We start from the raw sequence: 57,671 nt of genomic DNA, 5'->3' as shown, positions 1-57,671 counted from the left end.
GCGCTATGAGCAAATGTCAAAAATCGATAATTTGCTCTCCAGCAAAACCAGCTCTATTTCGACCTCAATGCAGGGTTTTTTTACCAGTCTGCAGACGCTGGTCAGTAACGCCGAAGATCCGGCGGCGCGCCAGGCGCTGATCGGTAAAGCTGATGGATTGGTAAATCAGTTTAAAACGACCGATCAGTATCTGCGCGATCAGGATAAGCAGGTTAATACCGCGATTAAAGCCAGCGTCGATCAGATCAACAACTATTCGAAACAAATTGCCAGCCTCAACGACCAGATTTCTCGTATGACAGGCGTCGGCGCAGGTGCATCTCCTAACGACCTGCTTGACCAACGCGACCAGCTGGTCAGTGAACTGAATCAGATTGTCGGTGTTGAAGTCAGCGTTCAGGATGGTGGCACCTACAACCTGACAATGGCCAACGGCTATTCGCTGGTGCAGGGCAGCAATGCACGCCAACTGGCGGCAGTACCTTCCAGCGACGATCCTAATCGTACAACAGTGGCCTACGTTGATGGGGTTGCCGGAGCTGTTGAAATTCCTGAGAAACTGTTGAATACCGGTTCACTGGGCGGACTGCTCACCTTCCGTTCGCAGGAGCTGGATCAGACGCGTAATACCCTAGGCCAACTGGCACTTGCATTTGCCAGTGCATTTAACGCCCAGCATAAAGAAGGTTTTGATGCCAACGGCGATAAGGGTGGGAATTTCTTTGATATCGGCAGCCCGTCTGTACTGAGTAATGCTAAAAATACTGGCAAAGCGGAATTAACTGCAGAAGTTGGTGACAGTTCGAAAGTACAGGCTACCGACTATAAGGTTGTGTTCAGTGGCGGTAAGTGGCAGGTGACGCGTCTGGCAGATAACACAACGTTTGAAGCTACACCAGGTGCGGACGGAAAACTGGATATTGATGGTCTGAAAGTGACAGTGACTATTAATCCCCCCAACCCCGGGCCGCAAGAGAATGACAGTTTTATTCTGAAACCGGTAGAAAACGTTATCGTTGATATGAAAGTCAAGGTGACCGACGAGTCGAAAATCGCCATGGCGTCAGAGAAAAACACTGATCCTGCTGCGGATACAGGTGCAAGCGATAACCGTAACGGTCAGAAACTGCTGGATCTGCAAACCAAAGCGACTGTCGGCAATAAGACCTTCAACGATGCATATGCCACGCTGGTAAGCGATGTCGGGAACAAAACCGCTACGCTGAAAACCAGCGCCACCACCCAGAACAACGTGGTGACACAGCTTTACCGGCAGCAACAGTCTATTTCCGGCGTTAACCTCGACGAAGAGTACGGTAATTTACAGCGTTTTCAGCAGTATTACCTGGCTAATGCTCAAGTGCTGCAGACCGCGAATGCGTTGTTTGATGCACTGATTAATATCCGCTAAGGGAGAGGGAGACTATGCGTATTAGCACCCAGATGATGTACCAGCAGAACATGCGCGGCATCACTAACTCTCAGGCTGAATGGATGAAGTTCGGCGAGCAAATGTCAACGGGCAAGCGCGTGATCAACCCATCAGACGATCCGATTGCCGCCTCGCAGGCCGTGGTACTTTCTCAGGCTCAGGCGCAGAACAGCCAATATACGCTGGCACGCTCGTTCGCGACGCAAAAGGTGTCGCTGGAAGAGAACGTTCTGAGCCAGGTGACGACGGCGATCCAGACCGCGCAGGAAAAAATCGTTAGCGCGGGCAACGGTACGTTAAGTGATGATGACCGTGCATCGTTAGCCACCGATCTGCAGGGGATCCGCGATCAACTGATGAACCTGGCGAACAGCACCGACGGTAATGGGCGCTACATTTTTGGTGGATATAAAACAGAATCTGCACCGTTTGCCCAGACTGATGGCGCATACAGCGGCGGTACGACAAATGTGACCCAGCAGGTTGATGCCTCCCGTACCATGGTCATTGGCCATACGGGCGATAAAATCTTCGCCAACCTGACCAGCAACGCCGTACCGGAACCAGGTGGCGGTACTCAGGAAAAGAATCTGTTCAAAATGCTGGATAGCGCGATTGAAGAGCTAAAAATTCCTATTGCAGGTGATGATGTGGCAAAGGATAAAGCCGCAGCAGCTATCGATAAAACCAATCGTGGTCTGAAAAACTCACTGAACAACGTGCTTTCCGTTCGTGCAGAATTAGGTACGCAACTGAGTGAATTAAGCTCGCTGGATTCACTGGGCGCCGATCGTGCATTAGGGCAAACCCAACAGATGAGTAACCTGGTGGATGTCGACTGGAATGCGGCGATTTCGTCTTACGTCATGCAGCAGGCCGCGCTTCAGGCTTCTTATAAAGCGTTTACCGATATGCAGGGAATGTCGTTGTTCCAGCTTAATCGGTAATATCCCTTTTTGAACATATCTTGAAACTGGGTATGTTTGTCTGCCCGCTCCTTTAACACCCCGGAGCGGGCATTTTTTTAGGCAACCGACGCCTTACTAAGCGACGGGTTCCCCGTCAGTCTTATGACCAACGCGATCGCACTGCTGAAGGTTGCCAGCGTCACCACACCTTCCCAGTTGGCAAGCGCATAGACCTGACTCCCGAGAACGGAACCCAGCGCCATACCGATAAACACCATGGTAAACAGCAGAGCGTTCAATCGTCCTCGTGCCTGAGGCTCCAGGCTATAGACCAGGTTTTGGTGGGCAACCAGGCTGGATTGCAATCCGAGATCAAAACCTACCGCCGAAAGGGCGATAAGCAGCCACTGCCCCTGAACGGGCAGGGCGGGTAACAAAAACATCAGTGCGAAAGATACCGTTACCAGCAAAGCACCCAATTGCGTCACTTTTGCTGCACCCACTTTATCGGCAAGATGGCCCGCCATCGGTGCAGCAAGCGCTCCGGCTGCTCCCGCGATACCAAAAGCACCCGCTATAGCGCTACCCAGGTGGTAATGCTCAGATAACATCACTGCCAGCGTAGACCAGAAGGCGCTAAAAGCAATGGACAGAAAGCCTTGTGCCAGTGCAGCGCGGCGCAAGGTGGAATATCGTTGCCAAAGTTGCACCATCGAGAGCATTAATGATGGATAGCTCAACGTGGAATGGACCGTAAAACGAGGCAGTGCTTTCCACAAAATCGCGGTAATTACGGCAATACTGACGGCAGCAAGTTGGTACATCTCACGCCAGCCAAACGCCTCACCGACCAGTCCACTGACGGTACGTGAGAGCAAAATTCCCAGCAGAAGGCCCGTCATTACGGTGCCCACCGTTTTTCCCTGTTTGCCTTCGGGCGCCAGTATTGCCGCCGCAGGCACAATATCTTGTGCCATGGTTGCCGCCATGCCCATCAACAGGCTCACTATTAACAGTGAATGCAACTGCCCGGTAAAGCTGCATGCCAGAAGCAGCACAGCAAGAGAGATACTTTTCAGCAGGATTAATGTCCTGCGGTCATAACGATCGCCCAATGGCAATAAAAACAAAATACCCAGCGCGTATCCCGCCTGGGTCAGCGTCGGGACCAACCCCATGCCGGTAATACTTAAGTTCAGATCCTGACCCATTAAAGGCAGAAGGGGCTGGGCATAGTAGATAGCAGCGACACTGAATCCGGCACCTACTGCCAGAACGAAAGTGACCCAACGGGAAAGTGCGGTATATGTGTTCACAAATGATTCCTCAATCACTGGATGTGCGGCTATTTTTATCCTTCAGCGAGTGGCGTGGTAGCGAGTACAGTGGTAAAACAGTTATACGTCAGACGTATGATGAAACAGAAAATGATAAAAAATGAGCGTATAGACAGGGTGGAGCTGATGCGTACGTTTGTACGTATTGTCGAAGCAGGATCGCTTTCGGCAGCGGCAAAACAGATGGGGACAACGCAAGCGACTGTAAGCCGACGGTTGCAATCCCTGGAAACTCTGCTGGGTGTGAAACTGATCATGCGTACCACGCATGCGATGAAATTGACCGACGACGGCGAAAGAGGTTACCAGCATGCCAAGAAGATTATTGATGCCTGGCTGGCGCTGGAAGATGGACTTAATGTCACGGAAGATGAACCGGTGGGGACGTTGCGAGTCCGTGCACCGCATGCGTTCGGGCAACAACAACTGCTTGAGCCGCTTTTGCAGTTTCTTTCGCGCTATCCCCAGGTGGCAGTAGAGTGGATGCTCAACGATAAAACCGTTGATTTTCTGAGCGATAATATTGACTGCGCTATCAGGGTTGGTGCCGAGGTGGATCCGGCCACGGTTTCCGTTTTACTGGCTGAAGTTCCCCGTAGTATGGTGGCGAGCCCTGGGCTGCTGGAGCAATACGGCGAGCTTTCTCATCCTGAGCAGTTATCAGCACTGCCCTGGATTGCCGTGAACACGTTTTATCAACATAGCGTTTCGTTGTTGCACCAATTGCGTAATGAGCCAGTCACGTTGAATATTTCACCCAGATTAAGTACCGACAGTATTTATGTCGCAAGGAATGCCGCGCTGGCGGGGTTGGGAGTGACTATTGTTTCAAGTTGGATGGTGGCAGAGGATATTGCCAACGGACGTCTGGCTGCGTTGCTACCTGAGTGGCATGCGGCGCCGTTGCCTGTACATTTGGTTTATCCGTGGGCGCGTTACTATCCGACTCGCTTACGCAAGTTTCTGGCCTTAATGAAGGAGGTTATGCCGCAGCTGACGGGGATGAAAGGTGTAGATCAGATATAAAAAAGCCGACCCGAAGGCCGGCTTTGATATTGATTATGGCTTACTCGACAGGCTGAGGACGTGTTGCTGGCGCAGTCGCTTGATGCGTTGCACTGTGTCCACCTGCGGCACCTTTGCCTTCAAAGGCGAATGCCGGACGCTGCCAGTCGCTATGACGCGGCGCTTCTGGTACATATTCCGGTGCCGGGGCGCGGGTCATCGGTGCGGTCGCATGGCTGTGAAGGTGTTCAGCATCAACACTGGCTGCGACAACTACAGGCTTAACGACAGTCGCTTCTACAATTGGCGCTGCAACAACTTCCTGCGGTGCAGCAACTTCTTCAACAACTGGCGCTGTTTCCACAACTTCGGCAATCTCTTCAACCACTTCTGGCTGGGAAATAACAACCTCTGCAGGCTCTTCGACAACCGGCGCAGTCACAACGTCAGCCACAGGTTCGGCTTCAGCGGCGATTTCTTCTGCAACGGGCGCATCAGATGCAGCGATAATTTGTGGTTGTTCCTCGACCGGGGTCGCAATGACTTCCGGATGCGTGGTTTCAACCTGTGTGGTTTCAACAACGGGGGCCTGAGGCTCAGCTACGACAATCTCTGGCTGCACGGCTTCAACTGGCGCAGGGGCATCCACAATGTGTTCCACGGCAGCTGCAGCAACCTGAGGCTCTACAGCGACAGGTGCGGCTTGCTGCTGGACCATTTCTTGTTCGCGCTGTTCTTCAACCTGCTGATCCTGAGGACGTGCGACAGGGTAGCGGATCCAAACTTTACCGGACGCTAATTCAGGAGATGCACAGGCGACCGTTAACGGCATCGGTGACTGAACCGGATAACGCTCGTCACGGTAACGACGACGACGCTGTCCACTGACGCGCAGATGGCGAGGGGAGCGACGGGAGCGACGCGGCATACCATTGGAGTCACGCGCGTCGCTGTTGTCTTCCTGCTCAGTCGCAACGACGGCTGGCAGATCAACTTTCGCCAGTTCGGTGCGTTGTGCTGGTGCAGGCTGTTCTGTTGGCTGAGCGGCAGCGGTTTCAGCGACTACTGCGGCAGTTGCCACTTCGGTTTCAACCGCCGGGCTGTCAGTGAAACGAACTTTCTGAGTCAATTGACGCTGTTTACGGCGAGTCTGAGGCTGACGTACGCGCTCTTCCTGCTCGGCATCCTGCACAGGTTGTTCAGCCTGGTTCAGCTCTTTAACTTCCTGCTGAGCCTGACGCTTGTCATCGTTACGACGGCGGTTGCGTTCGCGACGCGGAGCCTGCTGCTCATCGCCAGATTTCGCTTTGTCTGCAACGTCAGTAGTTTGCTGGCGGTTATCGCGAGCTTCCGCATTTTGCTGCTGTGACTGACGACGGTTACGGCGGTTATCTTCACGGTTTTCGCCGTTTTCTGAACGTTCGTTACGGTTGTCACGGTCACCGCGATTATCACGGTTATCACGACGATCGTTACGGTCGCGACGATTGTTCTGACGCGGTTTACGACGATCCTGCTGGCGTTCGGTTTTCTCTTCAGCTTTCGGCGCAGGTTGTTCAACCGGTTTCACTTCTTCGCTACCACCGAAGATGGACTTCAGTGCGCCAAAGAAACGGCTAATCAAACCGGGCTGTGCGGCAACGGCTGCGGTCGCTGCCGCTGCTTTAGGCGCGGCGGCTTTCGCGGCAGGTTCCTGCAGAGCAGGGGCTGGCGGAACGTCTGGCATGGCGAATGTGGCCAGCGCCGGTTGCTCAGGCTGTTTACGCTCGACGTACTCTTCTTCCGTCGGCAATGCCATTGCCTCTTCATGCAGTTTCGGCAGTAGATAGCTCAGGGTCGGCGTTTCTTCCCCTTTACGTACGCGCAGCACAGAATAGTGCGGGGTTTCCATCTGATCGTTTGGCACGATCACACAGCGCACGCCATTCTGACGCGTCTCGATTGCATTTACCGCGGTACGCTTTTCGTTGAGCAGATAGGAAGCGATAGGCACAGGAACAATAGCGTGTACTTCCTGCGTATTTTCTTTCAGTGCTTCTTCTTCGATCAGACGCAGAATAGACAGCGACAGTGATTCGTTATCACGTACAGTACCGGTACCGGAGCAGCGCGGGCACACGTGATGGCTGGATTCACCCAGTGACGGGCTCAGACGCTGACGGGACATTTCCAGCAGACCGAAGCGAGAAATATGGCTGATCTGAATACGCGCTCTGTCCTGGCGTACGGCCTCGCGCAGACGGTTTTCAACCGCGCGCTGGTGACGAACCGGCGTCATATCAATGAAGTCGATTACAATCAGACCGCCGAGGTCGCGCAGACGCAGCTGACGCGCAATTTCATCGGCTGCTTCAAGGTTGGTGTTGAACGCTGTTTCTTCGATGTCGCCGCCGCGGGTTGCACGTGCGGAGTTGATATCGATAGCGGTCAGTGCTTCAGTGCTGTCGATAACGATTGAGCCGCCGGACGGCAGACGCACTTCGCGCTGGAACGCGGACTCAATCTGAGACTCGATCTGATAGTGGCTGAACAGCGGGATTTCGCCGGTGTACAGTTTGATTTTGCTGCTGAAATCCGGACGACCCAGCGCCGCGATGTGCTGACGCGCCATCTCCATGACTTTTGGGTTGTCGATGAGGATTTCGCCGATGTCCTGGCGCAGATAGTCGCGGAAGGCACGCACGATAACGTTGCTTTCCTGATGGATCAGGAACGGAGCAGGGCGGCTGTCAGCGGCTTTTTGAATCGCTTCCCAGTGCTTCAGGCGGAAGCTCAGGTCCCACTGCAGCGCTTCGGCGGATTTGCCTACCCCTGCGGTACGCACGATAAGCCCCATGCCATCAGGCAGTTCCAGGCTTGCCAGCGCTTCTTTTAATTCGGTACGGTCGTCGCCTTCAATGCGACGGGAGATGCCGCCCGCGCGCGGGTTGTTCGGCATCAGAACCAGATAACTACCCGCCAGGCTGATAAAGGTAGTCAGCGCAGCGCCTTTGTTGCCGCGTTCTTCTTTATCGATCTGAACGATGACTTCCTGACCTTCACGCAACACGTCTTTAATGTTGGGGCGACCATGGGAGTTGTAGTTAGCGGGAAAGTATTCGCGGGCAATTTCTTTTAACGGGAGGAAACCGTGACGTTCAGCGCCGTAATCAACAAAAGCAGCTTCCAGACTCGGTTCAATACGGGTAATTTTGCCTTTATAGATGTTGGCTTTTTTCTGTTCGTGTCCAGGACTTTCGATATCCAGATCGTACAGACGTTGCCCATCTACAAGGGCGACACGCAACTCTTCCTGCTGAGTCGCGTTAATTAACATTCTTTTCATCGTAACTTACTCATTATTCTTACATTGACGACTAAGCTGCGGGCAGAGTAATGCCTTTCCGGGTGTGAACCGATGGCCTCGTGTCTATTCGCGTCGCCAACCTCACGGTTATCGTCAGCTCAAAGAGGCGCAGAGTGTCGGTTGCCTGTATTTCATACGGAAACACAGCGCAATTATCAGGGGAACAGTCTGGGTGTTACTCTCCAGAGAAGCTTCCATTGTGCTTGTCGTCTTTCACGCTGTCGGTGCGTTGGCTTTATCTTCTCACCCTGGTCACTTACAGGAGTAAGAACCTGGGGGTATCCAGACTTGCCGCCTTCCTACAATGTGAAATCCATAGAGCACTTACCGGTAAGGACTGCAACCCGCAGCCCGCTAACTGCCTGAAAGATCAATACGTCTTACGCCATTGCTGCGTTGATGATCGGTCGGGCAAAATTGGGTCATTCCGGAAAAGTTCTTGTTTTAACAAGATTCAACACGGAAACAACCGCATTATTCCACTGCTAACCTTGTTATAGCAAGATGACTTTTGCCATTTATCACCCGGTTACTCACAGTTTTTTCACTTCCGCGTAGTGATTGCTTTAATAACCACCAAATCGGCTATGTCAAACTTAAGTAATAAGGTATAGCAGTTAATATAAGCATAGAAAAATGTGTGGCGCGAATCTTGATGGCTATTTAAAATCGGCCCCCATGAAAACAGAGACTCCAGCCGTAAAAACAGTTGCCATTACTGCCGACGAAGCAGGGCAACGCATCGACAACTTTTTGCGCACCCAGCTTAAGGGCGTGCCGAAAAGTATGATTTATCGCATTTTGCGTAAAGGCGAAGTGCGGGTGAATAAAAAACGCATTAAACCCGAGTACAAACTCGAAGATGGGGATATTGTGCGTATTCCACCTGTGCGTGTCGCTGAACGTGAAGAAGAGGCCATTTCGCCAAACCTGCAGAAGGTTGCGGCGCTGACCGATGTCATTTTATATGAAGATGACCACATTCTGGTGCTTAACAAACCTTCAGGTACGGCCGTGCATGGCGGAAGCGGGTTAAGCTTTGGCGTCATTGAAGGATTACGTGCGTTGCGTCCGGAAGCGCGTTTCCTTGAGCTGGTGCATCGCCTCGACCGGGATACCTCTGGTGTGCTGCTGGTTGCCAAAAAACGCTCAGCCTTGCGTTCATTGCATGAACAACTGCGTGAAAAAGGCATGCAGAAAGATTACCTCGCGCTGGTTCGAGGCCAATGGCAGTCGCATGTCAAAACCGTGCAGGCGCCGCTGTTAAAGAACATTCTGCAAAGCGGTGAGCGTATCGTGCGGGTGAATCAGGAAGGCAAACCGTCAGAAACACGTTTTAAAGTGGAAGAGCGCTATGCGTTTGCCACGCTTGTGCGCTGTAGCCCGGTGACCGGACGTACGCACCAGATCCGTGTGCATACCCAGTATGCCGGTCATCCAATTGCTTTTGACGATCGCTACGGTGACAGTGAATTCGATAAGCAACTGGCGGATACGGGGTTGAACCGACTTTTCCTGCATGCCGCAGCGTTGAAGTTTACTCATCCGGGTACGGGAGAATTGATGCGTATTGAAGCGCCAATGGATAAGCAGTTGAAGCGCTGCCTCGAGGTATTACGCAGCAAAGCCTGATGCGCGTTGCTTATCAGGCCTACAATCGTGTGATGGACCGTAGGCCTGATAAGACGCATCGCGTCGACATCAGGCAGATTAATCAGGCGTTCAACGGGTTCATTTCCTCCCGCCGCAGCATTTGACACAACGCGATCAGCGGCAAACCTACCAAGGTATTTGGGTCACGGCCCTCCAGGCGTTCAAAGAGTGCAATACCTAACCCTTCACTTTTGAAACTACCTGCACAATGGAGCGGACGCTCTTTGCGCAGATAATCATCAATTTCCGCCTCGCTTAAATGACGGAAATGGACGTCAAAAGGTTCTACTTCAGTTTGTAAATGTCCGGTCGCAGAATTATACAGCGCCAGTCCGGTGTAAAACGTCACAATATTGCCACGGGCTTTGAGTAACTGTTGGCGCGCATTTTCTTCTGTTAATGGTTTGCCGGTTATTTCACCATCAAGAACACAAATTTGATCGGAGCCAATAATCAGATGCGAGGGATAACGGTGGGCGAGTGATTGTGCTTTTTGCTGAGCCAGTCGCAACACCAGATGACGCGGCGCCTCGCCTGGTAATGGTGTTTCATCAACCTCTGGTGCTGCGCATTCGAACGGAATTGCCAGTTTTTCGAGTAAAGCGCGACGCCAGGGAGAGGTGGAAGCAAGAATAAGTTGAGGCATATTTTTTCCCTCGCATATAGCGTATTGATGAGAGCCATTTTAAACTATGGACTTCGACCTACAAGCTGGCTGTAGTGGCTTGTCTTGAGCGATTTTAAGTCGATGACCCGCAATGTGTGCGAATTATTGGCAAAAGGCAACCCCAGGCTGCCTTTTTCTTTGACTATATGACGTTACAAAGTTAATATGCGCGCCCTATGCAAAAGGTAAAATTACCCCTGACTCTTGATCCGGTTCGTACGGCTCAGAAACGCCTCGATTATGAAGGTATCTATACTTCTGATCTGGTTGAGCGCGTCGCCGATTCTGTAGTCAGTGTGGACAGTGATGTGGAATGCTCCATGTCGTTCGCTATCGATAACCAGCGTCTCGCCGTTATAACCGGTGATGCGAAGGTATCGGTTACGCTCGAATGTCAGCGTTGCGGGAAACCGTTCCCACTTCATGTTCACACAACATATTGTTTTAGTCCTGTCCGTTCTGACGAGCAGGCTGAAGCACTCCCGGAAGCGTATGAGCCGATTGAGGTTAACGAATTCGGTGAAATCGATCTGCTTGCAATGGTTGAAGATGAGATTATCCTCTCCTTGCCGGTAGTTCCGGTGCATGATTCTGAACACTGTGAAGTGTCCGAGGCGGACATGGTCTTTGGCGAATTGCCTGATGAAGCGCAAAAACCAAACCCATTTGCCGTATTAGCCAGCTTAAAGCGTAAGTAATTGAGGAGTAAGGTCCATGGCCGTACAACAGAATAAACCAACCCGTTCCAAACGTGGCATGCGTCGTTCTCATGACGCTCTGACCGCAGTCACCAGCCTGTCTGTAGACAAAACTTCTGGTGAACAACACCTGCGTCACCACATCACTGCCGACGGTTTCTACCGTGGCCGTAAGGTAATCGCTAAGTAATCACGCATGACTCAATGGCTTTCCCACCCCTGGTGAGAAAGACAAAGAGTGAACGCGTGATGAAGCTTAGTGAGGCTTTCCCCGGGTAACTGGGGAAACACCTAACCGGGCAGCGACGATACCTTGACACGTCTAACCCTGGCGTTAGATGTCATGGGGGGAGATTTTGGCCCTATCGTGACAGTGCCTGCAGCATTGCAGGCACTGAATTCTAATTCGCAACTCACACTTCTTTTAGTCGGGGATCCCGATACAATCACGCCATTACTTGCCAAAGCTGACTTCGAACAACGTTCGCGTCTGCAGATTATCCCTGCTCAGTCAGTTATTGCCAGTGATGCCCGGCCCTCGCAAGCTATTCGCGCCAGTCGTGGAAGCTCAATGCGTGTTGCCCTGGAGCTCGTGAAAGAAGGTCAGGCACAAGCTTGTGTCAGCGCCGGTAATACGGGCGCACTGATGGGACTTGCGAAGTTATTGCTCAAACCCCTTGAGGGAATTGAGCGTCCGGCGTTGGTGACGGTTTTACCGCATCAGCAAAAGGGCAAAACGGTGGTGCTGGATTTGGGCGCCAACGTAGATTGTGATAGCACGATGTTGGTGCAATTTGCCGTCATGGGTTCCGTGCTGGCAGAAGAGGTTGTTGGCATTGCCAATCCTCGCGTAGCGTTACTCAACATCGGCGAAGAAGAAACGAAAGGTCTCGACAGTATTCGAGATGCTTCAACTGTGCTAAAAACAATCCCTTCCATTAATTATATCGGCTATCTTGAAGCCAATGAGTTACTGACTGGCAAAACCGATGTGTTGGTCTGTGACGGCTTTACAGGTAATGTCACATTAAAGACGATGGAAGGTGTTGTCAGAATGTTCCTTTCACTGCTGAAATCTCAGGGTGAGGGCAAAAAACGGTCGTGGTGGCTTCTGTTATTAAAACGTTGGTTACAAAAAAGCCTGACAAGGCGATTTAGTCACCTCAACCCCGACCAGTATAATGGCGCCTGTCTGTTAGGATTGCGCGGCACGGTGATTAAGAGTCATGGTGCGGCCAATCAGCGAGCATTTGAAGTCGCGATTGAACAGGCAGTGCAGGCGGTGCAGCGACAAGTTCCTCAGCGAATTGCCGCTCGCCTGGAATCTGTATACCCAGCTGGATTCGAACTGCTGGACGGTGGCGAAAGCGCAACCTCACGAGCACACAGATAACGGTGCGTTTGTGAATGTGGCCAACGTATCAGCGATTTGCTCGTGGCGGTATATAACCAAAAAGTGACTGAGCGTACATGTATACGAAGATTATTGGTACTGGCAGCTATCTGCCTGAACAAGTGCGTACTAACGCCGATTTGGAAAAAATGGTTGAGACATCTGATGAGTGGATCGTCACTCGTACAGGTATCCGTGAACGCCATATTGCAGCGCCAAATGAAACAGTTGCGACGATGGGCTTTGCCGCCGCAAACCGTGCGATTGAAATGGCGGGCATCGACAAAGAGCAAATTGGTCTGATTGTGGTTGCTACCACATCATCCACTCACGCATTTCCAAGCGCGGCGTGCCAGATCCAAAGTATGCTGGGGATCAAAGGCTGTCCGGCGTTTGACGTTGCAGCAGCTTGCGCTGGTTTCACTTACGCCCTGAGCGTTGCCGACCAGTATGTTAAATCTGGCGCAGTTAAGCATGCTCTGGTCGTTGGCTCTGATGTTCTGGCGCGCACCTGTGATCCAACCGATCGCGGAACGATCATCATTTTCGGTGATGGGGCGGGCGCGGTTGTACTGAGCGCATCAGAAGAGCCAGGCATTCTCTCCACGCATCTGCACGCTGACGGTCGCTATGGCGAACTGTTGACGCTGCCTAACGCCGATCGCGTGAACCCAGAAAACCCGATCCATCTGACGATGGCGGGTAACGAAGTATTTAAAGTCGCGGTGACCGAGCTTGCGCACATCGTTGATGAAACGCTGGAAGCCAATAATCTCGACCGTTCTGCGCTGGACTGGCTGGTACCGCATCAGGCTAACCTGCGCATTATCAGCGCGACAGCGAAAAAGCTGGGTATGTCGATGGATAATGTTGTCGTGACGCTCGACAGACATGGTAATACCTCTGCTGCCTCCGTACCGTGCGCGCTGGACGAAGCCGTCCGCGACGGGCGTATTAAAGCTGGGCAGTTGATATTGCTTGAAGCCTTCGGGGGTGGATTCACCTGGGGCTCCGCGCTGGTTCGTTTCTAGTATAAGGATTTAAACATGACGCAATTTGCATTTGTGTTTCCGGGGCAGGGTTCCCAGACCGTTGGGATGTTGTCTGAAATGGCAGCAAACTACCCAATTGTTGAAGAAACATTTGCTGAAGCATCAGCTGCACTGGGCTATGATCTGTGGGCGTTGACTCAGCAGGGGCCGGCCGAAGAACTGAATAAAACCTGGCAGACGCAGCCAGCGCTGTTGACCGCATCTGTCGCGCTTTATCGCGTATGGCAGCAGCAGGGTGGTAAAACACCTGCGCTGATGGCGGGTCACAGCCTGGGCGAATATTCTGCGCTGGTCTGCGCAGGCGTGATCGCATTTGCTGATGCCGTACGTCTGGTAGAACTGCGCGGTAAGTTCATGCAGGAAGCTGTACCAGAAGGCACAGGCGGTATGTCTGCGATTATCGGTCTTGATGATGCGTCTATCGCTAAAGCATGTGAAGAGTCAGCAGAAGGTCAGGTTGTTTCTCCGGTTAACTTCAACTCGCCAGGCCAGGTGGTTATCGCGGGTCATAAAGAAGCGGTTGAACGTGCGGGCGCTGCCTGTAAAGCTGCGGGTGCGAAACGTGCTCTGCCACTGCCAGTTAGCGTGCCGTCTCACTGTGCGCTGATGAAGCCTGCTGCTGAGAAACTGGCCGTTGAGCTGCAGAAAATCACCTTTAACGCACCGACAGTTCCGGTCGTGAACAACGTCGATGTGAAGTGTGAAACCACGGCAGACGCAATTCGTGATGCGCTGGTTCGTCAGCTGTATAGCCCGGTTCAGTGGACTAAAACCGTTGAATTTATGGCATCCCAGGGCGTAGAGCACCTGTATGAAGTTGGTCCGGGTAAAGTTCTGACCGGTTTGACGAAACGTATTGTTGACACCCTGACTGCTTCGGCACTGAATGAGCCGGCGGCACTGTCTGCGGCGCTAGAGCAATAAAAGAGGAAGACCATGAGTTTTGAAGGAAAAATCGCGCTGGTTACCGGTGCAAGCCGTGGCATTGGCCGCGCAATTGCTGAGACACTCGTTGCCCGTGGCGCGAAAGTTATCGGTACTGCTACCAGCGAAAGCGGCGCGCAGGCCATTAGCGATTATTTAGGTGCAAATGGTAAAGGTCTGATGTTGAATGTGACCGATCCTGCATCTATCGAATCTGTTCTGGAAAATATTCGCGCAGAATTTGGTGAAGTCGATATCCTGGTCAATAATGCCGGGATTACTCGTGATAACCTGTTAATGCGCATGAAAGATGACGAATGGAACGATATCATCGAAACCAACCTGTCATCTGTTTTCCGTCTGTCAAAAGCGGTAATGCGAGCTATGATGAAAAAGCGTCATGGGCGTATTATCACTATCGGTTCTGTGGTTGGTACCATGGGAAATGCGGGTCAGGCTAACTACGCTGCGGCGAAAGCGGGTCTGATCGGCTTCAGTAAATCACTGGCGCGCGAAGTTGCGTCTCGTGGCATTACTGTAAACGTTGTTGCTCCGGGCTTTATTGAAACGGACATGACGCGTGCGCTGTCTGATGATCAGCGTGCGGGTATTCTGGCGCAGGTTCCTGCGGGTCGCCTTGGCGGCGCTCAGGAAATCGCCAGTGCGGTTGCATTTTTAGCTTCTGACGAAGCAAGTTACATCACAGGTGAGACTTTGCACGTCAACGGCGGGATGTACATGGTTTAACCACGATTGAAAAATATTTGCGTTATTAGGGTGAATGGCCTCAAAATAGCGCAAAATCGTGGTAAGACCTGCCGGGATTTAGTTGCAAATTTTTCAACATTTTATACACTACGAAAACCATCGCGAAAGCGAGTTTTGATAGGAAATTTAAGAGTATGAGCACTATCGAAGAACGCGTTAAGAAAATTATCGGCGAACAGCTGGGCGTTAAGCAGGAAGAAGTAACCAACAATGCTTCCTTCGTTGAAGACCTGGGCGCAGATTCTCTTGACACCGTTGAGCTGGTAATGGCTCTGGAAGAAGAGTTTGATACTGAGATTCCGGACGAAGAAGCTGAGAAAATCACTACCGTTCAGGCTGCCATTGATTACATCAACGGCCACCAGGCGTAAGTGAACATCTCCAGGCGGTCATTCGACCGCCTGAGTTTTATCTTTTTATCCCACTTGAATTATTTTCCCTCCCTGGAGGACAACCGTGTCTAAGCGTCGTGTAGTTGTGACCGGACTGGGCATGTTGTCTCCTGTCGGCAATACCGTAGAGTCTACCTGGAAAGCTCTCCTTGCCGGTCAGAGTGGCATCAGCCTGATCGACCATTTCGATACTAGCGCCTATGCAACGAAATTTGCTGGCTTAGTAAAGGATTTTAACTGTGAAGACATTATCTCGCGCAAAGAACAGCGCAAGATGGATGCTTTCATTCAATATGGAATTGTCGCTGGCGTTCAGGCCATGCAGGATTCTGGCCTCGAAATAACGGAAGAGAACGCCCACCGTATTGGCGCCGCTATCGGCTCTGGTATTGGCGGTCTCGGTCTTATCGAAGAAAACCATACCTCTCTGGTAAATGGTGGACCGCGTAAGATCAGCCCGTTCTTCGTTCCGTCGACGATTGTTAACATGGTGGCAGGTCACCTGACCATCATGTACGGCCTGCAAGGGCCAAGCATCTCCATCGCGACCGCCTGTACTTCAGGCGTGCATAACATCGGTCATGCCGCACGTATCATTGCATACGGGGATGCGGACGCGATGGTTGCAGGTGGTGCAGAAAAAGCCAGTACGCCGCTGGGCGTGGGTGGTTTTGGCGCGGCACGTGCGCTGTCTACACGTAATGATAACCCGCAAGCGGCAAGCCGTCCGTGGGACAAAGAACGTGATGGCTTTGTGCTGGGCGACGGCGCAGGTATGGTTGTACTGGAAGAGTACGAACATGCGAAAGCGCGCGGTGCAAAAATCTATGCTGAAGTCGTTGGCTTCGGTATGAGCAGTGATGCTTACCACATGACGTCACCACCGGAAAACGGTGCAGGTGCTGCGCTGGCAATGGTCAACGCGCTGCGTGATGCGGCTATCGAAGCGGGTCAGATTGGCTATGTCAACGCGCATGGTACGTCTACGCCTGCAGGCGATAAAGCAGAAACCCAAGCAGTGAAATCTGTCTTTGGTGATGCGGCAAGCCGTGTAATGGTAAGCTCCACCAAATCTATGACCGGACACCTGTTGGGTGCGGCGGGCGCGGTAGAGTCTATTTTCTCTATCCTGGCGCTGCGCGATCAGGCTATTCCGCCAACCATCAACCTGGATAACCCGGATGAAGGTTGTGATCTGGACTTCGTACCTCACGAAGCGCGTCAGGTTAGTGGTCTGGAGTATGCGCTGTGTAACTCCTTTGGCTTCGGTGGTACCAACGGCTCTTTGATCTTTAAAAAGATTTAAGCCCGTTAGGTGATGCGCTAGCATCGATAGCAAATTGAAAAGGTCCGCTTGTCGGGCCTTTTTTTATTCGGTTTTCCGCCCTTGTCCTGTGTTACTCATCCTGCCAAACTAGCGGACCAGAAATAAGGAGCCACCATGTTCTTAATTAATGGCTGCGAGCAGAATATGCTGGCAGCAAGCGATCGAGCGACCCAATTTGGTGATGGCTGTTTTACCACTGCCTGTATTATCGACGGCGAAATCCCTCTCTTTGCAGCGCATCTTGAGCGTTTACAAGATGCTTGCCAAAAACTGCTGATCTCTTTTGAAAATTGGTCCGAGCTGCAAAATGAAATGAAAATGCTGGCGAAAAGGCACGTACGCGGGGTGTTGAAAGTGATTATCAGCCGTGGCAGTGGAGGCCGGGGTTACAGTGGCAAAAGTTGTCACAGCGCCACACGCATCCTCTCCGTTTCAGCCAGGCCCGATCATTACGATCGTTGGCGGCAAGAGGGGATTTCGCTGGCGCTAAGCCCAGTGCGACTGGGGCGTAATCCACTGCTTGCCGGACTTAAGCATCTGAATCGACTGGAGCAGGTGTTGATTCGCTCTCATCTTGAACAGATGGACGCAGATGAAGCACTGGTTCTTGACAGCGAGGGATGGGTTACGGAATGCTGTGCGGCTAATTTGTTCTGGCGTAAAGGTGATGTGGTTTACACGCCTCGCCTGGATCAGGCCGGAGTTAACGGCATTATGCGACAATTCTGTATCCGGATGCTGGCACAATCACCGTTCAGTATTGTCGAAGTGTATGCAGGGTTGGAGGAGGTTATGCAGGCTGATGAAATCGTCGTCTGTAACGCGTTAATGCCCATTATTCCCGTGCGTACCTGTGGCGACACATTGCTGTCTTCACGTTTGTTATTCGATTTTTTAGCCCCACTTTGTGAGCACCCGAATTAGTCATGAAAAAACTGTTACTCGTTGTCCTGTTATTGCTGGTTGTGCTGGGCATTGCCGCGGGAGTGGGAATGTGGAAAGTTCGCCATCTGGCGGACAGTAAATTATTGATTAAAGAAGAGACGATTTTTACGCTGAAAGCGGGGACGGGCCGCCTGGCCCTGGGCGAACAGCTGTATGCGGACAAGGTTATTAACCGTCCGCGCGTGTTCCAATGGCTGCTGCGTGTGGAACCCGAACTGTCGCATTTTAAGGCCGGAACCTACCGTTTTACACCCGACATGACGGTTCGGGATATGCTGCAACTGCTGGAAAGCGGAAAAGAGGCGCAGTTCCCGTTACGTCTGGTTGAAGGGATGCGCCTAAGCGATTACCTGAAACAGCTGCGCGATGCCCCGTATATCAAACATACATTAAGCGACGATAGCTATGAGACCGTGGCCCAGGCGCTGAAGCTGGAAAACCCGCAATGGGTGGAAGGTTGGTTCTGGCCAGATACCTGGATGTATACCGCCAATACGACTGACGTAGCGTTGCTAAAACGCGCGCATCAGAAAATGGTTAAAGCGGTGGATACTGTCTGGGAAGGGCGCGCTGACGGCCTGCCTTATCAGGACAAAAATCAGCTGGTAACCATGGCTTCTATTATTGAAAAAGAGACTGCGGTTGCCAGCGAGCGTGACCAGGTGGCTTCGGTGTTTATTAACCGTTTACGTATCGGTATGCGTTTACAAACCGATCCGACGGTGATTTACGGTATGGGGTCACGGTATAATGGCAAATTGTCGCGCGTGGATTTAGACACCCCGACCGCTTATAACACCTATACCATTACAGGACTGCCACCTGGCCCGATTGCCATGCCGGGAGAGGCATCGTTGCAGGCCGCGGCACATCCGGCAAAAACGCCGTATCTGTATTTTGTGGCTGACGGTAAAGGTGGCCACACGTTTAACACCAATCTTGCCAGCCACAACCGGTCCGTGCAGGATTACCTGAAAGTGCTTAAGGAAAAAAATGGGCAGTAACTATATCGTCATCGAGGGCCTGGAAGGCGCCGGAAAAACCACCGCGCGTAACGTAGTGGTAGAGACACTTGAGCAACTCGGTATTCGTGACATGGTTTTCACCCGCGAACCTGGCGGCACGCAACTGGCTGAGAAACTAAGAAGCCTGGTGCTGGACATTAAGTCGGTGGGTGACGAGGTTATCACTGACAAAGCCGAAGTTCTGATGTTTTACGCTGCGCGCGTACAGCTGGTCGAAACCGTTATTAAACCTGCGCTGGCGAAAGGCGCGTGGGTAATTGGCGATCGTCACGATCTGTCTACTCAGGCGTATCAGGGCGGTGGACGTGGTATCGATCAAAACATGCTGGCAACCCTGCGCGATGCAGTACTCGGCGATTTTCGCCCGGATCTGACTATCTATCTGGATGTGACGCCAGAAGTCGGGTTGAAGCGTGCCCGTGCACGCGGCGAGCTGGATCGTATTGAGCAGGAATCTTTCGATTTCTTTAATCGTACCCGCGCGCGCTATCTTGAGCTGGCTGCCAAAGACGCCAGCATTCGCACTATAGACGCTACGCAGCCGCTGGAGGCTGTGATGGCTGATATTCGCAATACCATCACCCAATGGGTGAAGGAGCAGGGCGCATGAAATGGTACCCATGGTTACGACCGGATTTTGAAAAACTGGTGGCCAGCTACCAGGCGGGTCGTGGTCACCATGCGTTACTGATTCAGGCGTTACCTGGAATGGGCGACGACGCGCTGATTTACGCCCTCAGCCGCTATTTAATGTGCCAGCAGCCGGAAGGACATAAAAGCTGCGGACAGTGCCGTGGCTGTCAGCTGATGCAGGCGGGGACACACCCTGACTACTATTCGCTGCTGCCAGAAAAAGGCAAAAGCACGCTGGGGGTTGATGCTGTACGCGAAGTCAGTGAAAAGCTGTACGAGCATTCGCGTCTCGGCGGTGCGAAGGTCGTATGGATCCCCGATGCCGCCCAGTTAACCGATGCCGCCGCCAATGCCCTGTTGAAAACGCTGGAAGAACCCCCGGCGCAGACCTGGTTTTTCCTCGCCAGCATAGAGCCTGCTCGTTTGCTGGCGACATTACGCAGCCGTTGTCGGTTACATCATCTTGCGCCACCTCCTGAGTCTTATGCTATCTCCTGGCTTGCTCGTGAAGTGACTGCGTCGTCAGAAGCGCTGCTTAGCGCGTTACGTCTAAGTGCCGGTTCGCCAGGCGCGGCACTCACGCTGTTACAGGCTGAAAGCTGGGCGCACCGTACAGATTTTTGTGCGGCACTGGTGAATACATTAAACGCCGGTGATTGGTATATCTTGCTCGCGGCGTTAAACCACGATCAGGCTGCCGCCCGTTTACACTGGCTGGCAACGTTGTTTACGGATGCGTTGAAACGCCCGTATGGGATTGCCCATTTAACCAATCCCGATGCCCTGGACCTGATATCTTCCATCGCAGAACGGTTATCCGTTGCCCAGATACAGGCGATACTCGGTGACGTTTGCCATTGCCGTCAGCAGTTGCTGAACGTGACGGGCGTAAACCGCGAGCTGGTATTAACCGATCTTATTCTTCGTATTGAGCATTACCTGCAACCAGGCACCGTACTGCCTGTTCCCCATCTTTGAGAGAGACATTATGTTTTTAGTCGACTCACACTGCCATCTTGATGGCCTGGATTATCAATCTCTGCATAAGGACGTGGACGACGTGCTGGCGAAAGCGGCCGCACGCGATGTGAAATTCTGTCTTGCCGTTGCAACCACCTTGCCAGGATACCGCAGTATGCGTGAACTGGTTGGTGAGCGTGACAATGTGGTTTTTTCCTGCGGCGTGCATCCGTTAAATCAGGATGAAACCTATGATGTTGAGGAGCTGCGTCGTTTTGCCGCCGAAGAGGGGGTTGTGGCGATGGGAGAAACCGGGCTGGACTATTTTTACACGCCGGAAACAAAGGTGCGCCAGCAGGAATCTTTTATCCACCATATTCAGATTGGCCGTGAGTTACAGAAGCCAGTTATCGTGCATACCCGCGATGCGCGAGCCGACACGCTGTCTATTCTGCGCGAAGAAAAAGTGACGGATTGTGGCGGCGTACTACACTGTTTTACAGAGGACAGAGAAACGGCGGGCAAATTACTGGACCTTGGATTCTATATCTCGTTTTCCGGCATCGTCACGTTCCGAAATGCAGAGCAGCTCCGTGATGCCGCCCGCTATGTTCCTCTGGACCGGTTATTGGTCGAGACGGATTCTCCCTACCTTGCGCCTGTACCGCATCGTGGAAAAGAGAACCAGCCCGCCATGACTCGTGACGTTGCAGAGTACATGGCCGTAGTGAAAGGTGTTGCCGTTGAAGAACTGGCGCAGGCAACCACTGATAACTTTGCCCGCCTGTTTCACATCGACGCTTCTCGCCTGCAATCTGTTCGTTAACTGACTTTTTTTAAAGCTCGTAATTAATCACTAATGCGAGTAAAGTTCACCGCCACAAAATGGGCGGTGAATAACCAGCTTGACACATTCAGAAACGCATTTTATCGGAATGTGCGGATTTTGCGGCCATTCACGACTGAACTGTGATAGCCGTCAAACAAAAACAAACTGAATTATTTTACTCTGTGTAATAAATAAAGGGTACTTAGATGCCCTGTACACGGCGAGGTTCTCCCCCCTCGCTAATGCGTGAGAACGTAGAAAAGCACAAATACTCAGGAGCACTCCTAATTATGTTTAAGAATGCATTTGCTAACCTGCAAAAGGTCGGTAAATCGCTGATGCTGCCGGTATCCGTACTCCCAATTGCAGGTATCCTGCTGGGCGTCGGTTCCGCTAACTTCAGCTGGCTGCCAGCCGTTGTATCGCACGTAATGGCAGAAGCGGGCGGTTCTGTTTTTGCGAACATGCCGCTGATTTTTGCTATCGGTGTTGCGTTAGGCTTCACTAATAATGACGGTGTATCTGCACTGGCATCCGTTGTTGCTTACGGCATCATGGTTAAGACCATGGCTGTAGTTGCGCCGCTGGTTCTGCATTTACCTGCTGAAGAGATCGCAGCTAAACACCTTGCTGATACGGGTGTTCTCGGGGGGATTATCTCCGGTGCGATTGCAGCGTATATGTTCAACCGCTTCTACCGTATTAAATTGCCTGAGTATCTTGGCTTCTTTGCGGGTAAGCGCTTCGTTCCTATCATTTCTGGTCTGGCTGCTATCTTCACAGGTGTGGTTCTGTCCTTCATTTGGCCGCCAATCGGTACTGCTATTCAGACGTTCTCCCAGTGGGCTGCATACCAGAATCCGGTCGTGGCGTTCGGTATCTATGGCTTCATTGAACGCTGCCTGGTGCCGTTTGGTCTGCACCATATCTGGAACGTTCCATTCCAGATGCAGATCGGTGAATACACCAACGCTGCAGGTCAGGTGTTCCACGGCGACATCCCTCGCTATATGGCGGGTGACCCGACTGCGGGCAAACTGTCCGGTGGCTTCCTGTTCAAAATGTACGGTCTGCCGGCGGCTGCTATCGCTATCTGGCACTCTGCTAAACCAGAAAACCGCGCGAAAGTGGGCGGTATCATGATCTCCGCGGCGCTGACCTCGTTCCTGACCGGTATTACCGAGCCGATCGAGTTCTCCTTCATGTTCGTGGCGCCGATCCTGTACATCATCCACGCGATTCTGGCTGGTCTGGCATTCCCGATCTGTATCCTGCTGGGTATGCGTGACGGTACGTCGTTCTCCCACGGTCTGATCGACTTTATCGTTCTTTCCGGTAACAGCAGCAAACTGTGGCTGTTCCCGATTGTCGGTATCGGTTATGCGATTGTTTACTACACCATCTTCCGTGTGCTGATCAAAGCGCTGGACCTGAAAACTCCGGGTCGTGAAGATGCCACCGAAGACAGCAAAGCAGGTGCGTCAGGCGAAATGGCTCCGGCTCTGGTTGCGGCGTTCGGCGGTAAAGAAAACATCACTAACCTTGATGCGTGTATCACCCGTCTGCGTGTCAGCGTGGCTGACGTTGCCAAAGTGGATCAGGCTGGCCTGAAGAAACTGGGTGCGGCGGGCGTTGTGGTAGCTGGCTCCGGTGTTCAGGCGATTTTCGGTACTAAGTCCGATAACCTGAAAACTGAAATGGATGAGTACATCCGTAACAGCTAAGCAGTAAGAAATTGGGGAGAACTAAGGCAGCCTACGGGCTGCCTTTTTTATTGCATTAATTAGCCTGAACGCGAATCGGCGCGGTGACGGCGAACAGCCACGGACGAGCCTCTGCATTCACGCGAGGGGATAACGTCTCTCTGACCTGCTGGTGGTAATCATCAATCCATTGCTTTTCAGCTTCACCCAACAGATGCAGTTCAACCAGGTTCAAATCAATCGGCACCAGCGTCAGCGTTGAGAAACGACAGAAGCCAGGGCGGCTGTTGATTATTTCCACCTGGTTCTCAATACGGATCCCATATTGCCCGGCCAGATAGTAACCCGGTTCGATAGTGATGATATTGCCCGCGACCAGAGGCCAGGGGTTTACTTTCTTGGCAATGCGATGGGGTTGTTCATGGATAAGCAACTGGTGGCCTACGCCGTGTCCTGTTCCATGATCAAAATCCAGGCCTAAATCCCACAACGCCCGACGGCTAAAGGCATCCAGTTGATGGCCCTGAGTGCCGCTGGGAAACTGCAGTGAAATAAGCGACAAAAAGCCTTTCAGCACGGCGGTGTAATGCAGACGACGTTGCGGATCCTGTGGACCAAACGCGAAGGTACGCGTCGTATCCGTCGTACCATTGTGGTACTGGCCGCCGGAATCATTCAGATACATGGCCTGCGAGGTAATTGGCGTATTGGTTTTTTCACTGGAGTGGTAATGACACATCGCCGCATTGCTGGCAGAGGCCGATATCGTGCTGAAGCTTTGCTCAATAAATCCCGGCTGCTGCTGGCGAAATTCCAGTTGCTTCGCCTGGGCTTCCAGTTCGGTGACCGGATTGCCAGCCGCTTCGCGCAAAGGGACTTCATGGGCCAGCCAGGCAAGGAAATTAACCCAGGCTGCGCCATCTTGTTCATGGCATTCCCGATAGCCCGCCAGTTCAACGTCATTTTTGTGGGCTTTCATCAAGGTGATGGGATCAGGGGCCCATAAGACGTTGCCACCGTGTTCTTCAATGGCAAAACGCAACGCAACCGGGGCGTAGTCTTTATCGACCAGGAAGCGTTTCCCACTGGCCAGTTGCTGGCAACGTACCAAGAAACTCTCTTGCGGGGCCAGCGTGAGCGTGTTCAGCAGTGATACGGGGAGTTGCTGCGTTTTGTTGCTATCCACAAACCATTCCAGCTCACCGCTGCGATGGAGCAGGGCAAACGAAAACGGTACTGGCACCATAGCCAGATCTGAACCGCGTACATTCAACAGCCAGGCAATGTTATCCGGCAGGGTAATTGCCAGTACGTCAGCCTCATGTTGAGCGAGTTGTTCCACGACGCGGGCACGCTTTTGCGTGCTGCTTTCCCCGCTGATTTCAATCGGCATTTCACGAATGATGCCGCAGGGGGCTGCCGGTCGGTCAAGCCACACCTGGTCAAAAGGATCTTGCTCAAGAGGTACCAGCTCGCAATGAGTTGCCGACAAGGCTTCAAACTGGCTGTTGACCATCAGCAGCGGTTCAAAGCCGATACGTGTACCCGCTGCAACGTGAGACTGCAAATAGTCGGCCAGCGGTTCATCGTGTAAATGATGAATTTCAAAATCATCCAGAGAGACTTCATTGCGTACCTGGACCTGATAGCGTCCATCGACAAACATTAACGCACGGTCCTGAAGGACCAATGCGAGGCCGGCAGAGCCGCTAAATCCGGTCAGCCAGGCCAGTTTATTGTCATGCGGCGTACAATCTTCGCTTTGATGAGCGTCGGCGCGTGGAACAATCATGCCATCCAGCCCCTGCGCTATCAGCAGGTTGCGCAGGGCGGAAAGAGGAGTTGAGTTGTGCATAGTTAACCTTCAGGTCTTAACGGAACGGCGGTTCGTTGAATGTACGTAATTTACGGGAGTGCAGTCGGTCGCCTTCAGCACGCAGACGATCGATAGCCCGGATACCTATTTGCAGATGCTCAGAAATAGCACCTTCATAAAAACGGTTGGCCTGACCAGGTAGTTTGATCTCACCGTGCAGCGGCTTGTCGGAAACGCACAGCAGCGTGCCGTACGGAACGCGGAAACGGTATCCCTGAGCGGCGATGGTGGCGCTTTCCATATCGATAGCCACCGCGCGACTGAGGTTGAAACGCAGCGCAGAAGCGGAATAGCGTAGCTCCCAGTTACGATCGTCGGTGGTGACGACAGTACCGGTCCGCAAGCGCTGTTTAACTTCTTCACCGGGCATACCGCTGACTTCTTTGGTGGCGTCATACAGGGCGCGTTGTACTTCCGCAATGCTCGGAATCGGAATATCCGGCGGTAGTACGGCATCCAGAACGTGATCGTCACGCAGATAAGCGTGGGCCAGAACATAGTCGCCAATCGCCTGGCTTTCACGCAGACCACCGCAGTGACCAATCATCAGCCAGACGTCAGGACGCAGTACGGCCAGATGATCGCAAATGGTTTTGGCGTTAGACGGGCCAACACCGATATTGACCAGCGTGATCCCCTGACCGTCAGCCGTGATTAAATGCCAGGCGGGCATCTGGTGTTTCTTCCAGGCGAGATCGGAGATGGCTTCTTCTGGCGCTTCGGTTTCGGCGGTGATCCAGATCCCGCCCGCACAAGAAAGCGCGATATATGGGCTGTTCGGGTCGAGGATCTGGCTGCAACCCCAACGCACAAACTCATCGACGTAGCGGGTGTAGTTGGTGAACAGCACAAAAGGTTGAAAATGTTCAACCGGCGTTCCCGTGTAATGACGTAGTCGCGCCAGCGAAAAATCCACGCGTCGGGCATCGAAGTGAGACAGCGGAGAAAATTCCGCCGGATGAAAAATCCCGTCTGCCGTTTCGTCACCAATCTGCGACAATTCAGTGGTGGGGAAATGGCGCGTTAATCCGGCGCTCATCGAGCGATCCAGCGTCAGTTCTGAACCGTCAATCACATAGGGATAGGGGATTTCATGCTGCGACGGCTCGACGGAGATATGCGCATCATAATCCTGATACAGCAGCGTGAGCTGTTCTTCAAGATACGGACGAAAAAGCGACGGGCGGGTAATCGTAGTGGTGTAGCTGCCCGCATGGGTAAAACGACCATAGGCTCGGGTTTTCGGGGGATTGGTGGCGATGCCATCCCAGGTGACACACAGTGATGGGTAAACAAAAAGACCGTTATGGCGGGCGATTACATCAGGGAGCGTCCCTGTTTCAATATACTTACCAATGGCGCTACGCAGTGCTTTAACCGACTGCTCGTACAGCGCGTCCAGTTTATCCAGTGCCTGAGCCGGGGTCAGGCTGGAGCCCTTATTGTTCATGTCTGCCTCCTTGTTCCACAGATGTACTGCTCTCCCGATAGTATGTCACAGGAATGTGAAACAAAAGTCAGACGTTGAGGAAGATTGCGCGAAGACCGGACGGCCTCCGCACCCTGGCTTAACCGTGCTGCTTATCCCGCATCAGCAATGCTGTAGTCGCGGAAATAAGACAACCCGCCATCAGATAAATGGCTACACTGTGCCAGTCTCCGCCGGAGAATGTTACCAGTGCAGCAGCAATGAAGGGGGTAAAACCGCCGCCAACTACGCTTGCTACCTGATAACCAACGCCTGCGCCGCTGTAGCGATAGCTTGCGCCAAACAAACCGGTAAACATAGGCTGCTGTACGCAGACCACCATATCGTGTGCAATGTTGGCCAACATAATCGCGAAGAACACGATCCAGAAAATGGATTGCGCTTCTAACGCCATAAAGAACGGGAATGCGCTAAGCGTCCCGACCAGTGCGCCAGTAATGTAAACGCGCCGGCGACCAAAGCGGTCGGCGAGCCAGGCAAAGCAGGGGATGGTCAGACAGCTCAGTCCACCCACCAACAAGCCGATATTCAGAAACAGTTCACGAGGTAAGCCCAGATTCTGCGTGGAGTAATTAAGGGCAAACGCGGTGACGATATACATCGTCAGCAGTTCACACAGGCGCAGAGCGATAATTTTCAAAAACGCACCTGGATGACGGATTAATGCCTCGACTACCGGTAGTCTCTTTTTCTCTGGTTGCGGTGCCTGCTGCTGCTGTTCGAATTCGGCCGATTCATCCATTCGGTTACGCATCCACAACGCGCCCAATACCAGCACGATGCTGAACAGGAATGGAATACGCCAGCCCCAACTCAGGAACTGCTCATCGGTGGTTTGCGAGCTAATCAGCGAGACCAGACCGGTAGAAAGTAACAGTCCGACGCCGTAACCAACCTGAACGCCGCTGCTGTAGAAGGCTTTTTTATTTTTCGGCGCGCTTTCGACCGAGAGCAACGCTGCGCCACCCCATTCACCGCCAACGGCGAACCCCTGAACGGCGCGCAGCGTCACCAGCAGCACAGGAGCCCACCAGCCAATGGTGTCAAAAGAGGGAATAATCCCGATCAGCGCAGTGGCAATACCCATCATCCAGACGGTAAGCATCAGCATACGTTTACGGCCCAGACGATCGCCGAAGTGGCCGAAGATCACCCCGCCTAACGGACGGAACAAAAATCCGACGCCAAAGGTAGCAAATGCGGCAAGTGTCCCCATCGCTGGGCTGACCTGTGGGAAGAACTCGCGGTTAAAGACCAGTGCGGCAGTAATGCCATAAAGCAGAAAATCATACCAGTCGACCACGGCACCCGCGAAGCTGCCAAGCGCAGCGCGTCGGGCGCGGTTAAGCGAAGAGGCGTCCTGTTGGGGACCCGTGGAGGTGAGGGTGGAATCCATAGTTATCCTGTCTGTACTGTTTTTTAGTTATTAGTATTTGAGTTGGGTTACACACATTGCAGTCGCAATATTAACGACCGTTATGAGATTACCGCGACAGACGGGAAGTGAAAACGATTATCTCCCTCATCTGATGGCAACATGAAAAATAAGATGAATGAAAAATCTGAATCTGGTGGAATCGTGGCCTGTCAGGAGTGTTCTGATTTCAGGCGGAGCATTAGGAATACTGTATTTGGGGAAGTTATAAACCCACTTTCATAATGGTATACGGAGATTCAGTGAAACCACATCGCTCATAAGCACGAATCGCACGCCTGTTATCTCCGTAGACATATAAGCGAAGCTCCAGTGCCTTTTGTTCAAAGTGCGTGCGGTAGCCCAGCGCATTAAGCAACATCGCGTCGGCCGGTGTGGCCACGGATTTGTAATGTCATGAATGATTCCCATCCTGGTAATAAATTGACGATTACTGAATTATATCAAAACTGTCAGTGATACAGTGGGATGCGAATATATCAGAGGCTTTTCAGTATGAAGATTGTTTTTATCCCTGCGTTGATCGTGGTCCTGATTGATAAAGAACAGGACATAGGACGGGAATTGACCCGCGATGAGGTTGAGTCCATTCGCGATGGCGCTACAGCCATCCGCCTGCCGGCCGAAGCAGCCGAGGATATAATCAGAGAGCGTGGCTACCGCGATATTGATCCTGAGAATGTCTGGCGCGAGTGGCAGGCGTATAAAGCTGACTGAATGTCGATGGGAACACACTGCTTTAGTGCCACATGAAAATTGTGCACTTACACGGATGCGTTTGTTCAGCAGCTGGCGTGGAGCTGAGGGGCAACTTTGAGCGAATAGTAGACTTTTGTAATAAGAACTGTATGGATGTTGCTAGCAATGCCGTATGTTAATACGCTGGTAGTAGGTAAAATTATTTATCTTCGTCATAGTAAAACCCACTAAAAATGGAGATGAAATAGTCGTATAACTAAGTATAATAATTTTCATCTATTGAGATAAAAACTCAATAAATTTAACTTAGTTCAACTCGAGGTATTCATGGGGTTTTGGGATGCAGTTGGTAAATGTGCGAAGGTAGCAGGAAAAGGAGCTATGGCTGTAGGGAATAGCTTGTTAGAGACAACTCGCGAGGCCTCTGAATTAGCTGACGCCTGGGAGGGTAAAGACAAAGCATTTATTCATAATAAATATAAAAATGGTAATGTGGTAGAAAAAATGGCAGCCACTAAAGTTGCAAAACAAAATGGCTGGAAAAAATAGAATGTAATAATACTTGATGTGAGCTGTACCCTATAAAGTTAGTGACCAAATTTTATGATACAGCTCATTCTAGAGTGGGAAGGAAGACTGTTATTGGATACGTGCTTTAAGGCATATCCTTTTTTAATGATTCTACCGCAACAATTATGAAATCTGTCGATATTGAGGGTCAGCTTTTGGCACTTAGCTACCATAAGACGGTCAAGCAACTCACCGGACATTTCTGTTTCGCAATGAAGGCACCTTTCTGCATTGCGTCGACAGATACGCCATTGCCTAGCTTCTTACAGCCAGTCCCCTAGGAGTAGTGTTATTCAACAAGGCCGTACGCTACCCCACTTTTAGCATTCGCTGAAGTTCATGATCCATATATTCATCTACAGCATTGACATTAATTCCGCCTGCTTTATACCAGACATGGAGTTCTTTAATCGCCAGAGTTCCAAACCTCGCCCAGCCGATGAGGTTCGTTCTCAGGAGGAACTGAATCATTTCGCCTCCTGAACGAAGTGCTGCATCTCCTGCATCCATCAGACACAAGGTTCCATGCGCCACAAGCAACATTCGCCTGAGTTCAGGGTTGTTTGCAGAAGGAATACATTCACCCCAAGCCTTCTTATGGTAGCAACGTTGTTTAACCGTCCAGGAGATCCGCACAAGCAACTCAGTAATCATGACGGGGATCGCCATCGCTAATCCATGCCGTAAGTCGTATCCTTTCTCAAAAACTTGGACGGCGACGGTAGCGAAAGACTGGCGATGCTGACCAAATTCACCCACGTTAATAAACTGAAGTAATGAAAAGAAAGGAATAGGGATACCAGAGCCTCTCCCTGCTGCACCGGAAGAGCCCGCCATATCAGAAAAAAGGTGACCAAGCCAGTTTACGAAACCACTGAATACCTTAGAGACAACGTTATTCCCTTTAAGCTCAAAAGTCTCGGTATCTACGGAAACCAGTTTTCCATCTGCAACAAAATGTGCTGTGCTGGTAAATTGGTCAAGGATCGAGAAAAATAAACCGACTAAATCCGGGGAGTGGGCGAGACTCTTAATATGGTGATTCTTCGTGTTCATCCTGAACAGACCGTCGACATCTCCTCCGTGCCGATGGTCATAGTTGACCTTGAATTTCCCCTCAAGAAAACCGATAGCGCTTTTTGTCGGATTTTGTGCGTTTTTACCTCCCTCCCACCCTAATGCTGAGGCGAATTTCTCGACGGCATTGTCCACTGCATTATCCGCAAGCCGGGTCAATTTCCCTTCACCTGGCGCACCTACGAGAAAAATATCGATGAGTCCGCCAATAACGCCACAGGTGCCAGCGATCATGTAATCATATTTGTCGCAGCGGGCAGTCTTTAAGGTGAAGTCTTCCTGAATGCGTTTTTCCAAGGCAATTCTCTGGGTTGGAGACATCAGTGCACTAAACGGATCGACCGTTAAATCGATTTTGTGCTTATGGGCATAGTGCGAGACAGACTGAGAATAGGTTTCCCAGTCCATATTACTGGTGAACGCTATTGTTTCTATCATCGACAGTTTACTTACGCTGGACGATGAAGGGTGCAAACCGGATTCAAGGTAATCGCTGAATTCGCTGGAAACCGTTGTGTGGATATTCTCATTAAACGTGATATCTGAGTGTTCCAGAACACCGTCCATAGCCAGAATCATTTCATCTAAAGCGGCATCAGTATCAGTTTGCAAAGCGTTAAGCGCTTCCAGAGCGGCATCAAGGTCAGCCAATTGATGCTCGCTTTGTTCAAGCTGGTGTTTTTGCACCAGCAAGGCCGATACCTGAGTATCCGGTTTTTTCATTATGAGAACAGCCCAGTCAGTTTGCCTTTGATAACATCCCCCGCTCTGAAATAGCCGATGCCTTCAAAGATGGTGACAAGTTTTTCTAATTGCTGAGTGGATGCGTCTTCTTTTATCTGAAGTTTTTTTACTTCAACGCTCTTACCATCGTGTTGCTCCTCAACAATACATTCTTCATAGAATGAAAGAACAATATCATGGAATTGTTTTTTGGTGGGTTCCCGTGTCAGTGAACTGAGTTTGGCCTCATCAAGATAGACAGGACACTTAAGTTTGAGAGCACTGTTTTGCATTTTATTAGATTTCTTGTTCAATTCATCCGCCGCGCCGGTCAATGCATTCATCATCTTCTGGAGCTTTTGAATTTTTTCTCCTTGCCGATTGTGCGCATCCAGGGCGTCGTTAAATTTTCGAGAAATATAATTGAGGTCATTGATCAGGGCAGACAATGTAGATTGTGTCTGCTTGATGACTTCATTAAGCATGAGTTCCCGGCGCTTGGTTTTATCCAGCTCATTGGCACCCGTAAGATGGCGGATCCCTTTATAGGCTCCCACCCCTATTAACACCGCGACGCCGATACCCGTTGCCATACTTGAAAAACCCAACACGCCGCCAAGTCCAAGTGTTGCAAGGCCAGAAGTGATCCCTGCCGCGGACATACCGATGACAGAGCCAGACAGATAGACAGCAGCGAGGGGCACACCTACCGCACCTGCTTTTGCCGTAAGTTCTTTCATACTGCGTTTCAGCGCATCGTCGGAAAAATCTTCCCGTAATAGCTTGAAGTCTTGCTGAATAGCCATCACTGCGAGCTCTATTTCTTCGTCAGTTACGTCCAGCAGGGGCTGTACTTGTTGAAGAAAGGGAAATTTTTTATATTCGCCGTCATTAACACTCATGTAGATGCTAATCAGGTCTTTAACAAGAGAGATTTTTATTGATTTGTTATGACTTGGGATGCATTCACGGTCAATGCTCGCAATTAATTCTACAACTGGTATCTGACTGGATTCTGCACCGATATAGCTACGTAGCGTAAATCGGGATTCGGTCATTAACTCAAGTCGGGTCATCAGCGAGAGAATTTCGGCAAACTCTTTTTTATCAACCAGATCATCATCGAAGAACGCCATGTTCACAATGATTTTGACATACGCCACTTTGAGCGCTTCTGACATTTCGGCAAGTGTGATGAGCTGATCTTCTTCTTTGAACTCGTCAAAGTGACTAATGATATGCTCCAGAACGTCGCTCAGCTTTTTATAGTCGCACTCCATCAAGCCTTTGAGTTGTTTTACCTCGCCACTTTTTAGTCTGAGGGAAACAGACTCAGTTCGCTTCTCCTTGCCTTTATCATTTACCGTGACATCTTCTATATATTCTACTGCTTCAATATTGTTGTAGAACACGTCATAAGGACTTTCAAACGTTTCTTTTACGACCAGCTTTTCACCAGTAAAAACGATGCCATCTTTTGCGCTGCCAAATACAGTGTTGTCATAAATGGCTAGCACAGCATTCAAGTTATCGGCAACATTGAATGCCTTAGCAACGTTATTCAGTTTTTTTTCAGGGATGCCAGGCGCAACAAAAATATTCTTACTCACCGAAGGTAAATTTTCCTTAAGGAAGGTATTAACGTTACTCACAAATTTCTCCTTATTCGTTGCAGTGGGTCGACGAATAATTGCCCCGATTTTTCAAAGCGTGATTATCTCCACCAGGAGTGTCACATCTTGTCATTAGCACATAGGTATATGATTGAATATAAAAAGGAGTATGCCATTTAGGCAAGTAAATCATTCACGAAATACTAAAAGGATACATGAGGCTGTTCTATCTCTTGAGCGAAATAAAATATAACCATCTATTAAATAAAGAACTTAAGTAAAACACCATCAAATCATAACGAGATGTCGCGTGCTGGAAGCTGTGAATTATGTGACGATTAACGCTTAAAAAGGAACTCAACGCATCGTCCGCTGTTGGCACGAAGCTGACGTTTACTATGCTCTGCAGGATGGCTCGACACCTGGATTATTATTTCAGAGATCAGCGCTGACTTTTTTCTCGCATCCAGGCAGCAGAATGAGGCAAATTTTTAACACCCGGCCATGGCTTGCACGGCCGGGTAATGGCTAAGAATGCGCGTAAATAAAAGGTTATGCCACTTATGTGCCTAAATGTTTATTAAAGAATGGAATAATCTCCGACAGCGCTTGTGCCGTCGCTTCCGGACGATCATACAGATCATAGTGAGATACCCCTTTCACAACCTGCAGTGTCTTCTCAACGGAGCGCGCACGCTGATAAAGTTCATAACCGTCGCGATAAGAACCGAAACCGCCAGGAACATCGCCGATAACAATATGTAATGGCTGTATCAGTAGCTTTTCCGTAAAGGCAAAAGCATCCCAGTTTAAGGCCGGTGCGGTGCTGGTAAGTCGCAATTTGTTAGGCGAGCCTGGCTTTTGCCCACGCGGGGTCGTGTAGTAATCAACTGCCTCAATGATGTCGATATCGTTGATGTGCGCATTCGCCAGTGCTTCTGCATTGTCAGGAATATAACCGACAACAAGAGCAGCGGCCCCCCGAGCTTCAGCAGTGCGCTGTTTACCCAGCGCGTCAATCGTTCTGAGCGCGGCATCCGGACTGGAATCCCCCTCACGCATAATGCGCCCATAATTGGCGGCAACCACGGTGGCAACGGCTTTGAAACGGTGATCAATGGTAGCGGCGCTAACGGCATATCCACCGCCGCCACAAACGCCTAAAACCCCAATACGATCTTCATCTACGTAGGCTAAAGTCACCAGATAGTCTATCGCGCAGCGAAAGTCTTCCACGCGGGTGGATGGATTTTCGCTAAAGCGTGGTTCACCCCCGCTTTCACCCTGGGTAGAGGCATCGAAAGCAAGAGTAATAAATCCAGCTTCAGTCAGCTTCTGACCGTAGACTGCGCCGGATGTCTGTTCTTTACAACTGCTGATAGGATGGGCGCAAACAATCGCCGGGTATTTCTGGTTGGCATCAAATCCCTCAGGTAAGCGGAAAGTGGCGGCAACTTGCCAGCTGTTGTGCCGGAATGAAACGACTTGTTCATGAGACATAGCAGGAGTTCCTCAAGTTAATGGCGACGTTCTGAGCATTAATGCGGGACGTTAATGTAAGGATAAACGGGTGACTTAAGCATCAACTGGCGGTCGGCATTGACGATGCCTACCGTACTGTCGCTGTCAAACAGTTGCCATGTGTATTCCGCCAGCTTTTCCGCGGTAATAAATGAGTCCTCGGCAAACAATCCATCGCCACTGATGCCACCATGGTCTGAAGAATGAGCAACGAATTCACTCTGTGTTGGACCTGGCGCGATCACTTTTGCCCGCATTATTTTGCCCTGGTCACGCAGATTCTGCGCCAACCCCTCGGTAAATGCGGCGACAAAGAACTTAGTCGCGCAGTAGGTAACGGCGATATCAAAGAGTGAATAACCGCCGACGGATGACACATTAATCAACGTCGCCTCCCGATCGGCATAATCCCGGGTATACAGAAGGGAGAGCATGGTCAGGGCCTTAACATTTAAATCCAGCATCCGGGTCGCTTTCGCTAAATCGATATCCCAGGGCATGGAGAAATCGCCAAACCCTGCATTATTGATAAGCATGACAAGCTCGAAATCAGCCAACTGGCGATACAGGTGTTCCGCCTGGCCTTCCTGCGCCAGATCGCACGGTTTTGCGATGACCTGCACCGCATACCGGCTTTCAATATCCTGTTTAAGTTTCTGCAATTCGTCCTCGCGTCGGGCGGTGATAATCAGGTTGTAGCCGCGGGAAGCGAACTGATAGCTAAGGGCTTTGCCGATGCCTGAACTGGCGCCGGTGATAAGGGTATATTTCATGATGTCGTTCTCTGGTCAGTGGTAGCCCGGTGGGCAAGGCGTAGGTCTACAGGTTTTCTGCGAAGAAAGAGACAAATTTGCCTGTCGCTTCCGACACATATTCAGGCTGGTCATACATGGCGATATGGGTAGCACCATTAACGATATGCAGGTTTTTATTCTGGCTTGCGGCTCGCTGATAAATCTCTTCCGTCATCCAGCGCGTTCCCGCCTCGCTGCCCGCAATTACCAGCATGGGCTGAGTCAGAAAAATATCGGCGAGGTTGAAGGCATCGTAGGTAACCAGCTGCGCAAGGCTGCGGGTGGTGAGCCGACTCGGCGCATTGCGATGCATTGCCCGTGGCGTTCGGTAGTACTCATAAGCTTCTGCAAAATCTCTGTTTGGCGCCTCCGCCATGGAGTTTGGGGTGGTGGGCAGATAGCCAGTGGCTGCGCCTTTTGCCTCCGCAGTACGTTGTTCCGCAGCCATTTGCAGAAGTTCAAGGGATGATGCAGGCTGTTGATTGCCTTCCCATCCCTGGCGATACATGTCGCCATAGTTAACGGCGCTGATGGTACCAAGTGCTTTAATTCGGCGATCCAGCATAGAGGCGTGAATGGCATAGCCGCCGCCAGCGCAGATGCCAACGACACCGATTCGCTGCTCATCGACGCAGTGCTGAGCCACCAGATAGTCTATTGTTGCACTGATATCTTCCACCCGGTGATATGGGTTTTCAAGCTGACGAGGTTCCCCGCTGCTTTCACCCTGATAAGCGGCATCAAACGCCAGGGTAATGTAGCCATGACGCGCCAGTTCTTCAGCATACAGGCCTGACGTTTGTTCTTTGACGCCGCCGCTCGGGTGAACGACCACAATAGCTGGATAGCATGCGGATTCGTTAAAATTCTCGGGCAGGAACAGATTCCCCGCCATGGTGATTTCGGCATTGGTAAAGCGAATGGATTTCATCATTTTCTCCCCCCCGGAGTCGACGTGTGTTGTGACGGTGAAATGATGATAGAACTGGACAGTTCATTTGATTAGCGTGGATAATTTGATGTCAGTTATTAGCGTGGCTTATTAATCAATGAAAGAGAATCTTAACGACCTGATCACCTTCCTGACGGTTGTTCAGGAGGGAAGCTTCACGCGGGCGGCAGTGAAATCAGGGACATCACAGTCGGCGGTGAGTCAGACTATCGGGAATCTTGAAGCGCGTCTGCAGCTAAAATTACTTAATCGCACGACGCGGAGCCTGACTCTGACGGAGGCGGGAGAGCGTCTGGCACAGTTGATTGGCCCGGCTATCGAAGAAATTTCTACCGGTCTTGATCAGCTTGCTGACTTGCGGGATAAACCCGCGGGAAAAATACGTATATCCGCCGATGAATACGCTATCCAGCAGGTTCTGTGGCCGAAACTGGCGCCGGTTTTGAAGAACTATCCTGATATTCACCTGGAACTGATCACGGATTATGGCCTGGTTGATATCGCCAAAGAGCGTTTTGATGCCGGCGTACGGCGAGGTGGCCTGATAGCCCAGGATATGGTGGCCATTCCGATTAGCGCGGAACACCGTATGGTGGTCGTAGCTCGCCTCAGTGTCTGCAGGAACAGGATTTCCCGACAACTCCCGCACAATTGCTGACGCTGCAGTGTATCAATTTACAGTTACCCACTCATGGTCAGAATTTGCCGTGGACGTTTTTAATTAACGGGCAAGAGCAAAAGTTGCGCGTTCAGGGGCAGGTTATCGTTAACGGCATCAATCAGGTTCATCAGGCCTGTCTTGACGGTTACGGGCTGGCTTATGTTCCGCAGGCATTAGTGCAGGATGATATCGCCTCTGGCCGACTGCTCACCGTTCTGGACGACTTCACTATCACTTTCCCGGGGTATTATCTGTATTACACCAGCCGGCTGAAATCCTCGGCTGCGTTTAATATCATTGTTGAAGCGCTGAGAATGTCCGCATTATAGCGACGTGTTATCACTCGTTAAATGCAAAAATTACCGAAGTTACGAGAACTTGCATTAGCCACGGATAATCAGCGTACCGAAACCTGCATTTCACGGGTTGCTATGGTGTTGAGAGTAATCCCTGAACACCGCCTGTCTGCAGTTTATGAACCGATGATTAACATGGTTTTGACTGGTCCTAAACGCATGATGATTGATGACAGAACGCTGCAATATTATTCAGCTCAGAACAGTTGAAATGTTACCTGGGCAGGGTGAAGTCATCACAGCGCAAGTGATATGACAGGCGACCTGTTGAGACCATGGTACCATTACAGCTTGTGTCATTTACCTCACTACACACATCGGCCTACCAGATACTGGTTCGGGGTGTATTTCCGTATCCACGTTGAATACGGTTCTCAGCAATCCAGGGTTCATCACCGCTTCTGGTGTGCCTTGCGCCATAATATGTCCGTTCGCCATTACCACCAGATGATCGCAGTACCGGCTGGCCTGATTAAGGTCGTGCAGCACGGCGACTACCGTTTTCCCCTGAGCCCGGAGTTCGCCCATCAACCGCATCAGTTCCACCTGGTGATTGATATCGAGATAGGTGGTTGGCTCATCGAGTAGTATGACGGGTGTATTCTGGGCCAGGACCATCGCCAGAAAGGCGCGCTGGCGCTGACCGCCGGAAAGATCGGTTAACCGTCGGTCGGCAAGATGTTGGATCCGGGTCTGGTGCATAGCATCTTGGACCCGCGCATTGTCTTCAACGGAGAGGCGGCCCCAGAGTGACAACCACGGGTTGCGACCGTACGAAACAAGCTCCTGGACGGTGATCCCCTCTGGCGTTAAATGGTGCTGTGGCAGCAGCGCCAGCCTGCGGGCTAGCTGGCGTGATGAGAGCGTGTTGATGGCATTATCGCCGAGAAATACGCCACCGGATTGCGGCGTTAACAGCCGTGAAAAACAGTTTAGCAACGTCGATTTCCCGCAGCCGTTAGGGCCGAGCAGGGCGGTTGTCTTCCCCGCTGGTAGGGCGAGTGAAACGCCATCAAGGACCTTGTTTGTACCGTAACAGACCGTCAGATTTTCAGTTCGTAATGTCATTTATCGCATTCTCACAAGCAGCCAGACAAACCACGGTGCACCGATAATGGCGGTCAGTACGCCAGCCGGAAGCTCCAGCGGGGGATGAGTAATTCGCGCCAGCAGGTCGGCAACCACCAGCAGCAACGCACCTGTCATGGCCGATATGGGCAGCAGCCAGCGGTGACGCCCACCGGTAATACTGCGCACCATATGCGGCACCACAAGACCAATAAAACTAATTGGGCCGCAGACGGCCACGCCGGTAGATGTCATGGCGACGGCCAGTAGCAAAGCCAGGAACCGGATACGCGGCACCGACACACCGAGCGTGGTGGCGCGCGCATCGCCCAGTGCCAGAAGGTCGAGATCGCGGCAAAAACCCAGGCTCAGCGGCAGAAACAACATCAGCAGCGGGACGGCAATCTTCACAAAGCTCCAGTCACGGCCCCATAAGCTGCCGGTTAGCCACAGCAGAGCGCTGTTCACATCCTGCGGGCGCGAAAGCATCAGCCAGTCCGTTAGACTGGCCCAGCAGGCAGACAGCGCGATACCCGTGAGTGCCAGCTTCATCGGCTGGCTGGTGTTCGCCAGCATTCTCAGCAGGATCAGGCCCACCATGCCACCGGCAAAGGCCAGCAGCGGCAGAGCAATCACCGGCAGTGACGGTACGAGAAGCAGTGCGCCCACAGAGGCAAGGCTGGCGGCATGGTTTACGCCGAGAATATCCGGCGACGCCAGAGGGTTACGAACGCCCCCTTGTACCAGAACGCCTGCAACCGCGAGGGCTGCACCGACAAACAACGCCAGCAGCAGTCGCGGCAGGCGGTACGCCGTTAACACGTAATGATACTCACGCCCGGCCTGCCAGTCGGTCAGCAGGGCGCGCCAGGGAACGGCGATCCCCCCCATTTGCAGAGACAGCAGCGAAAATCCTGCCAGTGCGAGGGCGATAAAAATGACTAACACAATTTTCAACCACGCCTCCTGACCAGCCAGACAAAGCAGGGCGCACCAATCAGAGCCACCACAGCCCCCGCGGGTAATTCGCCAGGGAAGGCCAGCGCGCGGGCCAGAACATCCGCCACTAGCATCAGCGTGGCGCCCATCAGTATGCTCATCGGCAGGACCTTGCGCTGGTCGAATCCTACCCAGAAGCGAGCCAGATGCGGCATCAACAGACCGATAAACGCCACCGGGCCGGCCACGCTGACGCAGGTACCGACCAGAAGCAGCACCAGAATGTTGATGATTAAACGCAGCTTCGGCAGATTCACCCCCAGCGTACGGGCGGTGCTGTCGCTGACGTTAAGCAGATTCAGTTGATTGGCCAGCAGCAACACCACCGGTATAGCAACTGCCACCACCGGGAAAAGCTGCCAGAACTCCTGCCAGCGTACGTGGGATACGCCTCCCGCGAGCCAGTAAAAAATGCCGTAGGCGTGATCTTCCGTCAGCAGCAGGGTGATGCGGGTCAGGGCCATGCAAAACGCCGAGAACGCGATACCCGCGAGGATCAGTTTGTTTCTGTCCTGGGTATGGCGAAATCCGCCGCCTGCGGTCATCACCAGCAGCCAGCTTACGCCGCCGCCACAGGCGGCGATAAAGGCGATGGAGTAACCCGCGACGGGCACGGGGCTGAGCGCGCTGGTCAGTGCCATCGCCAGCGCCGCGCCGCTGTTAATACCGAGCAGCGAAGGAGATGCCATTGAATTATGCGTCAAAGTCTGCAGCAGCGTTCCCGCGAGAGCCAGGCTTGCGCCGATCAGAATGGCGACCAGGCTTCGCGGCAGACGTAGGTTTTGCACCAGCGTTTGTGGAAGCGTCGGCGCGTGGCCCGGCAGCAGGGCGCGAATGGCGTCAACGCCAGAAACAGGAATGGCCGAGTAGCAAAACAGACTCAGCCAGAAAACTGCGATAAGCGCGGCAAGGGGTAGCCCCCATTGCAACGCCGGATGTCTGAGAACTGTCATTTCACATCGGATAAAGGCTGGTGATGGAAGATTTTTACCGTGTCGCTGGCGATACGTTCGGCCGCAAAAATGCCGCGCATCCGCGCCCAGGCGTTACTGTCGACCGACGCCGTCTGCTGTTTTTGCGCAGCCGTTAACATCTGCCACAGCGGGTCCTGCTGCCAGCGTTTGACGATGCTCTCTTCGCGATAATGTGCGACCAGCAGCCATGCAGGATTGAGCGCCAGCAGCTGTTCCAGGCCGATGGACGGCATAGACGCACCAGCCATCGCCGCAGGTACCTTCAGCCCCAGAGAGGTCAGGACGCCCCCGGTCCAGGTCCCCTGCGTATGAAGGTTAAACTGCTGCTCCCGGGACGTACCAAATAACACCAGCGTGCCTTTTGGCAACTGGCTGGCCCACGCTGACATCTGTTGTTGGTGTTGCGCCAGACGTGACTGCATCTGTGTCTTTTTTCCCACGACTTCGCCGATGATGGCCGCAGATTGTAGATTTTCAGCGTAGGTTTCATTGCGGGACTTAAGCAGCAGCACCGGTGCTATTTGCTGTAAGGCGCTGTAAATACCCGCATGACGGCTGCTGTCGGCGATGATCAGGTCCGGTTTCAGCGCGCTAATGGCTTCTAAACTCGGCTGCGCACGCGTGCCGACAGACTGCCAGGGTTTCAGATGGGCGCGAACTTCGGGAAGAATGCGCGTGGCATCGTTATCGTCGGCAATGCCGACCGGACTGACATCGACGGCAGCCAGCGCGTCCGCGAACGACAGCTCCAGTACCACTATCCGCTGTGGCGTTTTATCAAGCGTAAAGGTGCCATGTTCGTCCTGAACCGTGGCGGCAAAAGCGTGGCTGGTGACCAGCAGCAGAGCGGCGAAAAGTGTGCGGATAAATGTGAACATCGGTGCTCCTGAAAGCCGGGTGGCGCTGCGCTTACCCGGCCAACGAAATCGGTGTGAATTAGAACTTCAACGACCCCTGCATATACAGCGTGCGCGGCTGGCCTGCGTAGATGCCTTTGTTGTTGTCGTCATAAGAGCGGGTGAAGTACGCCTGGTCGAAGATATTCTTCACGCCGAACGCCAGGTTCAGGTCTGCCATTTGCGGACCAAAATCATAAGCTACGCGTGCGCCCCAGAGCATAAAGCCAGGGATGCGACCAGTACTGCCGTCGGCGCTCTCTTTCACGGTGTTGGCGTTATCCGCAAACTGGCTGGACTGGAAATCGCTATTCAGGTTGAACGTCCAGCTACCCGGTTTATAGTCCACGCCCAATGTGCCTTTGTGTTTCGGCGAGAACGGCACCTGGTTGCCGTAGGTGTCGCCTTTCTCGCGGATCTCGGCGTTCACATACGCATAGCTTGCGTAGACCGAAACGTTGTCGAGCGTTGGCGTCAGCGTGCCGAGGTCATAGCGGGCCTGGGTTTCCAGCCCGGTATGGCGCGTTTTACCCCGTGCGGTTACGGTGTCGTTGGTCTGGTTGGAGTCGTACTGATTATTAAAGTTAATCAGGAACAGCCCCATTTCCGCTGTCAGCGCGCCATCGTCGTATCGGGTTCCGAGCTCCCAGGTTCGCGCTTTTTCCGGTTCCACATTGCCGCTTTGCACAGCCTTGCCAATTTGGCTGTACTGTACGGTGCCGAATGAGCCTTCAGTGTTTGCATAAAGATTCCAGCTATCAGTCAGGTGATAAAGCACGTTTAGCGCCGGAAGTGGGGCGTTGTAGCTCACTTCTTCATGTGTGCCTTTGATGGCGTTGTTCTGGTATGACTCGATATGTTCAAAGCGCATACCCGGTGTGATAGTCCAGTTGCCAATGTCGATTTTGTCATCCAGATACCAGGCGTGCGCTTCGGTGCCGGAACGGGTGTCGCGATCGTATGGGCTAGCGCTGGACGGGAGTTGTCCGCTGCTGGTGGCGGTGTAGTAACGCATTTCATGCGTCGACTCGCTCACATAGCGGTATCCCACGCCCACTTCGTGCGCGGAAGGACCCACCATAAAGCTCTGACTGTAGCGCGGTTCAATGCCGCGTACCCAGTAGTTACGCGGTGACAGGGTGAGGCGTTTGCCCTGTTCCAGATAGCTGCTACGCAGGGTTTCGGTGTAGAAGCCCTGAATATTGAATTTATGCTGGCTGTCCGGCTGGAACTGATAGCCGAGGCTTGCCAGCTTGCGGCGCCCCCAGAAGCGATCGTAAGGGCGCGTGGACTGCCAGCGGTCGGCGTTGTAATCCGCGCGCGACAGGCCGCCGGGCATGTCGGCTTCTCCGTCGTAGTATTGCAGCAGGCTGTTGAAAGTATGCACGTCATTCGGCGCATATTTGCTTTTCAGCATCAGATCGTCGATGCGCGTCGCGCTGTGCTCGCGCCAGTCGCTGCCGCGGGTGCCGGAGTAAAGCAGGGCGGTACCAAAACCGTTATCCGCCGTGCCGCCCACCATCAGGTTGTGCGTCTCTTTGGGATTATTTTGTGAGGACGTTGGGCTGAGCTGGCCTTCCATGCCGGCTTCGATCCCGAAGTCTTGCGGAATGGCGCGGGTGACAAAGTTCACCACGCCGCCCACGCTCTGCGGCCCGTAACGTACGGCACCGCCGCCGCGTACCACATCGATGGCGTCCATATTTCCGAGCGAAACGGGTGCCAGGGAAAGCTGCGGCTGGCCGTAAGGGGCAAACGGCACCGGAATACCGTCCATCAGTACCGTTGAACGGCTGGCCAGGCGCGGGTTCAGGCCGCGAATACCAAAGTTCATCGCCAGATCGTGGCTACCGGTACCGTTGTTCTCCGGGGCGGTAACGCCAGGAATGCGGTTCATCACCTCGCGCATGGTCGTCGCGCCGGTTTTGGCGAAATCTTCACGGCGGATAACGTCACGCGCGCCGGCATGTTCGAATACGTCGTTTTCGCGCGCATCCCCCAGCCAGTCGCCCACCACGGTCAGGGAATCTTCTTGCGGTGTTGGTACGTGCTCAAGTGTCCAGCTGTTATTACCCAGTGGTTTCACCTGCAGGCCGCTACCGTTCAGCAGGTGTTGCAGACCGGTTTCGACGTCGTAGTCACCGTGAAGACCGTTACTCTGTTTGCCGCGCGTCAGGCTGGCATCAACAGACAGGGTAATTCCGCTGCGTGCGGCATATTGGTTTAGTGCTTTATCGAGTGAGCCTGGTGCAATATCAATCTGCGCCGCGAAAGCGGATAACGAGAGCCCAGCCAGCGGCAGCAGGCTCAGGCGAATGGCGTTAACCAAAGGTGTTGTTTTGCTTAAAACGCGTAAAGGCGTCATACCTTCTCCATCATCATTTTTGTTGTGTTCAGCTATGAGTCGAATGAGAAGGGGAAAAAGGACAATGAAAATGAGAATTATTTTTCTTACAGTGCCAAAATATTGACCCAGTATCGCGTAATAGTCTGAATTTTCACTGGAAGTGTCTGGGCAATAATATCCAGAATCGCATCGGTATTTTTCAGCGGGAAAGTGCCACTCAGGCGCAGCCCGGCCACCGCCGGATCGCAACGCAGCACGCCGTTGCGATAACGGCTCAGCGTGGCAATCACTTCACCCAGAGGTTTATCGCTAAAGCTCAGAATGCCCTGCGTCCAGGCGGCGCTTTCATCATCCGCTGAGGTAATTGCACTAAATTCAGACGCGCTAAACTGCAGGCTCTCGCCAGCGCTGACGATGCGTTTTTCCTGCGGACGGTTTGCTAGTAAGACTTCAACCGCGTGTTGTTGAACGGTAACGCGTGTGACGTTGTCCTGCTGGTAGACGGTAAATTCTGTGCCTAACGCGGTGAGCTGGCCCTGGCGGGTCACAACGTGGAAAGGTCTCTGCTGCGCGTCTTTTGCGGTAGTAATCGCAATTTCGCCGTACCAGAGATGGACAGCGCGTTGACGCGTATCAAAACGAACGTCCACGGCGCTTTGTGTGTTGAGCGTCAGCAGCGAGCCATCGTCCAGCCGCTGATGGCTGACAGCCCCTTTGGCGGTGCGGTAGTCCGCGCGCAGACCTTCTCCGGCTTCAGATTGCCAGAGCTGCCAGCCTCCGCCTACGCCGAGCAGCAGCAATAGCCCTTTCATGACATGACGACGGGTAAGACGCGTATCGTGCAGAGCCCGGCTGGCGACATCGCCCGGAACGCTGCTGAGCTGGCTGCGCAGGTTTTCAACCTGTTGCCAGGCCCACTGATGATCTTTGTCCTCTTCATACCATTGTTGCCAGCGCGCTTCCTGCTGTGGGCTGACACGCTCGCCGCTCAATACGGCATACCAGTGTGATGCCGAGCGCAATGCCTGGCGGCGAGAATCGGTGATAGAGGCGTTCACAGACCGTGCTCCAGACGAAACAGCAGACAATGTTCGATAGCCTTTGCCATATATTTTTTCACTGAACTGACCGAAACACCGAGCTTTAGCGCTATTTTGCTGTAGGTCAGACCATCCAACTGCGAAAGGAGAAACGCTTCGCGTGTTTTTCCGCTCAGCCCGTCAAGCATGCTGTCGATGAGTTGCAGGGTTTCGAGCTGACTCTCGCGTTCCTCGGGCGAAGGCGCGAGCGCCTCCGGCATAAGCGCCAGCATCTCCAGATAGGCTTTTTCCAGCGCGTTTCGGCGAAACAGGTCGACCATCACCCGTTTGGCGAGAGTGCACAGAAAGGAACGCGGATCGCGGATCGTCGAGAGCGACCCGCTGCCCATTACCCGTAGAAAAGTGTCCTGGGCAATGTCATCTGCATCAAAGGCGGACTGGAGTTTGCGCGTCAGCCAGCTTTTCAGCCAGCCGTGATGTGCGCCATAAAGCGACTCGAGCGTAAAGGAAGCAGTGGTAGTGGCGTGGTCAGACATGCGGAATGTATCAAAAGTTAATTATCACGCGATTATAGTAATATGAGAATGGTTATCATTACAATTGGAAATATAATTGTATTACGTTGAACGTATTAACGCATTGTTTTTTATAAAAATCTTATGATGTGGATATTAGACGGGAAAAGGAGTCTGCTTTTGGCATGTGATGGTTGGAATGACATCTGACCATGTCTGTTGTGAGTGAGAATCGGACACCTCACTTCCTGTCACCAGTGGCGGAAACCTTGCTCATGCTGCTGGTGTTAGCGTTTATCTGGATGATGCGGGCACTAAAACAACGGGCGTTATTCGTCGTGATCAGCCCAGAACTATTGATATGGAACCTCGGAACGGCAAGCGCCTGGAACAAATACCTGCGGTCATTATGAATGAAGTGTTGGCCAGACTGAGCTGGGGCTTTGATATGCGCAATGAGCAATAGCATAAAAGCAAAAAGCCTGCTTAGTTTCCTAAGCAGGCTTCTTAAATATGGCTCCTCTGACTGGGATCGCCTTTGCCAGTAGCTGGCTAATAAATAAGCTAAACCTGAAAACTCTCCCTGTCAAGACCACCAGAATGACCACCAATCAAAACTGATTAAATAAAACTGATTAGAGCGGTCTCGTGCATTTGGTGATCGCTACTATTGTCACATCTATAAGGGCTGTCTGTTCTGTGCCAGAAACGGACACCCAATATGCCGTATTGTAATATTTGAATGACGTGATACACAATATTATTTTCAGGTTGTTAAAAATAATTCAATGGAGTTAAACTTTTTCTTCAGTCCATATATTTGGATAGTGACTCTTTATTTTTTCAATACGTATTGATCCAGATAATTTGGAACAAGCATCAATGATCGCATTAAGCAAAGCCTCAAGTTTGGAGGTGTCATATTTACTTTCGATAAGCTTAGCTTCTGATGTATCAAGATATCTTTTTGCGTAATACTCTTTAAATTCAAGTGCGCCTTGATACATCCCGGTCTCTTTTTTATAGTTAGTCCATCTAACAGTGTATGAGTCATATTCACTATATGTTAAATCCAAGTAACACTCTATAGCGGCAGCAGTTCCATTAATATTGGATAAGGTTAGGCCGTCTGGGCCACAAGTAGGGAAACTTTCAAACTCCTTAAGATTCGGAAGACATATGCAACTCATATTATGAGGAAGCTTCATCTTTATGATTTTCTTGAAAGCTTCAACCCCTTCACTATCATTGTCGAGTACAAAAATGATTTGGTTCTGTACATCAATTTTTACTAATCCCTCAGCAAACTTTGATAATCCCCCAGTGCCGGGGAATGGATGGCCAGATGTTACATCGATGAAACGAAAAAATTCACAAACGCTAGGCTTAATTAGCTTAAATGCCTTTTGTAATATATGTGAGTCCGAGGAACCTTCAGTTGCTATGAGAAAAGAATTTTCACGGTTAATTTCAGTTTTTATTTGGTTAATGTGAACCCATCCGTTAGCGACTATTTCCCCATAGTCCCACTCGACATACTCACTAAGATTATGTTTGTTTTCACTTAAAAGTTTGATCATAGAGTATGGATGAAGTATGTTTATGACACTGAAAAACGCTGTTTTTTCTGACCAGTAAAAGTTGTTATAAGGATCATAGAGAGGAATTCTTTTTAAAATGTCGTTAGGGAATAACTTCAAAATGAAATTATCATTCTCTGTTTTTTTTGAATTATCAAAGTCGATATCTTTATCGTTTAACTCCCCCAGATCATAGCTCTTAAGTAAGCCCAGAAACTCATCAAAACTAAAAAGATTTTCTAAAGGTTCCCAATTATCGGGATAGGCTTCAATCATTTCGTTTCTTTGATAAACCTCATGCTTTACAAGATTTTCATATTCCGCACGAATAGCAGTAAGAGAAAAACCAAGTAACTCAACCCGTTCAGCTACTGCTGCAAGAGGCTTCCTGAGTACGGTCCACTGAAGGCGTCTTTCTTCATCAATTTCATCGGTTTCTTCCAGATCATAGCGTTCGTGCTGAGGTATCATTATGTGGTCGGTTGACTGGAACAATGCACCATGATCAACACCTAAGCTATTTTTACTCCAATCTAGCGTTGCACCTGAAACCTTAAGTGAAATTTCCGTGCCCATAATTCCTCTTTTAAACTGTTGGCAATCACTTAATTAAACCATCAGGAATATCATCTGTCATCAACTATGCTATGAAATTACAAGCGGTATAATGTCTTCAAAATTCAAAGTGAATATCAATCATTATAAATTAATCCAAGGGCAGAACCAAGCGATCGGCTCGTTGCAGATTATCGCGCTGTAAGTTACGTATTGCACCATCGGAGGTGAGAACAATTATGAGCTTCCACTTTTTGCTCATAGCGGATCTGACAGCCAACAGGACTGGCCGCTTTGTGCCAGCAGTAGGCGTTGCTAACGGCGTAATGTGTCACTCAACGCGGAGCAGTCAAACTAATTAATAGACTTTGTCTCTTCCCTAAATTTGTTTGGTAAACACAGTCAATCAGTGGGTAGCATCATCTACATATTTTTAGACGGACTTTTGGCTTTCAGATGTTGACACGAGGGGCTTACTTGAGCACTTTGAGTCATTCTTCCATCTCGGCCAGATCCCGCACAACGCATCGTAGCGTCAGATCAAAGCGAGGCGGAAATTCACTTCCGCACCCATCTCGTAGATAGTCGTTTTGGCTACAAGGCCAATCTCAATCTGCCTCAGCTCTTGGCGACGGATTGTGTTAAGAAATAGCAGAACGCCGTTTTTGATTAATTGAGACAGGTCGTTAAGGACACTCGATCCGGAGATTTGTTTTGTGCGCGAGCTACAGTGCTGCTGTCGCGTCCAGTTTACTAATAAGTTATTCTGCATTTCAAACTCCGTGGGCATTTGGCGAAGCAAGGTTTGCCACCAATATTTGGTGCTTTTCATTGGGTAACGGCGGAAATTCACAGGGACGTAGTAAGGTTTACCGAAGACTAATAGCAGCAGAAAAGGAGCGAGTATGGCGACGATAACGGTTTCTCCGGTTCATTTTGAGGACTACAGTGGTATCCAGTTCGAGCGCCTAGTTTTTGCATACCACCTGCGCGCGGGTTGGCATGATCTGATTTGGCACGGTCAATCAGGAGGTGATCAAGGGCGAGATATCTCGGGTATTGAACCATTTGATGACCAGCCAGCACGTAAGACCATCATCCAATGCGCGAACCGAGACACATTGACACTGGCAAAAGCTAAGAGCGACATGAGTAAGTCGATTAAAGCAACTGGCAGTGTCCCAGACGTCTTTAAGTTCGTCTCTCGTGGTGCGGTCTCGGATGCTGGCAGAACGCGCATCGAGCAAGCAGCAGCTTCCTTGGGCGTCAGGCATGTAACGATATGGTCGGGCGTAGAGTTCGAAGAAAACTTGCGTCTTCGTGCTGAATATCTGCTGCACCGTTTTGTCCAGGGCGTCGAGTTTCCTGATGTTGAAGCTGATATTCAAAAATTCACGGATGATTTTCCCGACCTTTCCGACGCCGATGTTCTGCAACTGATGGCTGCCGTATTTGACCGGCCAGCATTTCGCACACCGTTTCAACAAGAAAGTTCTCTCCCTGCTTTTCAGAAGGCAATCGAAGATACCATTGGCGCACTAAATACAGGTTTGTGGAGAACGCGTGAGGGCGTCGAGATCAGGCGCATTCCTTCGATCCACCATCTCAAAAATCAACGCATCCAGACAGTGATGGGAAAAGTGGTTCGTCAGGTCGACCAACTGCGGCGCATCTTCGTAACTCGGCTTAAGGAAGGGGAAATCAGACCTTGTGGATGTGGTCAGCCCGATTGCCCCACGTTTACGCTCACGCAACGCGTGGCTGACGAGCTAGACGACGCGAGACAGAGAATCTTCACGACGTTTCAATCAGTGTATACTTCCTTCAGTGTGAGCCTTAGTTAGGCAATGAAAAATGGAACCTACAGCGTACTCATTCTTCTTGAAAGCCCAATATAATTTCTTAAGTATGCGAATGTGATGATGGCACTGACCCCGGAACAAATTCACTACCTCAACCAATATGCACCAGGCGAAGCTGTGTCACATGCATTATCCGAGCTACTATTCATTGATCATGATCTTCTCGGTATCGATGCTAACGAACGGTCGATTACCTTTCGCTTTGCGATGTACCTCCAACAATGTTTCCCCGGTTGGACTGTAGATTGCGAATACAACCGGGACAGCATTGACCCTAAACGGCTCAGACATTTGGAACTTTATCCAGACAGCGAAGACGTTGAGGCAAAGACAGTATTTCCTGATGTGATCGTGCATCGGCGAGGTACACGACAGAATCATTTGGTCTTGGAGTTCAAAAAATCAACGAGTCGCGTAGATAGAGAGATCGATCTACTAAAACTTCGAGGTTATAAGCAGCAGCTTGGTTACGAGCACGCTCTGTTTGTGGAGGTCGGCACCGAAGGGCAATCGATCATCACGGCGCTCGAGTGGGCCTGAGAGGTGATAGAAAGATAATTCATGATACGTATTCCATCATTCAACTCTCAGCACCTTGAGGCCGCCTGTCGCGTCCTTGCTGATACCGAACGTGGCTTGAGTGGGTCGCAGATCGAGCGACTGCTACAAGAAATTAAAGTTGCGGACACATCGCCAGGAATGACAAAGTGGAAACGTCTGTTTAATGCGCTCGCAGGTGCGCAGAACCAGTATCAGGTCGGCAACCATCTTATTATGTTCATTAACCGTGCGATGAACCCGGTTAATTACGCCCGTGATCCATCGGTGTTTGCCTGGCGACGTGATGAACTCAATGTTGTCCTGGCTTTTTCCGGTTTTTATATCCGTGAGGATGGTAAGGTCGCGAGCGCCGCTAAAGTAACGACTCTGGATTCTGCTCGAGCCCGCGCTGGGCGACTTAAGGCTGCACTCGAAAGCCGTGCTGTGCATGCGGAAGTTTTGAACTATTGCCGTGCCGAACTTCTTGACGAAAACTATTTTCATGCCGTCTTCGAGGCGACGAAGGGGGTTGCGGAACGTATTCGTCAGTTGTCCGGGTTGAGCGGTGATGGTGCTGACTTGGTGAACAAGGCATTTACCGGACAACAACCTGTTCTGACTTTGGGATCGCTTACCACCGACTCAGAAAAGAGCGAACAGAAAGGTTTTGCGAATCTACTGATTGGTCTATTCGGCGCTGTGCGCAATCCACTAGCCCATGCGCCTAAGAAGAATTGGCCCATGTCTGAACTGGATGCGCTGGACATCCTTACGTTGGTTTCGCTTATTCATCGCAAGCTGGATGGCACACACAAAAAAATAGCCTCCCCATAGGAGAGTTGCATGAGCTATACGGACTGGCGAGTTTATCAGGAGGCCATTGTAGAGGTATTTAGACGTCTTGGATGTAATGCTCTGATTGACTATAGAGGCAAAGGCAATCGAGCGGCTCATGATATTGACGTCTTCGCGATCTTTCTTCGACCGGGTAGTGGATGTCGAATCGTGGCGGTGGGAGGGTAAGTAAACGCTAAAACGAAGAATTTATTATTGGCGTTATTACAATATATCGAATGGCCTTATTAGAGGAATATACAGTCTGATATTTTAATCCATTAGTACAACCGGCTATCTTCATTTGTCTCGGAGGCAATGCTGTTATTCATGTTTCATTAAGGGGCATATGGATTGATTGCCCCTGTTTAGAGTTATGCTGCTGCTGCATAAAACTCTATGTAACATTCAATAATGCTGGTTTTATCATTAAAAGTAAGCTCATGCTCAACTAGTTGTAGTTGAGCACACAGCGCTGGCTTAATTCCTAAGAATCTACGGTAGTCTTCAATAATTATTGCTGCAGATGGGATTCTCTGAACGATTCTGTATGAGGATAAACAGTCCCTTATGATTTTTATGAATTTTTCAGGGCTATTGTCATGTGACATAATGTCTTGTCCTGAAATATCTGAAATATATTTTTGATATCGGTATTTTTCATTGTCGACAATAATTGCTAGTTTGCTTTTTTGATTTTTACTCGAGCCAAATTTTTTAGCACCAAGAAATAACCCTAGTTCCAATGGCATATTAAATCTAGGCAAATTATTGACGTGATCTAATTCAGTTCTAGATATGTCATGGATTCCAATTTTACAATCCTTGATTATGCGATTTATTTTATCGAGCCGTTGATCACCAGCGTCATTTATTTCCAATGCGCATCGAGGTTTAAAATTACAACGGTAAACTGCAAACAATGCTGCATCAATAAAATCAGTGTAAGCATCGTCAAATGGGCAATTTATAAAAACATTAGTCTCATAGCTCATACTTACGCCTTGTTTTTTTCTAAGTTGTCAGCAAGGATTTTAAATATCTCTTTCTTAGCTATTCTGTTGCTAGTATTTGCCCTTTTAATGTTCCAATTTTCGCTGTTCTGGCTAATGACATCACGTATTTTTCCATCTGCAGAATGAATGGACACAATCCCTCCATTCTTAATTAAATTTCTTGCTGCCTCTATAGCATCTTTTTGTGTCCTGTAATTTTGACTGGTAGCTATCTTTTCATTTTTGGCCGACAATATTCGCCAATCAGCGCCAGATTTAACAATGGTATAGTAGTTTTTCATGAACTCCCCCATTCAGTTAGAAAAATTAAGGCACTAGCTGCTTTAAGATTCAGCATACCTTACAGCCTAGTTTTTGTCAGCGAGCTTCGTACGGTTGAAAAAATTTTTTCAATAAGAGTGATACTTATCAAACATATTCACAGGTAAAGACCATCAGATCACCTAAAACTGATGAAAAGAAACACTGTCAAAAAACCTGTTGTTTTAGACGCGCAAGAGGCGCCCATACAAACAATGTTGCATTGGGGTCTCCTGTGATCTTTTCGTTCAATTATAGGCTTACGGCTGATCGTTTCCTAACACAACCCGTCCCGCTAGGATTAATGACAGGCGTTATGTGCACTTGTACGACAGAACAATGTCAGGAAGGTGAACTATCAGGCAATACGAAGACAAAATCACACTACATAACGGAGAAAACATCATGACAATTTCCCTGCATACCCAGATTAGCGTCCTTAACACAGCAGTGGCGACAAGCGCACATTACTCTGTGTATTTGTTGAGGTTAGCTGATTCATACCATACTATTTGATACCCTCGTTCTGTTTAAAGTACTGTATAAAAACCTAGTAACTCAAAGGGTCGCAAGGGAAGAAAATTGAAACACCCAAGGTTGCATCTGATGGGCTGCACTCTATCCATGTGATGGATCTACTGTGGAAGGGGCTAAAAAGCATGATCTGATAGACTTTGTGTCCTTCATAAATTAAATTGATAAGAAATATTAATGGTGAGCCGAGTCATCTCCACTAGAAGGATGGACTTATCAATGGAAAGTAATATTTTAGGTCATGCTCAGAGAGAAACTTCAGGAGCAACTACATTTGGAAAATATAATTTCCAATATCATTGGGCTTTATGCAGAATAATTGAAAAACATAAATCCAATGCAGACTATGCATTATTAATTGAATATCATGAGGATGTCGTTATCGCAGACTCATTGTTTGGCAGTTCGGCGAAATTTGAATTTTTTCAAGTGAAAAATACTGGGAATTCCTTCACTGTTGACTCTTTAACTAAACGAGTAAAAGGTGCAGAGGGACTTAAGAACTCCATTCTAGGAAAACTATTAAGCTCATGTATAGGCACTGAGTATGAAACACGTATTACGGAAATAGGTCTTGTATCCGCTAGTGGCTTCTCATTTGATCAGAAAGATAATAAGTTAAAGTTAGATATTATAACTTCGGGTGATCTTAGCGTGGATTGTCTATCGGGCTTAACTGGGAAATTAAAGTCCGAGCTTGGGATAGATATTTTTCCAGAAAATCTAAAGTTCATCATTCCAAAAATAAAGTTAGAAAATCAAGAAGAATTCGTTATTGCCAGATTTGCTGAATTAGTAAATGAAATATTTCCAAATAGTCATTGTAATGCTGTCAATATTTATAGGGCAATTATCGACGAGATTCATCGCAAAGGACAGAATACTTACGACTTTACTATGTGGGAGAAAATGGTAGAGGATAAGTCTCTCACATCTCATACGGTAAAAGATGTCATAGCTGTAAATACAACGAGTCCAAAATTTGAAGACTTTGAGAAAGACTTTGAGTATTTAGCTAAAAGCGATATGAAATGGAATACCTTAACATATCGAAAGATGGTAAAAAAAATAAAACAAATTTACTTACGTAGAGTCGGGTATGCTTCAGCTTTTGATATGAATATAATGAGAATAGCTCAACAGGCGCTCAGTAATGTTCCGGAAGAAGACTATACTGAAACAAGCGATTACATTAAGGCAGTTGTTATGAAAGCTAAACAGCTGAATATTGAAAGCCAAATCCCAGAAGATGATGATATACTTTGCGAGATAATTTACTGTTTTTTGAAGGTGATGCATGAATAATATAAAAATAACAAAAGAACATTATAAATTATTAATTAGAAATTTAAGGAACAAGAAAAATGAGAAGCTTGCAATTTCAACGATTGGTTCTGATATCAGATTCGAAAAGACTTGCGAATCAGTTCACGTTCCCGAAGAGATTGAATCTAATTACAGGAGAAGATAACAGTATCGGCAAGTCCACTCTAGCCAAGAGTTTACTATGGTCGCTAGGATGCGATCCAGTTATCGACGAAGAATGGAAATCAAATGACATTAAATCGATATTATATTTCACTATAAATAATAAAGAATATTTTTCTTGCCGTGGAAGCCACTCAATAATTTTGGGCGCTATCGATGGTGAAGCGAAAAGATACACACATATAACTGGTGATTTTTCACAAGACCTATCAGATCTTGTTAACTTTAAAATGAAGCTTCCTAATCGGACTGATGGGAAATTAGAGACTCCTCCGCCAGCATATTATTTTTTACCATTCTATATTGATCAGATAAAAAGCTGGAGTTCACCTTGGGATTCATTTGAAAACTTAGGTCAGTATGCCAACTGGAAAAAATCGTTAATAAAGTATTTTACTGGCTATCTGAAACCAGAACATTTTGAATTAGAAGAAGAAATTTATGAATATAGTGAGGTAAAAAAAGAATCAACAGCAAAAATAGAAAAATTTCAAAGCGCAGTTGACGTCATAGTTGATAATTCTGCTGATATCACCATAGCATTAGATAATGAGAAATTTAGCGAAATTCAGAAAGAGATAAATACTGAGCTTCAAGAGTTTATCGATTACCAAAGGAGGCTTTATGATGCTCAGGCTACGATTACCTCAAATATATATGATCTCGAAAAACAGTATGAATTAGCCACCAGTTCTGCAAACGAACTCGAAGAAGATTATAAGTTTGCGGTCGAATCTATACCGACAGATCATTTAGAGTGCCCATTGTGTGGTACTCTTCACGATAACTCACTGACTAACAGAGCATTGCTTCTTTCAGAGAAGGATTCGCTACTTGACGAGGCAAACTCAATAGCATCAGAAATAGAGGCGCTTAGATCCTCATTATTTGAGTTAAATGAGGTAGCTCAATTTGCTACTAATGAAATTGAAAGAATTAATAAGAAGTATCTCACCGATGACAATGCGGGCGAAAAAACACTCATTACACAAGTAATTGATGCTATTTCGAAAGAAAAGGTCTCAAGAAGTATTCAAGTTAAAATTGATAATGAAGATCTTAAAATCAGCAAAGCCAATAACTCTGTCGCCGAATTGAAAAAAGATCAGAGAAAACTTCTTTCAAACAAGGATAAGGAAGAACTGAATTCTTCTTTTATGTCAAAGCTATTGGGAAATATTGAAGCACTAGGATCAACAGGAGTAAATCTTAGCAAAGTGAAATCACCTACTGATTATAAACAGTTACTTGGTGGCGGTGCTGCTGAGGCTGCCAGGGGATTGCTTGCTTATCAACTCTCCGTACTGCAACAAATACATAGTGCTAAAACTTGCATAGTGCCTCCTTTCGTCATTGATACACCCAACCAGCAAGAACAGGCGGGGCATCGTTATGAAACCGTCATCAAAGAACTAATGCGCAGTATCCCAGAGGACTATCAGATAATACTGTGTGCAATGGAGAATAATGCATTAAATGAATTTAAAAATGATGCCAATGTTATTACATTAAATTCTGGAAAGTTATTGGATTCTTCCCAATATGACTCTCTAAGATCTGAGTATAAAAACATTCAATTGGCTGTAAGAGAAACGAGGGATGATGATTAAACAATAAATATTATTTGTAACTTTATGCATAGTAGCGAGTATATTGCTATATACTATATGAATCTTACTTAGCGCTGATCTAATTTTATATAGTAGAGCTAAGTAATTATTCATGACCTTTCTGTGAGGCGGAGAGTGGTCTTTTCAAAATTACTACGGCGTTTAACAAATAGTTGAACGCTGCTAATTATTACCGTTTAATAAATGGTGTAACATAACCAATATATTCGGATTGAACAGTTCGATGGACTTCCCAACGTTTGGCATTAGCAGGCCGTTCACGCTGTGCAGCATGAGTTAAAAATAATCGTCTCTTCGTCCGTGAAACACCAACGAAGAATGCACATCGATTCTCATCTTGGTTACCAAAGAAAATCTCGTTTTCCACCGCCATTATAATTACAGAATCGAACTCAAGCCCTTTGCTTTTGTGAATGGTTAAAATTCTGACTGCTTGGTCATCCGTAAACCGTCCAAGAGCTTGTGGCAAATCTGATTCAATTTCAAGCAACTCTTCAATCCTTGCTTTGGTATCACGAAAAACTTCCTGTAGACGCTTGTGTGATTCGTAATCAGGTGATAGGGCTACGATTGTATCAGTGCCAATATGTTTTAAAAACTCCTTTACAAACTTCCACCAACAAGAAAAAGGTGAATCAAGCTGTTCAGCACTAGTTGCTTCTTTGCGCTGTTTTTTTAACAAACGATCAAGGTCCTTTCGCGCACAGGACTGTACTTCTTCATCAGCAAAAGGAATCAGCTGATTCATCAGACGGATCCAAGCCTTGGGTTCACGCTTTCCATAGAGGCATGAAAGATAATCTACGATTAAACGTGCAACTGGCTCAACAGTAATATCCTGCATTTGCTGCTCGTTTCGATATGGAATTCCTCGTAATTCCAGCTCCATCATTAGGTGGTCAGCATAGAGATCTAACTGCTTAGAAACTAAGACGGCAATTTCTGTTGGTGCCAATCCTTCTTTATTAATCCAGTCATTAATAATATTTGCCAAATAAATGGCTTCTTCTTGACTGTTTCTGAAACTCTCGACATGAATCTCACCTTCGTCACCATTCAATTGTTCATCTGGCATGACAGATGCAAGATCAAGCCGACGAATTATTTCGTTTTGTACTCGCAGCAATTGTGGCTTTGACCGGAAATTTCGGTACATGTTAAGTGGAACTGCATTGAAATCATCAGTAAATGTTTGGAATATACCATCCATCGCTCCCGCCCAACCCATGATTTTTTGCTTGGTATCACCTACTGCAGTAAGCCGGATTTTAGTCCCTAGAAAAGCAAGTTTAACCAATTCATATTGCAAATTTGTACAATCCTGAAATTCATCAAGGAAAATATCGCTGTAAGTCTGACGAATAGAATTACGAGCAATTTTTGAGTTTTGCAATATTTTAATAGCCAACGGAACAAGATCACTAAATTCGATTTGGGAACGAGAAATACTGATTTTCTTATCAACGATCGTATAGTCTGAATCTAATGCCTCTCTTCCTTTCAGTACTGGTCTAAAGCGATCAATTATTCGCTTGGCAAATGCATGGAAAGTATAACTATCGAAACGGGAGGCAAGGTCTGCACCACAGCGCCGTTCGACGCGCTCTTTTAGATTTCTACTAGCATCAACCTTGAAGGAGATAGCGAGAATCCGCTTCGGATACCGACATGTCCCTGTCCGTAACAGGAAATCTGCCCGCTGCGCAAGCATTTCAGTTTTACCTGCGCCCGGTCCAGCGGTAAGAGCTAAGCAACGTTTGCGGGCTTTTGCTGCTCGTTTTGCATTTGGTTCCAGCGTTAATCCATCTGCGGGTTGCCATGCTTCAATAGGAATCATTCAGGTAATTCTCCAAGTTTGGCAATAACGGCATCAACTAGTCTATTAAGCGACTCTGGCATATTCGCAATTAATTTTTTGTCGCTTAGTTTCGCTAGAGCATCAATGTGTGCGGCGGGCTTACTACCTAATTTAAAACGTAGATGATATGTAGCGAAAAAACTCTGTTCATCTACGCTATATTGAGAAATATTGTCATAGCTTTTGCCAAGCACTGCTTTTATTGTTGACTCATCCGGCTCCTCTTTTTCAACTCCATAAGCTTCGGGATAAGCTAGCAACATGGAAAAGTCCAAATCCATAGGAAAGGAAAAAAACACAGATCGGTTTTCAAGTTCTTTGAAAATGTCTTGAGTGCCTTTATTAAAAAAATGGTGAGTTCTTATTGGCGTAGTTTCATCATTCCATTTTGTAATTTTCCATTCTGTAGGAAGTACTTTCTCCGGCTCAAATGCTGCAAGCTGATCGTTAACGTATTTAATTCGCCCCCATCCAGCGCCATACCGAGCTACATCCAGATCAAGCAAAGTCAGATAGGGAATCTGCAGTGCTGAAAGCAACCGCCAGAAATGATTTACATGCCTGCCACCTAACGGTGCTACCGTAATAGCTGATTCATCCACAGGAGTGCCTTTAACTTGGAGCAAACGAGGCAGTACGATTCCTTCACTATCTCCTTCACCAAGCACAACCAAGCGTGAGAAATAGATCTCAGGGAATGCTTGTACAGCCTCTCTCACAAATTTATGTGCTTCATCTGTTTTAGGGGGCAATTTGATACACGTAATTCGTGTTTTTCTTTCCTCAGTAAGTCGTAGATAACGTATAAATTTAGGATCAACTCTTCGTAACATTGATGGTGCATGAGTAGCAATTAAGGCTTGAGCATCAA

General features: G+C 49.7%; 49 protein-coding genes and 3 pseudogenes (2 of these 52 running past the window's edge). 29 read left to right on the top strand and 23 right to left on the bottom strand.

Annotated elements, in window-relative coordinates; translation table 11 throughout:
* Together flgK and flgL are read left to right on the top strand one after the other, a co-directional pair.
* Positions 1-1,411, top strand: the 3' portion of a protein-coding gene (flgK, locus tag OGX67_RS18910; protein WP_257652002.1) for a flagellar hook-associated protein FlgK. 260 nt of this gene lie to the left of the window's left edge; the window shows 1,411 of its 1,671 coding nt (coding positions 261-1,671); its start codon lies off the left edge, out of view; its stop codon occupies positions 1,409-1,411.
* A gap of 14 nt (positions 1,412-1,425) precedes the next feature.
* Positions 1,426-2,379, top strand: coding sequence for a flagellar hook-associated protein FlgL (gene flgL / locus OGX67_RS18905; RefSeq protein WP_257652003.1), 954 nt, complete (start codon positions 1,426-1,428; stop codon positions 2,377-2,379).
* Positions 2,380-2,456: 77 nt separating this feature from the next.
* Here the strand turns inward: flgL and OGX67_RS18900 are convergent, their stop codons facing one another.
* Positions 2,457-3,656, bottom strand: a complete 1,200-nt coding sequence (locus tag OGX67_RS18900; protein WP_137348250.1) for an MFS transporter — start codon at positions 3,654-3,656, stop codon at positions 2,457-2,459.
* A gap of 21 nt (positions 3,657-3,677) precedes the next feature.
* On the opposite strand from OGX67_RS18900, the gene OGX67_RS18895 reads away from it, so the two are divergent.
* On the top strand, positions 3,678-4,703 hold the full coding sequence (locus tag OGX67_RS18895) for a LysR family transcriptional regulator (protein ID WP_257652004.1): 1,026 nt from the start codon (positions 3,678-3,680) through the stop codon (positions 4,701-4,703).
* Between the two features lie 40 nt (positions 4,704-4,743).
* On the opposite strand, the gene rne is transcribed toward OGX67_RS18895, so the two are convergent.
* Entirely contained in the window at positions 4,744-8,007 is a 3,264-nt protein-coding gene (rne, locus tag OGX67_RS18890; RefSeq protein WP_032948990.1) for a ribonuclease E, read from the bottom strand.
* Positions 8,008-8,706: 699 nt separating this feature from the next.
* Here rne and rluC point away from each other — a divergent pair.
* Entirely contained in the window at positions 8,707-9,660 is a 954-nt protein-coding gene (rluC, locus tag OGX67_RS18885) for a 23S rRNA pseudouridine(955/2504/2580) synthase RluC (RefSeq protein ID WP_257652005.1), read from the top strand.
* 82 nt (positions 9,661-9,742) lie between these two features.
* Here rluC and OGX67_RS18880 read toward each other — a convergent pair whose 3' ends face one another.
* Entirely contained in the window at positions 9,743-10,327 is a 585-nt protein-coding gene (locus tag OGX67_RS18880; RefSeq protein ID WP_003836743.1) for a Maf family protein, read from the bottom strand.
* Between the two features lie 197 nt (positions 10,328-10,524).
* Here OGX67_RS18880 and yceD point away from each other — a divergent pair, with 197 nt between their 5' ends.
* The 14 genes from yceD to ptsG all read left to right on the top strand — a co-directional run bounded on the left by yceD (position 10,525) and on the right by ptsG (position 23,018).
* Positions 10,525-11,046 carry a 23S rRNA accumulation protein YceD gene (gene yceD / locus OGX67_RS18875; protein WP_003036239.1) on the top strand — a complete coding sequence of 174 codons (522 nt, stop codon included), beginning with the start codon at positions 10,525-10,527 and terminating at the stop codon, positions 11,044-11,046.
* A 16-nt stretch (positions 11,047-11,062) separates the two neighbouring features.
* Positions 11,063-11,236 carry a 50S ribosomal protein L32 gene (gene rpmF / locus OGX67_RS18870; protein ID WP_003036242.1) on the top strand — a complete coding sequence of 58 codons (174 nt, stop codon included), beginning with the start codon at positions 11,063-11,065 and terminating at the stop codon, positions 11,234-11,236.
* Positions 11,237-11,359: 123 nt separating this feature from the next.
* A complete protein-coding gene (gene plsX / locus OGX67_RS18865; protein ID WP_257652006.1) occupies positions 11,360-12,439 on the top strand; it encodes a phosphate acyltransferase PlsX in 1,080 nt (359 codons plus the stop codon).
* Between the two features lie 77 nt (positions 12,440-12,516).
* The gene (gene fabH, locus OGX67_RS18860; protein ID WP_003832181.1) at positions 12,517-13,470 is read left to right on the top strand and encodes a beta-ketoacyl-ACP synthase III; all 954 of its coding nucleotides are present in this window, start codon (positions 12,517-12,519) and stop codon (positions 13,468-13,470) included.
* 15 nt (positions 13,471-13,485) lie between these two features.
* The gene (gene fabD, locus OGX67_RS18855; protein ID WP_008320343.1) at positions 13,486-14,415 is read left to right on the top strand and encodes an ACP S-malonyltransferase; all 930 of its coding nucleotides are present in this window, start codon (positions 13,486-13,488) and stop codon (positions 14,413-14,415) included.
* Positions 14,416-14,427: 12 nt separating this feature from the next.
* A complete protein-coding gene (gene fabG, locus OGX67_RS18850; protein WP_003036255.1) occupies positions 14,428-15,162 on the top strand; it encodes a 3-oxoacyl-ACP reductase FabG in 735 nt (244 codons plus the stop codon).
* A gap of 155 nt (positions 15,163-15,317) precedes the next feature.
* Positions 15,318-15,554 (top strand): acyl carrier protein, encoded by a 237-nt coding sequence (gene acpP, locus OGX67_RS18845; RefSeq protein ID WP_000103754.1) that lies wholly within the window; start codon positions 15,318-15,320, stop codon positions 15,552-15,554.
* Positions 15,555-15,639: 85 nt separating this feature from the next.
* Positions 15,640-16,881, top strand: a complete 1,242-nt coding sequence (gene fabF, locus OGX67_RS18840; protein ID WP_003036260.1) for a beta-ketoacyl-ACP synthase II — start codon at positions 15,640-15,642, stop codon at positions 16,879-16,881.
* 135 nt (positions 16,882-17,016) lie between these two features.
* Positions 17,017-17,826, top strand: coding sequence for an aminodeoxychorismate lyase (gene pabC / locus OGX67_RS18835; RefSeq protein ID WP_257652007.1), 810 nt, complete (start codon positions 17,017-17,019; stop codon positions 17,824-17,826).
* 2 nt (positions 17,827-17,828) lie between these two features.
* Positions 17,829-18,851 carry a cell division protein YceG gene (gene yceG, locus OGX67_RS18830; protein ID WP_003036266.1) on the top strand — a complete coding sequence of 341 codons (1,023 nt, stop codon included), beginning with the start codon at positions 17,829-17,831 and terminating at the stop codon, positions 18,849-18,851.
* The gene (gene tmk / locus OGX67_RS18825; RefSeq protein ID WP_003036268.1) at positions 18,841-19,482 is read left to right on the top strand and encodes a dTMP kinase; all 642 of its coding nucleotides are present in this window, start codon (positions 18,841-18,843) and stop codon (positions 19,480-19,482) included. Before yceG ends, tmk begins: the two co-directional genes overlap by 11 nt.
* On the top strand, positions 19,479-20,483 hold the full coding sequence (gene holB / locus OGX67_RS18820; protein ID WP_257652008.1) for a DNA polymerase III subunit delta': 1,005 nt from the start codon (positions 19,479-19,481) through the stop codon (positions 20,481-20,483). The genes tmk and holB overlap by 4 nt, the downstream gene beginning before the upstream one ends.
* Before the next feature lie 10 nt (positions 20,484-20,493).
* A complete protein-coding gene (locus OGX67_RS18815) occupies positions 20,494-21,291 on the top strand; it encodes a metal-dependent hydrolase (RefSeq protein WP_003036276.1) in 798 nt (265 codons plus the stop codon).
* Between the two features lie 293 nt (positions 21,292-21,584).
* Positions 21,585-23,018 (top strand): PTS glucose transporter subunit IIBC, encoded by a 1,434-nt coding sequence (ptsG, locus tag OGX67_RS18810; RefSeq protein ID WP_003036277.1) that lies wholly within the window; start codon positions 21,585-21,587, stop codon positions 23,016-23,018.
* Between the two features lie 55 nt (positions 23,019-23,073).
* On the opposite strand, the gene OGX67_RS18805 is transcribed toward ptsG, so the two are convergent.
* The 3 genes from OGX67_RS18805 to shiA form a co-directional block, all read right to left on the bottom strand.
* Positions 23,074-24,852, bottom strand: coding sequence for an aminopeptidase P family protein (locus tag OGX67_RS18805; RefSeq protein ID WP_200055216.1), 1,779 nt, complete (start codon positions 24,850-24,852; stop codon positions 23,074-23,076).
* Between the two features lie 16 nt (positions 24,853-24,868).
* Positions 24,869-26,323 carry an AMP nucleosidase gene (locus OGX67_RS18800; RefSeq protein ID WP_003036283.1) on the bottom strand — a complete coding sequence of 485 codons (1,455 nt, stop codon included), beginning with the start codon at positions 26,321-26,323 and terminating at the stop codon, positions 24,869-24,871.
* Positions 26,324-26,441: 118 nt separating this feature from the next.
* Positions 26,442-27,758, bottom strand: coding sequence for a shikimate transporter (gene shiA, locus OGX67_RS18795; RefSeq protein WP_194857828.1), 1,317 nt, complete (start codon positions 27,756-27,758; stop codon positions 26,442-26,444).
* A gap of 534 nt (positions 27,759-28,292) precedes the next feature.
* On the opposite strand from shiA, the gene OGX67_RS18790 reads away from it, so the two are divergent.
* Both OGX67_RS18790 and OGX67_RS18785 read left to right on the top strand, forming a co-directional pair.
* Positions 28,293-28,514 (top strand): hypothetical protein, encoded by a 222-nt coding sequence (locus OGX67_RS18790; protein WP_003036289.1) that lies wholly within the window; start codon positions 28,293-28,295, stop codon positions 28,512-28,514.
* Positions 28,515-28,823: 309 nt separating this feature from the next.
* A complete protein-coding gene (locus OGX67_RS18785; protein ID WP_128298903.1) occupies positions 28,824-29,045 on the top strand; it encodes a hypothetical protein in 222 nt (73 codons plus the stop codon).
* Between the two features lie 330 nt (positions 29,046-29,375).
* On the opposite strand, the gene OGX67_RS18780 is transcribed toward OGX67_RS18785, so the two are convergent.
* The 5 genes from OGX67_RS18780 to OGX67_RS18760 form a co-directional block, all read right to left on the bottom strand.
* Positions 29,376-30,866, bottom strand: a complete 1,491-nt coding sequence (locus tag OGX67_RS18780) for a hypothetical protein (protein ID WP_286526981.1) — start codon at positions 30,864-30,866, stop codon at positions 29,376-29,378.
* Positions 30,866-32,518: a hypothetical protein gene (locus OGX67_RS18775; protein ID WP_268043868.1), complete on the bottom strand. Its 1,653-nt coding sequence runs from the start codon at positions 32,516-32,518 to the stop codon at positions 30,866-30,868. The genes OGX67_RS18780 and OGX67_RS18775 overlap by 1 nt, the downstream gene beginning before the upstream one ends.
* A gap of 522 nt (positions 32,519-33,040) precedes the next feature.
* Complete coding sequence (locus OGX67_RS18770) at positions 33,041-33,979, bottom strand: alpha/beta hydrolase (protein WP_257651384.1); 939 nt, start codon at positions 33,977-33,979, stop codon at positions 33,041-33,043.
* A 38-nt stretch (positions 33,980-34,017) separates the two neighbouring features.
* Positions 34,018-34,773 carry an SDR family NAD(P)-dependent oxidoreductase gene (locus OGX67_RS18765; protein ID WP_257651385.1) on the bottom strand — a complete coding sequence of 252 codons (756 nt, stop codon included), beginning with the start codon at positions 34,771-34,773 and terminating at the stop codon, positions 34,018-34,020.
* A gap of 46 nt (positions 34,774-34,819) precedes the next feature.
* Positions 34,820-35,728, bottom strand: coding sequence for an alpha/beta hydrolase (locus OGX67_RS18760; RefSeq protein ID WP_286526977.1), 909 nt, complete (start codon positions 35,726-35,728; stop codon positions 34,820-34,822).
* A 115-nt stretch (positions 35,729-35,843) separates the two neighbouring features.
* Between OGX67_RS18760 and OGX67_RS18755 the strand changes: the two are divergent.
* Positions 35,844-36,736: pseudogene (locus tag OGX67_RS18755) on the top strand (LysR family transcriptional regulator).
* 21 nt (positions 36,737-36,757) lie between these two features.
* Positions 36,758-36,973: an AraC family transcriptional regulator N-terminal domain-containing protein gene (locus OGX67_RS26875; RefSeq protein WP_003846779.1), complete on the top strand. Its 216-nt coding sequence runs from the start codon at positions 36,758-36,760 to the stop codon at positions 36,971-36,973.
* 90 nt (positions 36,974-37,063) lie between these two features.
* Here the strand turns inward: OGX67_RS26875 and fecE are convergent, their stop codons facing one another.
* The 7 genes from fecE to fecI form a co-directional block, all read right to left on the bottom strand.
* On the bottom strand, positions 37,064-37,831 hold the full coding sequence (fecE, locus tag OGX67_RS18745; RefSeq protein ID WP_106902475.1) for a Fe(3+) dicitrate ABC transporter ATP-binding protein FecE: 768 nt from the start codon (positions 37,829-37,831) through the stop codon (positions 37,064-37,066).
* Positions 37,832-38,788, bottom strand: a complete 957-nt coding sequence (fecD, locus tag OGX67_RS18740; RefSeq protein ID WP_257651386.1) for a Fe(3+) dicitrate ABC transporter permease subunit FecD — start codon at positions 38,786-38,788, stop codon at positions 37,832-37,834.
* On the bottom strand, positions 38,785-39,783 hold the full coding sequence (gene fecC / locus OGX67_RS18735; RefSeq protein ID WP_003036305.1) for an iron-dicitrate ABC transporter permease FecC: 999 nt from the start codon (positions 39,781-39,783) through the stop codon (positions 38,785-38,787). The genes fecD and fecC overlap by 4 nt, the downstream gene beginning before the upstream one ends.
* Positions 39,780-40,682, bottom strand: coding sequence for a Fe(3+) dicitrate ABC transporter substrate-binding protein FecB (locus OGX67_RS18730; protein ID WP_003036307.1), 903 nt, complete (start codon positions 40,680-40,682; stop codon positions 39,780-39,782). The genes fecC and OGX67_RS18730 overlap by 4 nt, the downstream gene beginning before the upstream one ends.
* Positions 40,683-40,740: 58 nt before the next feature.
* Positions 40,741-43,065, bottom strand: a complete 2,325-nt coding sequence (gene fecA / locus OGX67_RS18725) for a TonB-dependent Fe(3+) dicitrate receptor FecA (RefSeq protein WP_286526974.1) — start codon at positions 43,063-43,065, stop codon at positions 40,741-40,743.
* Positions 43,066-43,151: 86 nt separating this feature from the next.
* Positions 43,152-44,105 (bottom strand): ferric citrate uptake sigma factor regulator FecR, encoded by a 954-nt coding sequence (fecR, locus tag OGX67_RS18720; protein ID WP_071697110.1) that lies wholly within the window; start codon positions 44,103-44,105, stop codon positions 43,152-43,154.
* A complete protein-coding gene (fecI, locus tag OGX67_RS18715; RefSeq protein ID WP_071697111.1) occupies positions 44,102-44,623 on the bottom strand; it encodes a ferric citrate uptake sigma factor FecI in 522 nt (173 codons plus the stop codon). Before fecI ends, fecR begins: the two co-directional genes overlap by 4 nt.
* A gap of 223 nt (positions 44,624-44,846) precedes the next feature.
* On the opposite strand from fecI, the pseudogene OGX67_RS18710 reads away from it, so the two are divergent.
* Positions 44,847-45,068, top strand: a pseudogene (locus OGX67_RS18710) (type II toxin-antitoxin system PemK/MazF family toxin); the annotation flags it as partial.
* 328 nt (positions 45,069-45,396) lie between these two features.
* Here the strand turns inward: OGX67_RS18710 and OGX67_RS18705 are convergent.
* Positions 45,397-46,758: a HEPN/Toprim-associated domain-containing protein gene (locus tag OGX67_RS18705; RefSeq protein ID WP_050310678.1), complete on the bottom strand. Its 1,362-nt coding sequence runs from the start codon at positions 46,756-46,758 to the stop codon at positions 45,397-45,399.
* A gap of 884 nt (positions 46,759-47,642) precedes the next feature.
* Between OGX67_RS18705 and OGX67_RS18700 the strand changes: the two genes are divergently transcribed.
* From OGX67_RS18700 to OGX67_RS18685, 4 genes and pseudogenes are all read left to right on the top strand, one after another.
* The gene (locus OGX67_RS18700; RefSeq protein WP_050310679.1) at positions 47,643-48,581 is read left to right on the top strand and encodes a hypothetical protein; all 939 of its coding nucleotides are present in this window, start codon (positions 47,643-47,645) and stop codon (positions 48,579-48,581) included.
* A 78-nt stretch (positions 48,582-48,659) separates the two neighbouring features.
* Positions 48,660-49,139: a hypothetical protein gene (locus tag OGX67_RS18695; protein ID WP_050310730.1), complete on the top strand. Its 480-nt coding sequence runs from the start codon at positions 48,660-48,662 to the stop codon at positions 49,137-49,139.
* A 21-nt stretch (positions 49,140-49,160) separates the two neighbouring features.
* Positions 49,161-49,973 (top strand): TIGR02391 family protein, encoded by an 813-nt coding sequence (locus OGX67_RS18690; protein WP_047063039.1) that lies wholly within the window; start codon positions 49,161-49,163, stop codon positions 49,971-49,973.
* A 9-nt stretch (positions 49,974-49,982) separates the two neighbouring features.
* Positions 49,983-50,138: pseudogene (locus tag OGX67_RS18685) on the top strand (restriction endonuclease); the annotation flags it as partial.
* A gap of 209 nt (positions 50,139-50,347) precedes the next feature.
* Here OGX67_RS18685 and OGX67_RS18680 read toward each other — a convergent pair.
* Together OGX67_RS18680 and OGX67_RS18675 are read right to left on the bottom strand one after the other, a co-directional pair.
* A complete protein-coding gene (locus OGX67_RS18680) occupies positions 50,348-50,968 on the bottom strand; it encodes a hypothetical protein (protein ID WP_044784805.1) in 621 nt (206 codons plus the stop codon).
* A gap of 2 nt (positions 50,969-50,970) precedes the next feature.
* Positions 50,971-51,270 carry a DUF2188 domain-containing protein gene (locus OGX67_RS18675; protein ID WP_050310681.1) on the bottom strand — a complete coding sequence of 100 codons (300 nt, stop codon included), beginning with the start codon at positions 51,268-51,270 and terminating at the stop codon, positions 50,971-50,973.
* Between the two features lie 772 nt (positions 51,271-52,042).
* Here OGX67_RS18675 and OGX67_RS18670 point away from each other — a divergent pair.
* Both OGX67_RS18670 and OGX67_RS18665 read left to right on the top strand, forming a co-directional pair.
* A complete protein-coding gene (locus tag OGX67_RS18670) occupies positions 52,043-53,128 on the top strand; it encodes a DUF4297 domain-containing protein (protein ID WP_050310682.1) in 1,086 nt (361 codons plus the stop codon).
* Between the two features lie 59 nt (positions 53,129-53,187).
* A complete protein-coding gene (locus OGX67_RS18665; protein ID WP_050310684.1) occupies positions 53,188-54,921 on the top strand; it encodes a hypothetical protein in 1,734 nt (577 codons plus the stop codon).
* Positions 54,922-55,111: 190 nt separating this feature from the next.
* Here OGX67_RS18665 and OGX67_RS18660 read toward each other — a convergent pair whose 3' ends face one another.
* Both OGX67_RS18660 and OGX67_RS18655 read right to left on the bottom strand, forming a co-directional pair.
* Positions 55,112-56,779, bottom strand: coding sequence for a UvrD-helicase domain-containing protein (locus OGX67_RS18660; RefSeq protein WP_050310685.1), 1,668 nt, complete (start codon positions 56,777-56,779; stop codon positions 55,112-55,114).
* A protein-coding gene (locus OGX67_RS18655; protein WP_050310687.1) for an ATP-dependent nuclease crosses the window boundary here: on the bottom strand, positions 56,776-57,671 show its final stretch. The gene runs 1,030 nt beyond the window's last position; 896 of the gene's 1,926 nt are visible here — the last part of the coding sequence; its start codon lies beyond the right edge, outside the window; its stop codon occupies positions 56,776-56,778. The genes OGX67_RS18660 and OGX67_RS18655 overlap by 4 nt, the downstream gene beginning before the upstream one ends.

It is taken from the genome of Citrobacter sp. Cf118, from assembly GCF_030334095.1.
GTDB lineage: Bacteria > Pseudomonadota > Gammaproteobacteria > Enterobacterales > Enterobacteriaceae > Citrobacter > Citrobacter freundii.
The sequence above is the reverse complement of the archived record's forward strand: the minus strand, read 5'-3'. Positions and strand labels throughout refer to the sequence as shown.

Coding starts and splice junctions, on each gene's coding strand:
- OGX67_RS18895 (WP_257652004.1), top strand. CDS start 3,678: ATGTGCGGCTATTTTTATCCTTCAGCGAGTGGCGTGGTAGCGAGTACA.
- acpP (WP_000103754.1), top strand. CDS start 15,318: ATGAGCACTATCGAAGAACGCGTTAAGAAAATTATCGGCGAACAGCTG.
- fecE (WP_106902475.1), bottom strand. CDS start 37,831: ATGACATTACGAACTGAAAATCTGACGGTCTGTTACGGTACAAACAAG.
- OGX67_RS18705 (WP_050310678.1), bottom strand. CDS start 46,758: ATGGGCACGGAAATTTCACTTAAGGTTTCAGGTGCAACGCTAGATTGG.
- ptsG (WP_003036277.1), top strand. CDS start 21,585: ATGTTTAAGAATGCATTTGCTAACCTGCAAAAGGTCGGTAAATCGCTG.
- shiA (WP_194857828.1), bottom strand. CDS start 27,758: ATGGATTCCACCCTCACCTCCACGGGTCCCCAACAGGACGCCTCTTCG.
- OGX67_RS18700 (WP_050310679.1), top strand. CDS start 47,643: ATGGCGACGATAACGGTTTCTCCGGTTCATTTTGAGGACTACAGTGGT.
- flgL (WP_257652003.1), top strand. CDS start 1,426: ATGCGTATTAGCACCCAGATGATGTACCAGCAGAACATGCGCGGCATC.
- OGX67_RS18800 (WP_003036283.1), bottom strand. CDS start 26,323: ATGAACAATAAGGGCTCCAGCCTGACCCCGGCTCAGGCACTGGATAAA.
- OGX67_RS18670 (WP_050310682.1), top strand. CDS start 52,043: ATGGAAAGTAATATTTTAGGTCATGCTCAGAGAGAAACTTCAGGAGCA.
- OGX67_RS18880 (WP_003836743.1), bottom strand. CDS start 10,327: ATGCCTCAACTTATTCTTGCTTCCACCTCTCCCTGGCGTCGCGCTTTA.
- OGX67_RS18680 (WP_044784805.1), bottom strand. CDS start 50,968: ATGAGCTATGAGACTAATGTTTTTATAAATTGCCCATTTGACGATGCT.
- fabH (WP_003832181.1), top strand. CDS start 12,517: ATGTATACGAAGATTATTGGTACTGGCAGCTATCTGCCTGAACAAGTG.
- OGX67_RS26875 (WP_003846779.1), top strand. CDS start 36,758: ATGCAAAAATTACCGAAGTTACGAGAACTTGCATTAGCCACGGATAAT.
- OGX67_RS18760 (WP_286526977.1), bottom strand. CDS start 35,728: ATGATGAAATCCATTCGCTTTACCAATGCCGAAATCACCATGGCGGGG.
- holB (WP_257652008.1), top strand. CDS start 19,479: ATGAAATGGTACCCATGGTTACGACCGGATTTTGAAAAACTGGTGGCC.
- pabC (WP_257652007.1), top strand. CDS start 17,017: ATGTTCTTAATTAATGGCTGCGAGCAGAATATGCTGGCAGCAAGCGAT.
- OGX67_RS18765 (WP_257651385.1), bottom strand. CDS start 34,773: ATGAAATATACCCTTATCACCGGCGCCAGTTCAGGCATCGGCAAAGCC.
- OGX67_RS18660 (WP_050310685.1), bottom strand. CDS start 56,779: ATGATTCCTATTGAAGCATGGCAACCCGCAGATGGATTAACGCTGGAA.
- OGX67_RS18815 (WP_003036276.1), top strand. CDS start 20,494: ATGTTTTTAGTCGACTCACACTGCCATCTTGATGGCCTGGATTATCAA.
- rne (WP_032948990.1), bottom strand. CDS start 8,007: ATGAAAAGAATGTTAATTAACGCGACTCAGCAGGAAGAGTTGCGTGTC.
- OGX67_RS18770 (WP_257651384.1), bottom strand. CDS start 33,979: ATGTCTCATGAACAAGTCGTTTCATTCCGGCACAACAGCTGGCAAGTT.
- fecI (WP_071697111.1), bottom strand. CDS start 44,623: ATGTCTGACCACGCCACTACCACTGCTTCCTTTACGCTCGAGTCGCTT.
- yceG (WP_003036266.1), top strand. CDS start 17,829: ATGAAAAAACTGTTACTCGTTGTCCTGTTATTGCTGGTTGTGCTGGGC.
- fecA (WP_286526974.1), bottom strand. CDS start 43,065: ATGACGCCTTTACGCGTTTTAAGCAAAACAACACCTTTGGTTAACGCC.
- OGX67_RS18695 (WP_050310730.1), top strand. CDS start 48,660: ATGGCACTGACCCCGGAACAAATTCACTACCTCAACCAATATGCACCA.
- fabG (WP_003036255.1), top strand. CDS start 14,428: ATGAGTTTTGAAGGAAAAATCGCGCTGGTTACCGGTGCAAGCCGTGGC.
- OGX67_RS18665 (WP_050310684.1), top strand. CDS start 53,188: ATGAGAAGCTTGCAATTTCAACGATTGGTTCTGATATCAGATTCGAAA.
- rpmF (WP_003036242.1), top strand. CDS start 11,063: ATGGCCGTACAACAGAATAAACCAACCCGTTCCAAACGTGGCATGCGT.
- tmk (WP_003036268.1), top strand. CDS start 18,841: ATGGGCAGTAACTATATCGTCATCGAGGGCCTGGAAGGCGCCGGAAAA.
- fecC (WP_003036305.1), bottom strand. CDS start 39,783: ATGACAGTTCTCAGACATCCGGCGTTGCAATGGGGGCTACCCCTTGCC.
- OGX67_RS18805 (WP_200055216.1), bottom strand. CDS start 24,852: ATGCACAACTCAACTCCTCTTTCCGCCCTGCGCAACCTGCTGATAGCG.
- OGX67_RS18690 (WP_047063039.1), top strand. CDS start 49,161: ATGATACGTATTCCATCATTCAACTCTCAGCACCTTGAGGCCGCCTGT.
- OGX67_RS18785 (WP_128298903.1), top strand. CDS start 28,824: ATGGGGTTTTGGGATGCAGTTGGTAAATGTGCGAAGGTAGCAGGAAAA.
- OGX67_RS18675 (WP_050310681.1), bottom strand. CDS start 51,270: ATGAAAAACTACTATACCATTGTTAAATCTGGCGCTGATTGGCGAATA.
- OGX67_RS18730 (WP_003036307.1), bottom strand. CDS start 40,682: ATGTTCACATTTATCCGCACACTTTTCGCCGCTCTGCTGCTGGTCACC.
- OGX67_RS18780 (WP_286526981.1), bottom strand. CDS start 30,866: ATGAAAAAACCGGATACTCAGGTATCGGCCTTGCTGGTGCAAAAACAC.
- OGX67_RS18790 (WP_003036289.1), top strand. CDS start 28,293: ATGAAGATTGTTTTTATCCCTGCGTTGATCGTGGTCCTGATTGATAAA.
- rluC (WP_257652005.1), top strand. CDS start 8,707: ATGAAAACAGAGACTCCAGCCGTAAAAACAGTTGCCATTACTGCCGAC.
- fabD (WP_008320343.1), top strand. CDS start 13,486: ATGACGCAATTTGCATTTGTGTTTCCGGGGCAGGGTTCCCAGACCGTT.
- yceD (WP_003036239.1), top strand. CDS start 10,525: ATGCAAAAGGTAAAATTACCCCTGACTCTTGATCCGGTTCGTACGGCT.